Source organism: Wolbachia endosymbiont (group A) of Campoletis raptor (assembly GCF_964026755.1).
In the GTDB taxonomy this organism is placed as follows: domain Bacteria; phylum Pseudomonadota; class Alphaproteobacteria; order Rickettsiales; family Anaplasmataceae; genus Wolbachia; species Wolbachia pipientis.
Genome location: NZ_OZ034695.1, coordinates 518,756 through 576,426, shown reverse-complemented (window position 1 = coordinate 576,426; position 57,671 = coordinate 518,756). Strand labels below are relative to the sequence as shown.

At 35.1% G+C, this 57,671-nt stretch carries 45 protein-coding genes and 3 pseudogenes (1 of these 48 cut by a window edge); 28 read left to right on the top strand and 20 right to left on the bottom strand.

The genetic code is table 11. From position 1 onward, the window contains the following. The first annotated feature begins 17 nt into the window (after positions 1 to 17). The 7 genes from AAGD74_RS02935 to AAGD74_RS02905 all read left to right on the top strand — a co-directional run bounded on the left by AAGD74_RS02935 (position 18) and on the right by AAGD74_RS02905 (position 3,977). Positions 18 to 899, top strand: a complete 882-nt coding sequence (locus tag AAGD74_RS02935; protein ID WP_338482322.1) for an Rpn family recombination-promoting nuclease/putative transposase — start codon at positions 18 to 20, stop codon at positions 897 to 899. Between the two features lie 384 nt (positions 900 to 1,283). Next, the gene (dapB, locus tag AAGD74_RS02930; RefSeq protein WP_341810735.1) at positions 1,284 to 2,069 is read left to right on the top strand and encodes a 4-hydroxy-tetrahydrodipicolinate reductase; all 786 of its coding nucleotides are present in this window, start codon (positions 1,284 to 1,286) and stop codon (positions 2,067 to 2,069) included. Further along, positions 2,066 to 2,824 carry a phosphate ABC transporter ATP-binding protein PstB gene (gene pstB / locus AAGD74_RS02925; protein WP_341810734.1) on the top strand — a complete coding sequence of 253 codons (759 nt, stop codon included), beginning with the start codon at positions 2,066 to 2,068 and terminating at the stop codon, positions 2,822 to 2,824. The genes dapB and pstB overlap by 4 nt, the downstream gene beginning before the upstream one ends. Before the next feature lie 78 nt (positions 2,825 to 2,902). Further along, positions 2,903 to 3,196 carry a transposase gene (locus AAGD74_RS02920; RefSeq protein WP_236514861.1) on the top strand — a complete coding sequence of 98 codons (294 nt, stop codon included), beginning with the start codon at positions 2,903 to 2,905 and terminating at the stop codon, positions 3,194 to 3,196. Positions 3,197 to 3,255: 59 nt separating this feature from the next. Next, the gene (locus AAGD74_RS02915) at positions 3,256 to 3,660 is read left to right on the top strand and encodes an IS3 family transposase (protein WP_338482321.1); all 405 of its coding nucleotides are present in this window, start codon (positions 3,256 to 3,258) and stop codon (positions 3,658 to 3,660) included. After that, positions 3,557 to 3,823, top strand: a complete 267-nt coding sequence (locus tag AAGD74_RS02910) for a DDE-type integrase/transposase/recombinase (protein ID WP_338976631.1) — start codon at positions 3,557 to 3,559, stop codon at positions 3,821 to 3,823. The genes AAGD74_RS02915 and AAGD74_RS02910 overlap by 104 nt, the downstream gene beginning before the upstream one ends. Continuing rightward, complete coding sequence (locus tag AAGD74_RS02905) at positions 3,813 to 3,977, top strand: IS3 family transposase (protein ID WP_080717614.1); 165 nt, start codon at positions 3,813 to 3,815, stop codon at positions 3,975 to 3,977. Before AAGD74_RS02910 ends, AAGD74_RS02905 begins: the two co-directional genes overlap by 11 nt. A gap of 136 nt (positions 3,978 to 4,113) precedes the next feature. Here AAGD74_RS02905 and AAGD74_RS02900 read toward each other — a convergent pair whose 3' ends face one another. Then, positions 4,114 to 5,496: an IS66-like element ISWen3 family transposase gene (locus AAGD74_RS02900; protein WP_341810574.1), complete on the bottom strand. Its 1,383-nt coding sequence runs from the start codon at positions 5,494 to 5,496 to the stop codon at positions 4,114 to 4,116. Between the two features lie 190 nt (positions 5,497 to 5,686). Next, a complete protein-coding gene (locus AAGD74_RS02895) occupies positions 5,687 to 7,153 on the bottom strand; it encodes an oligopeptide:H+ symporter (RefSeq protein WP_338976521.1) in 1,467 nt (488 codons plus the stop codon). 176 nt (positions 7,154 to 7,329) lie between these two features. Between AAGD74_RS02895 and AAGD74_RS02890 the strand changes: the two genes are divergently transcribed. Then, on the top strand, positions 7,330 to 10,698 hold the full coding sequence (locus AAGD74_RS02890; RefSeq protein ID WP_338976523.1) for a class I tRNA ligase family protein: 3,369 nt from the start codon (positions 7,330 to 7,332) through the stop codon (positions 10,696 to 10,698). Positions 10,699 to 10,752: 54 nt separating this feature from the next. Next, positions 10,753 to 13,500, top strand: a complete 2,748-nt coding sequence (locus tag AAGD74_RS02885; protein WP_341810733.1) for a hypothetical protein — start codon at positions 10,753 to 10,755, stop codon at positions 13,498 to 13,500. 26 nt (positions 13,501 to 13,526) lie between these two features. On the opposite strand, the pseudogene AAGD74_RS02880 reads toward AAGD74_RS02885, so the two are convergent. The 4 genes and pseudogenes from AAGD74_RS02880 to AAGD74_RS02865 form a co-directional block, all read right to left on the bottom strand. Further along, a pseudogene (locus AAGD74_RS02880) lies at positions 13,527 to 13,679 on the bottom strand (IS66 family transposase); the annotation flags it as partial. A gap of 22 nt (positions 13,680 to 13,701) precedes the next feature. Next, entirely contained in the window at positions 13,702 to 15,084 is a 1,383-nt protein-coding gene (locus AAGD74_RS02875) for an IS66-like element ISWen3 family transposase (protein ID WP_007548562.1), read from the bottom strand. A gap of 77 nt (positions 15,085 to 15,161) precedes the next feature. Then, complete coding sequence (gene pheT, locus AAGD74_RS02870; protein WP_338482231.1) at positions 15,162 to 17,495, bottom strand: phenylalanine--tRNA ligase subunit beta; 2,334 nt, start codon at positions 17,493 to 17,495, stop codon at positions 15,162 to 15,164. A 120-nt stretch (positions 17,496 to 17,615) separates the two neighbouring features. After that, positions 17,616 to 17,903 (bottom strand): hypothetical protein, encoded by a 288-nt coding sequence (locus tag AAGD74_RS02865; protein WP_077188073.1) that lies wholly within the window; start codon positions 17,901 to 17,903, stop codon positions 17,616 to 17,618. A gap of 229 nt (positions 17,904 to 18,132) precedes the next feature. Between AAGD74_RS02865 and AAGD74_RS02860 the strand changes: the two genes are divergently transcribed. The 6 genes from AAGD74_RS02860 to AAGD74_RS02835 are packed head-to-tail and all read left to right on the top strand — an operon-like array spanning position 18,133 to position 22,735. Continuing rightward, the gene (locus tag AAGD74_RS02860) at positions 18,133 to 18,858 is read left to right on the top strand and encodes a F0F1 ATP synthase subunit A (RefSeq protein ID WP_341810732.1); all 726 of its coding nucleotides are present in this window, start codon (positions 18,133 to 18,135) and stop codon (positions 18,856 to 18,858) included. Between the two features lie 58 nt (positions 18,859 to 18,916). Further along, positions 18,917 to 19,144 (top strand): F0F1 ATP synthase subunit C, encoded by a 228-nt coding sequence (locus AAGD74_RS02855; protein WP_006014985.1) that lies wholly within the window; start codon positions 18,917 to 18,919, stop codon positions 19,142 to 19,144. A 3-nt stretch (positions 19,145 to 19,147) separates the two neighbouring features. Beyond that, entirely contained in the window at positions 19,148 to 19,627 is a 480-nt protein-coding gene (locus tag AAGD74_RS02850; RefSeq protein ID WP_338482232.1) for a hypothetical protein, read from the top strand. 8 nt (positions 19,628 to 19,635) lie between these two features. After that, positions 19,636 to 20,112 (top strand): hypothetical protein, encoded by a 477-nt coding sequence (locus tag AAGD74_RS02845; RefSeq protein ID WP_077188071.1) that lies wholly within the window; start codon positions 19,636 to 19,638, stop codon positions 20,110 to 20,112. Between the two features lie 14 nt (positions 20,113 to 20,126). Next, on the top strand, positions 20,127 to 21,725 hold the full coding sequence (locus tag AAGD74_RS02840) for a glycosyltransferase family 2 protein (RefSeq protein ID WP_320157282.1): 1,599 nt from the start codon (positions 20,127 to 20,129) through the stop codon (positions 21,723 to 21,725). Continuing rightward, entirely contained in the window at positions 21,707 to 22,735 is a 1,029-nt protein-coding gene (locus AAGD74_RS02835; protein ID WP_077188070.1) for a COX15/CtaA family protein, read from the top strand. The genes AAGD74_RS02840 and AAGD74_RS02835 overlap by 19 nt, the downstream gene beginning before the upstream one ends. Here AAGD74_RS02835 and AAGD74_RS02830 read toward each other — a convergent pair. Together AAGD74_RS02830 and AAGD74_RS02825 are read right to left on the bottom strand one after the other, a co-directional pair. Beyond that, the gene (locus AAGD74_RS02830) at positions 22,684 to 24,759 is read right to left on the bottom strand and encodes an acetyl-CoA carboxylase biotin carboxylase subunit (RefSeq protein WP_341810768.1); all 2,076 of its coding nucleotides are present in this window, start codon (positions 24,757 to 24,759) and stop codon (positions 22,684 to 22,686) included. The two genes, AAGD74_RS02835 and AAGD74_RS02830, sit on opposite strands and share 52 nt — an antisense overlap. A 61-nt stretch (positions 24,760 to 24,820) precedes the next feature. Further along, a complete protein-coding gene (locus tag AAGD74_RS02825) occupies positions 24,821 to 25,483 on the bottom strand; it encodes an ankyrin repeat domain-containing protein (RefSeq protein WP_341810731.1) in 663 nt (220 codons plus the stop codon). Between the two features lie 149 nt (positions 25,484 to 25,632). Here AAGD74_RS02825 and gltX point away from each other — a divergent pair, with 149 nt between their 5' ends. Beyond that, the gene (gene gltX / locus AAGD74_RS02820; RefSeq protein WP_338482234.1) at positions 25,633 to 26,985 is read left to right on the top strand and encodes a glutamate--tRNA ligase; all 1,353 of its coding nucleotides are present in this window, start codon (positions 25,633 to 25,635) and stop codon (positions 26,983 to 26,985) included. A 514-nt stretch (positions 26,986 to 27,499) separates the two neighbouring features. Then, on the top strand, positions 27,500 to 29,305 hold the full coding sequence (gene sdhA, locus AAGD74_RS02815; protein ID WP_341810730.1) for a succinate dehydrogenase flavoprotein subunit: 1,806 nt from the start codon (positions 27,500 to 27,502) through the stop codon (positions 29,303 to 29,305). Here sdhA and AAGD74_RS02810 read toward each other — a convergent pair. From AAGD74_RS02810 to AAGD74_RS02790, 5 genes are all read right to left on the bottom strand, one after another. Continuing rightward, complete coding sequence (locus AAGD74_RS02810; RefSeq protein WP_341810729.1) at positions 29,277 to 31,118, bottom strand: ankyrin repeat domain-containing protein; 1,842 nt, start codon at positions 31,116 to 31,118, stop codon at positions 29,277 to 29,279. The two genes, sdhA and AAGD74_RS02810, sit on opposite strands and share 29 nt — an antisense overlap. Positions 31,119 to 31,400: 282 nt before the next feature. Continuing rightward, positions 31,401 to 32,009: a guanylate kinase gene (gmk, locus tag AAGD74_RS02805; RefSeq protein ID WP_236515176.1), complete on the bottom strand. Its 609-nt coding sequence runs from the start codon at positions 32,007 to 32,009 to the stop codon at positions 31,401 to 31,403. Continuing rightward, a complete protein-coding gene (locus tag AAGD74_RS02800) occupies positions 31,993 to 33,798 on the bottom strand; it encodes a pentapeptide repeat-containing protein (RefSeq protein WP_338482237.1) in 1,806 nt (601 codons plus the stop codon). Before AAGD74_RS02800 ends, gmk begins: the two co-directional genes overlap by 17 nt. Further along, on the bottom strand, positions 33,791 to 34,984 hold the full coding sequence (locus tag AAGD74_RS02795) for an ankyrin repeat domain-containing protein (RefSeq protein WP_077188062.1): 1,194 nt from the start codon (positions 34,982 to 34,984) through the stop codon (positions 33,791 to 33,793). Before AAGD74_RS02795 ends, AAGD74_RS02800 begins: the two co-directional genes overlap by 8 nt. 153 nt (positions 34,985 to 35,137) lie before the next feature. Then, positions 35,138 to 35,332 carry a hypothetical protein gene (locus AAGD74_RS02790; protein ID WP_341810728.1) on the bottom strand — a complete coding sequence of 65 codons (195 nt, stop codon included), beginning with the start codon at positions 35,330 to 35,332 and terminating at the stop codon, positions 35,138 to 35,140. On the opposite strand from AAGD74_RS02790, the gene AAGD74_RS02785 reads away from it, so the two are divergent. Continuing rightward, positions 35,315 to 35,500, top strand: a complete 186-nt coding sequence (locus AAGD74_RS02785) for a hypothetical protein (RefSeq protein ID WP_341810727.1) — start codon at positions 35,315 to 35,317, stop codon at positions 35,498 to 35,500. The two genes, AAGD74_RS02790 and AAGD74_RS02785, sit on opposite strands and share 18 nt — an antisense overlap. Before the next feature lie 229 nt (positions 35,501 to 35,729). On the opposite strand, the gene ychF is transcribed toward AAGD74_RS02785, so the two are convergent. Beyond that, on the bottom strand, positions 35,730 to 36,824 hold the full coding sequence (gene ychF / locus AAGD74_RS02780) for a redox-regulated ATPase YchF (protein WP_010962597.1): 1,095 nt from the start codon (positions 36,822 to 36,824) through the stop codon (positions 35,730 to 35,732). Between the two features lie 117 nt (positions 36,825 to 36,941). On the opposite strand from ychF, the gene AAGD74_RS02775 reads away from it, so the two are divergent. Both AAGD74_RS02775 and AAGD74_RS02770 read left to right on the top strand, forming a co-directional pair. Next, positions 36,942 to 37,886: a hypothetical protein gene (locus AAGD74_RS02775; protein ID WP_338482240.1), complete on the top strand. Its 945-nt coding sequence runs from the start codon at positions 36,942 to 36,944 to the stop codon at positions 37,884 to 37,886. A gap of 87 nt (positions 37,887 to 37,973) precedes the next feature. Further along, positions 37,974 to 39,146: a CCA tRNA nucleotidyltransferase gene (locus AAGD74_RS02770; RefSeq protein ID WP_338482242.1), complete on the top strand. Its 1,173-nt coding sequence runs from the start codon at positions 37,974 to 37,976 to the stop codon at positions 39,144 to 39,146. Here AAGD74_RS02770 and AAGD74_RS02765 read toward each other — a convergent pair. Both AAGD74_RS02765 and AAGD74_RS02760 read right to left on the bottom strand, forming a co-directional pair. Continuing rightward, positions 39,143 to 40,906 (bottom strand): hypothetical protein, encoded by a 1,764-nt coding sequence (locus AAGD74_RS02765; RefSeq protein WP_341810726.1) that lies wholly within the window; start codon positions 40,904 to 40,906, stop codon positions 39,143 to 39,145. The two genes, AAGD74_RS02770 and AAGD74_RS02765, sit on opposite strands and share 4 nt — an antisense overlap. Positions 40,907 to 41,041: 135 nt before the next feature. Then, complete coding sequence (locus AAGD74_RS02760; RefSeq protein WP_077188057.1) at positions 41,042 to 41,575, bottom strand: HK97 family phage prohead protease; 534 nt, start codon at positions 41,573 to 41,575, stop codon at positions 41,042 to 41,044. 1,448 nt (positions 41,576 to 43,023) lie between these two features. Between AAGD74_RS02760 and AAGD74_RS02755 the strand changes: the two genes are divergently transcribed. Beyond that, entirely contained in the window at positions 43,024 to 44,121 is a 1,098-nt protein-coding gene (locus AAGD74_RS02755; protein WP_077188141.1) for a type I glyceraldehyde-3-phosphate dehydrogenase, read from the top strand. After that, entirely contained in the window at positions 44,118 to 44,879 is a 762-nt protein-coding gene (gene tatC / locus AAGD74_RS02750) for a twin-arginine translocase subunit TatC (protein WP_006279807.1), read from the top strand. The genes AAGD74_RS02755 and tatC overlap by 4 nt, the downstream gene beginning before the upstream one ends. A gap of 53 nt (positions 44,880 to 44,932) precedes the next feature. On the opposite strand, the gene AAGD74_RS02745 is transcribed toward tatC, so the two are convergent. Further along, positions 44,933 to 45,388, bottom strand: coding sequence for an arginine repressor (locus tag AAGD74_RS02745; protein ID WP_064125001.1), 456 nt, complete (start codon positions 45,386 to 45,388; stop codon positions 44,933 to 44,935). 125 nt (positions 45,389 to 45,513) lie between these two features. On the opposite strand from AAGD74_RS02745, the gene AAGD74_RS02740 reads away from it, so the two are divergent. Genes AAGD74_RS02740 through AAGD74_RS02730 form a run of 3 tightly spaced genes read left to right on the top strand, consistent with a single transcriptional unit; the run spans position 45,514 to position 47,520 of the window. Beyond that, positions 45,514 to 46,248 (top strand): substrate-binding periplasmic protein, encoded by a 735-nt coding sequence (locus AAGD74_RS02740; protein ID WP_077188142.1) that lies wholly within the window; start codon positions 45,514 to 45,516, stop codon positions 46,246 to 46,248. Further along, positions 46,248 to 46,895, top strand: coding sequence for an amino acid ABC transporter permease (locus AAGD74_RS02735; protein ID WP_077188143.1), 648 nt, complete (start codon positions 46,248 to 46,250; stop codon positions 46,893 to 46,895). Before AAGD74_RS02740 ends, AAGD74_RS02735 begins: the two co-directional genes overlap by 1 nt. Beyond that, complete coding sequence (locus AAGD74_RS02730; RefSeq protein WP_077188144.1) at positions 46,879 to 47,520, top strand: amino acid ABC transporter ATP-binding protein; 642 nt, start codon at positions 46,879 to 46,881, stop codon at positions 47,518 to 47,520. Before AAGD74_RS02735 ends, AAGD74_RS02730 begins: the two co-directional genes overlap by 17 nt. A 208-nt stretch (positions 47,521 to 47,728) precedes the next feature. Here the strand turns inward: AAGD74_RS02730 and AAGD74_RS02725 are convergent. Next, positions 47,729 to 48,561 (bottom strand): annotated as a pseudogene (locus AAGD74_RS02725) (IS5 family transposase). Positions 48,562 to 48,659: 98 nt separating this feature from the next. Here AAGD74_RS02725 and AAGD74_RS02720 point away from each other — a divergent pair. After that, positions 48,660 to 49,671 (top strand): IS630 family transposase gene (locus AAGD74_RS02720; RefSeq protein WP_265029767.1). Its coding sequence is split into 2 segments (ribosomal slippage): positions 48,660 to 49,121 and positions 49,123 to 49,671, totalling 1,011 coding nucleotides; the frame shifts between segments, so codons are not numbered across the junction. A gap of 36 nt (positions 49,672 to 49,707) precedes the next feature. Here the strand turns inward: AAGD74_RS02720 and AAGD74_RS02715 are convergent. Both AAGD74_RS02715 and AAGD74_RS02710 read right to left on the bottom strand, forming a co-directional pair. Then, positions 49,708 to 50,540 (bottom strand): annotated as a pseudogene (locus tag AAGD74_RS02715) (IS5 family transposase). A 59-nt stretch (positions 50,541 to 50,599) separates the two neighbouring features. Beyond that, a complete protein-coding gene (locus AAGD74_RS02710) occupies positions 50,600 to 51,550 on the bottom strand; it encodes an IS481 family transposase (RefSeq protein ID WP_338482200.1) in 951 nt (316 codons plus the stop codon). A gap of 178 nt (positions 51,551 to 51,728) precedes the next feature. Between AAGD74_RS02710 and AAGD74_RS02705 the strand changes: the two genes are divergently transcribed. Continuing rightward, entirely contained in the window at positions 51,729 to 54,404 is a 2,676-nt protein-coding gene (locus tag AAGD74_RS02705) for an ATP-dependent Clp protease ATP-binding subunit (RefSeq protein ID WP_082246123.1), read from the top strand. A gap of 26 nt (positions 54,405 to 54,430) precedes the next feature. Next, positions 54,431 to 57,671: the 5' portion of an NAD-glutamate dehydrogenase gene (locus AAGD74_RS02700; RefSeq protein ID WP_341810725.1), read on the top strand. It continues 1,511 nt past the right edge of the window; the window shows 3,241 of its 4,752 coding nt (coding positions 1-3,241); its start codon is at positions 54,431 to 54,433; its stop codon lies beyond the right edge, outside the window.

The window sequence follows — 57,671 nt, the reverse complement described above, 5'->3', positions numbered from 1 at the left end:
TTTTAAGCACTTTGGCTATGGCTCTTTCAAAATTTCTCGATCCTCGCAATGATTTGTGTTTCAAAAAAATCTTTGGAACGGAAAAAAATAAGAATATCCTTATTCACTTTTTGAACGATATTTTAGGGTTTACTGAGATAAATGCAATACAAGAAGTTGAATTCCTCAGTACTATTATGGATCCCGAAGTTGCCTCTGATAAACAGAGTATTGTTGATGTTCTCTGCAAGGATTCTATTGGTAATAGGTTTGTGATTGAGATGCAGCTTGCTCGTGATAAAGGTTTTGAGAAACGTGCCCAACTGTATGCTGCTAAGGCTTACTCAAGACAATTAGATAAATCTGGCAACTACATTGATTTAAAGAAAGTCTTCTTTATTGCTATTTCCAATTGTAACTTACTTCCTGAAGAAGTTGATTATATCTCTACTCATAATATACGTGATATAAAAACCAACGGCCATTACTTAAAAGATTTGCAATTTATCTTTATAGAATTGCCCAAATTTTCAAAAAGTAAAGTAGAGCAGCTAGAAAGTACAGTAGAAAGGTGGTGTTTCTTTTTTAAATACGCAGAAGAAACAACAGAAGAGGACTTAAAAGAGATAGCAGAAAAAGCACCAATAATAAAGCTAGCATATGATGAATTAGACAAGTTTCGTTGGAACGAAAAAGATTTAGTAGCTTACGAAGAAAGGATAATGGATCTACGCAAAAAAGAAGCCATTCTTGAATACAGACTTGATCTTGCTGAAGAGAAAGGTAGAGAGGAAGGTAGAAAAGAAAGGGAAATTGAAGTCACAAAAGCAATGCTGGCTAATAATGTTGATGTCAACACTATTGTCAAGTTTACTGGCCTTTCTATTAGTGAGATTGAAGAATTAAGTGGAAATCTGTGAACGGTTACACTTGGAAAACCTTTGTGGCATAATTTAAGTGGGCAGCGTAGTCTACGATTACCGCATAATTTACTATATAGATATTCCAGAACATACAGACTTCAATTGAACACAGAAAAGATTCTTATCAAAGTTAATTACCCTTATTATCAATAACTATTAGCTACAGACCAGTTCTTGTTAAGTTACAGTAAAGAAATGAGTCATATATAGCTAAACTGACTTACGACAATTTGAAAAACCATCATTCCGCTACGTGTTAGCGGGATCTATGCCGAGATACCGCTAATGAATCGTGGTATGACGTGTTAGCTATAGAATATAGATCAGAAGTGACAGAGCTTAAAAAAAGGCCTAACATTCTTAATAAACGTAAAAAGCTTTATGAAAATCAGAGTTGGAGTAATAGGCTGCTTAGGCAGGATGGGCAAGAAAATACTCAATGAATTAATTACAAATACCAAAGTGGAAATAGCAGGTGCTGTTGCCCGTTCAGGCAGTAAGTACATAGATTCAGATATTGGACCAATTATAGCCAATCTAGGAATTAAAGTTACAAGTTCTATTAGTGGCATATTTGAGTTATCCGACGTTGTAATAGATTTTACAACTAAAGAATGTATGTTAGACTGCCTTAAAGCAGCTGTAAAATTTAAAACACCGCTGGTTAGTGGCACAACTGGAATAGAAGATGTCGATTTGAAAGAATATGCTGCTGAAGTTCCAATATTATGGTCAGCAAATATGAGTGTTGGGGTTAATGTGTTGCTGAAATTGGTAAAAAAAGCTGCTGAGCTTTTAGGTAATGAATATGACGTTGAGATTTGGGAAATGCATCATAACTTAAAAAAGGATTCACCATCTGGAACAGCTATAGAACTTGGCAAAACAATTGCTAACGCTTCAAAAGTGGATTTTCAATCCAATCAATATTTACATAGTGGTTCAAACATAAGAAAAAAGGGGGGAATAGGTTTTGCGGTATCTCGTGGAGGTGGAGTAATAGGAGATCACAGCGTGATGTTTGTCAATTCTGATGAACGGATAGAACTAAACCACAAAGCAATTGATCGCACAACATTTGCTAGAGGAGCTGTTCAAGCAGCAGTATGGCTATACGAAAATAAAAGAGAAATTCCGGGGCTCTATTCAATGCAGGATGTGATATGAGCAATACACGTGCCTCTGTTAAAGATTTAAATCTCTGGTACGGCTCTAAGCAAGTTTTATTCGATATAAATTTGAATATTTATAAAAGAAAAGTTACTACTTTTATCGGACCATCCGGGTGCGGTAAATCAACATTTTTGCGTTGTTTTGATCGTATGAATGACTATGTACCTGGATGCAAAACTGTTGGTGAATTAGATATCGATGGGCTGGGTGATATATATTCACGCGATATGGATGTTGTGCTACTCAGAGCAAAAGTTGGCATGGTATTTCAAAAGCCAAATCCTTTTCCAAAATCAATATACGACAATGTTGCTTATGGACCAAAACTGCATGTTATGGCGAAGGATAAGCAAAAATTGAATGAGATGGTGGAAAATAGTTTAACCAAGGTTGGTTTATGGGAAGAATTGAAAGACAGATTGCAAGATAGTGCACTCAATTTATCCGGTGGCCAACAACAGAGGCTATGCATCGCTCGCGCAATTGCAGTGAAGCCAACTATTTTATTAATGGATGAACCGTGCTCTGCTCTTGATCCAATGGCAGCCAATGCAATCGAAAATCTTATACAAGAGCTGAAATTAAGATTTACTATAATTATGGTGACTCATTCAATGAAGCAAGCTAAAAAGTTATCTGATAGTGTAATTTTCTTTCATAATGGCAGAATTGTTGAGTCTGGAAGCACTCAAGAAATATTCGAAAATGCTCAATCTCCCTTAACAAAGGAGTATATCCTGGATCATTAAATTTCTGACCTTACCCAGAAAAAGTGGAGAGAAAGAAAAGAGTTTTTTTGGGTAAAATAAAATTTTGGAGGATTAGAAATGGTAAGAGAATATACAGCAGAATTCAAATTGGAAGCTGTTAAACTGGCAAATGAACAAAGAAAGGCAGGTCAAACAATTACAAAAATAGCAAAGGATTTAGGAATAAAGGGTGGTTTATTAGGAAAATGGATAAAGAAACACAACGAAAAAAAGTCGGCAGCAGATGCATTTCCAGGTAGAGATAACATGGCTCCTTACGACAAAGAGAGATTTGATTTACAGAAAGAGTTAGCAAAAGTAACAAGAGAAAGAGACATTTTAAAAAAAGCCCTGGCCAGTCAAAAAGAGTAAAATATTTTTTCATAAAAGAGCATAGTAAACACTATAAAGTGCAGGAATTATGTAGGGTTTTGAATGTATCTGCTAGTGGCTACTATAAGTGGACTACAAGGAAAATAAGCAGTAGAGAATCAGCAAATAAAGAGTTATTAGCAGATATTCAAAAAATATATCAAGCTTTTAAATGTAGATATGGAGCTCCTAAAATTCATGCTGAATTGAAGGCTTTGGGTAAAAGTTGCAATTTGAAAACGGTGCAAAGTATTATGCAGAAAAATGACATCAGGGCTATACTGAGAAGAAAGTTTAAAATTAAAAAACAACAAACAGATAATAGAGCTGTAGCTCCCAATATACTAGATCAAAACTTTATTGTTGATCAACCAAATAAAGTATGGGATTACTTACATCAAAACCAAGGAGGGATGGCTATATTTGGCAGCAATAATCGATCTATATTCACGCATGGTAGTTAATGAGCAGTTCATAAATAAACAATTGGTTATGGACTCTTTATTAATGGCTGTTAACAAGCGTAAACCTGCCAAAAATCTACTATTACATAGTGATCAAGGTTCACAATATACTTCGCAAGGTTATCAATATCTCTTATCCATAAAAAACATAGATGAGTCATAAAGGTTGTTGTTACGACAATTCTGTTGTGGAAAGCTTCTTTAGCTCATTGAAAAGAGAAATACTTATTGATACTTCACAACACTCTGCTCAACAAACTAGAACTGCAATATTTGAATACATAGAAATTTTTTATAACAAACAACGTCACTATTAACTATTGCATTCCAGAACAATTTGATGCATCATTCTTTTTGTAAAAAACATTCCAAACTTTCTCTCCACTTTTTCTGGGTAAGGTCACTTCTTTATTAACTGTACTTAATATTTCTGTATCCGTTCAGGAGAGTGGTTTAAGAAACAATAGATAGGAGATTTTGGAAAGGATTGAGACCTCTTTGTTTCCAAGTTAAGTATAATGAAATTATCCGCTCAAGGAATGTATTTCCCCGCTTTGATTGTGTAAAATATGAGTTTTTGCGATAAACGACATAATGCCGAATTTGCCGTTCAGCGTGGTTATTTGTCAGCGGAATATTTTCTGGGTCATCTAAAAATTTCCACATCATTCTTTCAGATCTCAGAACATTTTTTGCAACTCGAGAGGCTCCAATTGCTTCAGGTAAACGAGATATCTCCTTCAAGTAATACTTTGTACGTTTTCTTAATTTTCTGGCACGTCTGACAAACCTCAAAACATCTATCTCACTTTTTAGTAAAGCTTTTTTTAGTGCAAATAATTCAGTGGCCACGTTTCTCAAGTAACAACCCAGAACTTTAACTTCAATATTCCAACTATGTGCTAATCTTTCAAAATCTCTTGATAAATGTGCCCAACAGATTTGCCTGTTTTTATCGGCAAAATAATTGTATGCTGCATACCTGTCAGTTATTACCAAGCTATTGCGATTGCAGAATTTACTATTTTGTAAAACTTTCATTCCTCTTGACTCTGTAAATTTTACAAAACTTGCCGTATTGCTTGCAAACATCCAACACCAAGCGAGTTTACCTTTGTTATAATGGCTCGTTTCATCAATATGTAGAACTTTACTCCTACTTATCTCTTGTTCGATCTGCTCATACATTTTTTTGCATTTTGAAGCAACTCTATGTTCACTATTTGATATGCTACCGACGCTTATGTTCAAATTGAAGATATCATTTACGACACTCGCTATTTCGCGTTTTGAATTTTTGTAGAATCCGCTGAACGCTGCAATTATTGACTTAACCCTTGGACCAAATGTATCTGGCGTAACACCTTCTGGTAACTTGCTACTTCTTCTCTTTCCGCATCTCCGACAACGGCCATGTTCTAACTGATATTCCACTACATAAGGCTTGATTTCTGGAAGATCAACTTTCTGATGAATATATGGTTTTTCACATATTGCAATTTCTCCTCCGAATTCGCAAGTATTAGGCAACTCTATCTTTACTACTTTATCTGCATCCATGTTGGCGCGAAAACTTCCTTTATGACCAACCTGACCGCCAATATTCCTTTCGCTTTTCGGCTTATTCTTTTTTATTTTATACAACTCTTTGGAACTTGGTATTGATGAATTTTTTGAGCTTAAACCGAGTCTTTCTCTTAACTCAGCATTTTCTATCTTTAAAGCCTTATTTTCTGCTTTTAAACTTTCATTCTCTTTTTCCAATCTTTCTATTTTTGCTTCTAACCTTTCTATTTTTTGCTGTAAATTTTTGCAAAGTTCTAAAAGGTTTACCATATTATTTCACTTTTGCTCTATGATTATCTTTTTAGATCACCTTGTCTACCTTATTCTGCCACTCCGCTGAACGGATACAAGCAAAGAGTATTGAAAAAATGCAATCATAATCTTTTTCAAAAGTTACAAAGTTTAATTGCTACCTCTGCTGAACGGGTACCTTAAGCCTACAAATTTGAGCTTACCTATATCAATTTTTTGTACAAGATGAGTTAGTAACAACTTTATGTATAAAATTGAAGAAGAATAAAAATACAATAACGAGCATTAAATTAAATATTCCCACCTTTAAAAAACCCTCTTTATATATTTCTAAAGATTCTAAATAATTTATTTTACCGTTTACTGAAGGAACTGACATAAATTTTGATATTGCAACTCCGGCTAGGTTAGAAAATGCTAACGACATCGTTGTTATACCCATCACTACTCCTTTAAAATTTGGGGGAGCTAGTGCAGTTGATTGTTCTAAAACTAAGGGAGCAATGCATAATTCTCCCAGTCCCATAAAGGAGATAGCAATTATTAAATATAAGTATTCTACTTTACCTTCGCTGCTAGAGTTTAAACATCCTATGTACAGTGTGAAAAAACACATAGCCATTGTCAGAAGGCCAAGGGTAAACATGGAAGTTGCATATTTTTGCTTAAACTTCATGTATGTTCCAAAAAGAAAGCCAAGTATTATAATTGATAAAGGATTTATGGCTTGAGAAACTGAAGCTGGAATTGTTATACCTAATACATTGTTAATAACGTTTCTTTCGGTGAATAAGTTAACCAAAGAGCCAAGCTGCATTTCTAAAGCAAAAAAACACAAGAAAAATACCACAAGAATAGATAATGCCACTAATTTTCGTCTTTGTTCTGCTGATAATTTAGATATTATATAAATAAATATGCCTAGAGCTGTTATTCCAACAAATATGAGCATATTAGTAAAAAATTCACTATGTATAAGCATTTTAGCAATTATTGATGATGACAGAAAGCTTCCTATCAATACTATACCAAAGATTTTAATCCCTAATATGCGCTTATTCATAAGCTCTGGATAAGGAGAAAGGCCGCTATCTCCTAAAAGACTCTGAAATTTGAGAAAAAAGATTAGCCCTATAGACATCCCAATGCCAGCTAAACCAAAGCCGTAGTGCCAACCAAATAAGTGGGCTACATAACCACATGAAATAGAAGCCAATATTGCTCCAAGGTTTATACCTACATAAAATAAAGTAAAGCCTCTGCTACGTTCAGGATCGTCTTTGCCATAGCATGAACCAAGTAAGTTAGTTACGTTTCCTTTAAACATACCAGTACCTACGGCTATTAGAGATAAACCTAAATATAATAAACCTGGTTCAAACTCAACCAATGACATGCAGGCATGACCTGCTATCATCACTATCCCTCCAAGCAATACCATGTTGCGGAATCCCATCAACTTATCAGCTAAAAAACCTCCAAGTATTGGTATAGCATAACCTGTTGCAGCAAATAATGAGTAAATAGTAAAGGCCCTCTCATCAGTGAAACCTAAGTGAGAAGTCAAAAATAGGACCAAAAGTGCCCTCATTCCATAGTAAGAGAAACGTTCCCACATTTCAACAAAGCACAACATTTTTAAAAATTGTGGAAACTTATCTGTCTTCTGATCCATAAAATACCCCTAAAGCTTGGGTTAATGTTAAGTAAAACAATAAAAACTGCAAGTAAAACTTAAAAAAAGGTATTGGAAACTCGGCAGAATAGTTTGTTGGGGTGTGAGCTACGGAAATATTTTTGAATTTGTAATTTTTCAGAAAGCCCTATATTCTTTAGTTTTACATAGCGAACATGAAGTCAAAGCATTATCCTGATACAGTAAGTAGTCCTGATTTTTCATCGTTAGAAAAGGAAATCATAAAATTTTGGCAGGAAAACAAAGTTTTTGAGCGGTCAGTTGAAGAACGTTCCAAGGATAATTGTTTTGTCTTTTACGATGGGCCTCCGTTTGCAAATGGACTTCCGCATTATGGACATTTACTCACTGGTTTCATCAAAGACGCATTTGCAAGATATCAAACTATGCTTCAAAAAAGGGTTGAACGTAGATTTGGCTGGGATTGCCATGGATTGCCGGCTGAGATGGGTGCAGAAAAAGAACTTGGAATATCTGGTAGAACTGAGATAGAGAAGTTTGGTATAGATAAATTTAACGATCATTGCCGTACTTCTGTGATGAAATTTTCATCAGAGTGGGAAAAATATGTCAATAGACAAGCAAGATGGGTAGATTTTCACAATGACTATAAGACCATGGATAAATCATTCATGGAGTCGGTCATGTGGGCATTCAAGCAGCTTTATGATAAGGGTCTAGTGTATGAATCAGTGCGCGTTGTTCCATATAGCTGGGCGTGCGAAACTCCATTGTCTAATTTTGAAACAAGACTAGATAACGCGTATAGAGAAAAGACTAGCAAAGCTGTAACTGTTGCATTTGAGCTTTTAGAAAACCCACAGCAGTTTAAAAGTGTTAAACGAAAGTGTAAATTACTTGCTTGGACTACAACTCCCTGGACGTTGCCGAGCAACTTGGCTTTAGCAATAGGAAAAGATATTAAGTATTGTGCAGTGTCAGTCCACCCTTTGATGTCATTCCAGCGCGTGACGCTGGAATCTATTTCTGGATCCCAGTGTCGAAGCACTGGGATGACAGGGGAGGGGGCTACTGGGATGACAGGGGATAATGCAAAAGATCTAGTTAACGATGAAGTTTACATCTTCGCTGAAAGTTATTTAGGGAAATTTGTCAGCCACTGTGAACAAAGCAATATTCCATATGAAAACTGCAATATAAAATTTAAAGCAGATGATCTTGTAGATCTTTCCTATAAGCCGCTGTTTGATTACTTTAAAGATACAAAGAATGCATTCCGTGTTTTTGTTGCTGATTATGTTACAGGAGAAGATGGTACTGGCGTTGTACACACTGCTCCTGGATTTGGTGAGGAAGATTTTTACCTTTGCCAAAGTCATGATATTCCAGTTATTTGTCCAATTGATAACAGTGGAAAATTTACTGCTGAAATTTCAGATTTGGCAGGGGTTCATGTTTTTGATACCAATGATACAGTAATAAAAAAATTAAAAGAGCAAGGGAATTGGTTTAAAACTGAACAATATATTCACAATTATCCACACTGCTGGAGAACTGACACTCCTTTGATCTATCGCACTATGCCTTCTTGGTATGTTGCTGTTACAAAATTCAAAAGCAGAATGGTAGAGCTAAATAAGAGAGTTAATTGGATACCAAACCACATTAGAGATGGTCAATTTGGAAAATGGCTTGAAGGGGCACACGACTGGTCAATTTCACGCAATCGATTCTGGGGTACGCCAATCCCTGTATGGAAATCAGATGATGCGAGATATCCAAGAGTAGATGTATATGGTTCAATAGAAGAACTGGAGAGAGATTTTAATGTTAAAATAGACGACTTGCACAGACCATTTATCGATACTTTAACAAGACCAAATCCTGATGATCCAACAGGAAAATCAGTTATGCGCCGTGTACCTGACGTGTTTGACTGCTGGTTTGAATCTGGCTCGATGCCATTTGCGCAAATCCACTATCCGTTTGAAAATAAGGAGTGGTTTGAATCTGCGGATTTTATCACTGAATACATAGCGCAAACCAGGGGGTGGTTTTATACGCTCTTTGTATTGTCCACTGCTTTGTTTGATAGGGAACCATTTAAGAACTGCATATGCCACGGTGTTGTTTTGGATGTAAAAGGGCAAAAGTTGTCCAAACGTTTGAATAACTATGCAGATCCAATGGAGGTTTTTGATAGATATGGTTCTGATGCACTGCGTTTTCTTATGCTTTCTGGATCTATTGTTTGTGGCGGTAATTTGCTGCTTGATAAAGAGGGAAACTCAATACGAGATGTTCTGAAAAACGTAATAAAACCTATTTGGAACAGTTATCACTTTTTTACTATGTATGCAAATGCAGATGGAATTAAAGCTGAAGTTTGTAAGGATTATCAAAGTACTATTGATCACTACATGATTTCCAAATGTTTTGAAGCTATAGAAAGTATCCAAGCTTCTATGAATAGCTATAACTCCCAAGAGGCTTGCAAAATTTTAATGAACTTTTTTGAAGTGCTAAATAATTGGTATATTCGTCGCAGTCGCGAGCGTTTTTGGAAAAGTGATTTGGATCAGGATAAAACTGATGCTTATAATGTTCTATATACGGTTTTTTATTACATACTAAGAGCTGCAGCTCCTTTGTTGCCACTTATAACAGAGAATATATGGCAAGGGCTTAAGTATGAAGAAACATCTGTTCATTTGGCTAATTTTCCACAATTAGAGAAGTTTGATAGTCAGCTCATTGCCAAGATGGATCTAGTGAGAGAGGTGTGCAACTCTGCACTTTCGATCAGAAACACTTTTAATATACGTATCAGACAGCCGCTTGGCAGTATGATCATTTATCATCAGTCTTCCTGTAGTTTTCTTGAAGGTGAACCGCTTTCTGTCATCCCAGAGTTCTCTCCTGTTATCCAAGTAGCTGACACTGGGATCCAGTGTGCTGCAGATTCAAATGAGTACCAGGAGATGATAAAAGATGAGGTAAATGTAAAAAAGCTAGAGTTAGTAAACAGGCTCGAAGGTATTGCATCGCTAGAGTTAAAATTAAATTTTCCTGTGCTTGGAAGAAGAGTTCCAGATAAAATTAAGAAACTAGTTCAATATGTCAAAGAGGGGAAATGGTGGCAAGTTGAAAATGAGCAAATATTCCTCGGAGATGAAACAGAGAACTATACTATAAAAAAAGGCGAATATGAACTATTGTTAAAAGCAAACAGTGAATTTTCCTCCGTGTTTGATAATAACAGAGGAATTGTGATTCTGAACACCACTTTAAATGATGAATTAATTCTAGAGGGGCTTGCAAGAGATGTCGTGAGACTTATTCAGGAAACTAGGAAACAAGCTGATTTTCATATATCTGATCGAATTAAGGTGATCATAAAAACAAAAGATGAGAAAATTAGGAAAGCGACAAGTAAATGGAGTGAATACATAAAAGAGCAGACTCTTTCCTTATCTTTAGAAATTAATACAGAAATTGGAACTAACTTTTATTCTAAGGAATATCAGGATTTAAGTGTTGGTGTTAAGTTAGATTGTCAGTAGTTGAAAATCGTCAGTGTTTGTGCTATACTTAAGGTAATTGGATAAGGTTATGGTATGAATGCTGTTGTAGATTGTAAGAAAGTTGTTGACTTAAATAACAATAGTGATGATTTAGGTAAAGTAGAATCTATTTCCAATGTTACTTTGGAAGAGGAAGAGTCTTTTGATGCTATGGAAGCTGTTTCTAATGTAGAAGAAGGGAATGATTTAGGTCTTGCTACTTCAGAAGAGGAAGAAGAATTTTTTGATGCTGTGGAAGAACAAGAGCCGTTAGCTAATTTTAACGTTCCACTCAGTATATTTCATTATAAAGATTATAACTCTGATTTTTTTACTTCTTGGTATAATATATCAAGTAGAATATTTAAAGAGGTAAATCGAGCTTGCCCGGAGAAGAAAGTATTAAATTTAGCTCTATCAGTTTTAATGTTTCCTTATATAGTTTTCACTGCGTTAGGATTAGCCGTATATAATAAATTAAAAACAAATGATAAGACACAAATCAGTTCAGAGGAGAATAAAACAAAAAAAAGTGAGGTAAGTGAAAGTACAGCAAAAAGACTGGCATATGGTGTTCTTGCTGCAATAGTGATTCTTGTTAATATAGCTATGCTTGCAGCATTACTTATTCCTGCAACAATTGCTTTGGCTACTTTTTATCTTTTAAATAGAGATTTATCTCACTCTTTAGTTACTGCTCTTAAAATAAGTATGGGGCGGTATTCTAATAAGCATCAAAATATTGAGGTGTCTTTTCATGAAAAGGAAGTTACTGGACCAAATATTGCGTGGGATATGGAAATAGAATTTCCACCGCAATTTAAACGATTGCTTAGAGATTTGTATGAAAATGAAAATAACAAGTGGTTTGATGTGACGCGGGATTCAGAGCATAGCATCGTACTGAAATTGTCAACTAACATCAATTTAAAAAATGGTCTTAAGCCCTTACGCAATGAAATCAAGGATGTGCTTGCAACTTCTATTCAAGAATTTGCGAAGACTATGGAAGAACTGATAAAGCTAGAAAAGAAAGAGATTACATATGATAAATTGAAGGAATTGTTGGACGAATTCAGGTTAAAAGTGGTAAGTAGCATAGATTTTAAGTTGACAACTCACTTAATATACAACGCCTATCAAGTTGCCTTTATACAAGCAGTTAGGTTTCAGCTGGATAGACGGAAAGAAGGTTTTTCACTGGAAGATGAGATAAAAAATTCTTTAGTGAGACAGGAATTAGAGAGTCAAGGTAAGGAATTACCAGGTGAGAAAGAAGTGATAATAAGAGATCTGAAAAAAGCAGGAGCAAAAGTACCGGATGTTTTAGATGATAGTGAGCTTCCTATATTTAAAGCAGAATGGAAGCGGCTTAAAGAAGAAGGGAAGATAGCTAAGAGAACAATTATTGATGTTTATAAATATATACATAGTAGAGAAACAGAGACAGCTCTAGGTAATGCTAAAGAAGAGATTAATCTTTTAAAAAAAGAAGGACAAAAAAGATATATTAGGATACATGAAAAATTGAAAGAAATATATGGAGATGTAAAAAAGAATAATTTAGCAGGTGATGTTTTAAGAAGAAGGTTAGAAGGTCTTTTTAAGTTCGAGTATGATGATCAAGAAGTTGAGCAAAGGCTAGTAAAATCAGTAATGAAAAAAGCCAAGGGTGAGTTAGGCCTATTAGGCATGCTCAGCTTAATAGACCAGTTTCGGGATTTAGAAAAGGAGATAAAAGGTTCTTTGAGTGAGAATTTAAAAGAAGCTTCAGATAAAGTAAATGCTTTTGTAGCAAAGATATATTTAGAAATAACGAAATGCAAAAAACAAAATGTACTCAAAGGCCAAGCAAAGGGTATAGAGGATTCATGTAAGCTGTTAGAGGAAAAGGAGCCGGATTTAGTACAGAGGATTAATGCGCACCGAGCGGAAATTGCAGAATGCTTAGAGCAACCTATATCGTTAAGGAAAGTAATAGAAGAAAATGAGGATTTAAACAAATATTTAGAAGGTGAGCGAAATAGGAAAGGAGAACAGCATCCAAGTACAAAATTAATAGAGAAGCATTTGAAAAATAACCAAGAAATTCTCAAAGCATTAAAACAGTTAGAATTAGAAGAAAAAGGATTGTTGATAAATGAAGAAACAAAAAATGATTATATAGAAGAACTAGAATCTCGCGAAAAAATAAAGTTTGCAATAATAGAGGATGATTTACTGAAGGAGTTCGAGCGTGAAACTTTTAACGAAGAAGCAGTTAAGAAGTTGTTAGAGGAAGCGGAACTTGAATACTATTTGGCAGAAAAATGCATAAAAAGTCCTGTGATAAAAACAAAAAATAATATCAAGCACTTTTATCAAGGTTTATTGTCTCCTTTGATAGATAATTTGACAAAAGATATAATAAATAATATACCAGGAAATAGTGAAGGTTGTATACAGAAAGTTAAGAACTGGGGTAAAGTTATGTTTGGTGCAATAAAGATTGGAGCATCAAATGTTTATAAAGAGACTACAGAGAGAAAAGCGTTAAATGTGGCACATAATACTTATAAAGAAGGAGAGACATTTCTTCAATGTTTTCAGTCAGATTATGAAGGTATTGGAGCCTTTTTAGGTAATTTATTTTCTGATGATGGGGTAACATTTAAAAATGATGTGTGGCCTAAAATAGAAGAGCATTTGCATGGAATGTGGGATAGATTTTTCAAGGATATTGAATTCAATATTGGAAATAAATTGGATGAAGTAAGTGTGACACAGCAACGGCAGGAAACTATGATTGTGACTCAACGATAAGTTCTGTATCCGTTCAGGAGAGTGGTTTAAGAAACAATAGATAGGAGATTTTGGAAAGGATTGAGACCCCTTTGTTTCCAAGTTAAGTATAATGAAATTATCCGCTCAAGGAATGTATTTCCCCGCTTTGATTGTGTAAAATATGAGTTTTTGCGATAAACGACATAATGCCGAATTTGCGTATCCGTTCAGGAGAGTGGTTTAAGAAACAATAGATAGGAGATTTTGGAAAGGATTGAGACCCCTTTGTTTCCAAGTTAAGTATAATGAAATTATCCGCTCAAGGAATGTATTTCCCCGCTTTGATTGTGTAAAATATGAGTTTTTGCGATAAACGACATAATGCCGAATTTGCCGTTCAGCGTGGTTATTTGTCAGCGGAATATTTTCTGGGTCATCTAAAAATTTCCACATCATTCTTTCAGATCTCAGAACATTTTTTGCAACTCGAGAGGCTCCAATTGCTTCAGGTAAACGAGATATCTCCTTCAAGTAATACTTTGTACGTTTTCTTAATTTTCTGGCACGTCTGACAAACCTCAAAACATCTATCTCACTTTTTAGTAAAGCTTTTTTTAGTGCAAATAATTCAGTGGCCACGTTTCTCAAGTAACAACCCAGAACTTTAACTTCAATATTCCAACTATGTGCTAATCTTTCAAAATCTCTTGATAAATGTGCCCAACAGATTTGCCTGTTTTTATCGGCAAAATAATTGTATGCTGCATACCTGTCAGTTATTACCAAGCTATTGCGATTGCAGAATTTACTATTTTGTAAAACTTTCATTCCTCTTGACTCTGTAAATTTTACAAAACTTGCCGTATTGCTTGCAAACATCCAACACCAAGCGAGTTTACCTTTGTTATAATGGCTCGTTTCATCAATATGTAGAACTTTACTCCTACTTATCTCTTGTTCGATCTGCTCATACATTTTTTTGCATTTTGAAGCAACTCTATGTTCACTATTTGATATGCTACCGACGCTTATGTTCAAATTGAAGATATCATTTACGACACTCGCTATTTCGCGTTTTGAATTTTTGTAGAATCCGCTGAACGCTGCAATTATTGACTTAACCCTTGGACCAAATGTATCTGGCGTAACACCTTCCGGTAACTTGCTACTTCTTCTCTTTCCGCATCTCCGACAACGGCCATGTTCTAACTGATATTCCACTACATAAGGCTTGATTTCTGGAAGATCAACTTTCTGATGAATATATGGTTTTTCACATATTGCAATTTCTCCTCCGCATTCGCAAGTATTAGGCAACTCTATCTTTACTACTTTATCTGCATCCATGTTGGCGCGAAAACTTCCTTTATGACCAACCTGACCGCCAATATTCCTTTCGCTTTTCGGCTTATTCTTTTTTATTTTATACAACTCTTTGGAACTTGGTATTGATGAATTTTTTGAGCTTAAACCGAGTCTTTCTCTTAACTCAGCATTTTCTATCTTTAAAGCCTTATTTTCTGCTTTTAAACTTTCATTCTCTTTTTCCAATCTTTCTATTTTTGCTTCTAACCTTTCTATTTTTTGCTGTAAATTTTTGCAAAGTTCTAAAAGGTTTACCATATTACTTCACTTTTGCTCTATGATTATCTTCTTAGATCACCTTGTCTACCTTATTCTGCCACTCCGCTGAACGGATACTAAGTTCTCAAAGTTCCTTCGGTATTTTCACATACTAAATTAACTATAGCACTTGATTCTTTTTGGATCTCTTTTTCAGTTAAAGTGTGAGTTGGAGAGCAGAAAGTAACTGACAATGCTATAGACATCTTATTCGATTCTATATTATTTCCATGGTATACGTCAAATACTAAAACTTCTGTGATGAGCTCTGAGCTTTTTTTTACCACATTGATTATGTTACCTACTTTCACATCCTTATTTACAATAAATGCAAAATCACGTTTTACACTTTGGTATTTATAATCGATAAATTTCTTTCTACTTACAGGTAAATTTTCAATATTTTCTAATATCACCTCAAAACCTACAACTTTTTGCTTGATATCAAAAAGATCTAATATATTAGGATGCAACTCTCCAAAATAACCTGCTACTTTATTCTTAAAAGAGAGAGTGCCTGACTTTCCTGGGTGATAATGTTCTTTTTCTGCTCTCTCTATCGTTAAATTATCACAATTGACGTTAAAAAACTCCAAAGCTGCTATGCAATCAGCCTTTGCGTCAAAAACATCTACTTTTCTATCAGTATTATAATGGTTTCGCGGTAAATTATTTCCTGTTCTTATCCCACTTAAAACATGTTTAGACCGAGCTTCACCATCGTAAATCGGCCCAATTTCGAAGATTGCAAGATCAGATATTCCATGGGCAATATTATCAGCAGTAACTTGCAATAAATTTGGCATAATACTTGGTCTCATTATATTAAAGCTATTGTTAAACGGATTATCGATGATAAATAACTTATTCGAGTAACCAAATTTTTCAGCTGTTGATTCACTCATAAACGACCAGGTTAGCACTTCATGAAACCCTCTGTTTGTCATCAAAATACGCAAATTGTCGTATGTACTATCTACTTCTTCAACATTATTTGGTAGTGGTTCTTCTTTTATTTTGTCATAGCCGTATATCCTTGTTACTTCTTCGATTAGGTCAGCAGGTATTGTCACGTCCGGTCTCCAGCTTGGTACTTGTACATTCCAATTGCCTTCGGTTTTTTTATCAATACTAAACCCTAGTTTCGTTAAGATATCAAGCACCTCATCAGGCGATACAGACACACTTCCAAACTTGTTCACATCCTGATAATCAAAGCTCACCTTGGTGTCAGCACTATCTAAACTGCCAGCAGACACTACGCTTGAGGTTTCTCCACCACATAAGTCCAGAATCATTTTAGCTGCAAGGTTGAGTCCATCAAAAGTAAATCCAGGATCAACTGAACGTGCAAATCTGTAACTAGCGTCTGTGGAGATGCCGAGCTGCCTTGAAGATTTAGTAATAGAGATGGGATCGAACCAAGCAGACTCTAAAAAGATATCAGTAGTTTCAAGAGTACATTCACTGCACTTACCACCTATAATTCCAGCAATTCCATGAATATTTTTATCACCTGCAATAACGCTTATGTCTTTGTTTAATAAGTATTCTTTACCGTTCAAACCAGCAAATTTTTCTCCGTCGTTTGCTTTGCGTACTGTGAGCTCTCCTTCTATTTTTTTTGCATCATACGCGTGCATTGGGCGGCTGAAAGATATCATAATATAGTTCGTGATATCAACTATTGCAGAAATGGAGCGCATTCCTATCGATTCCAGCCTATCTTTTAACCATTTTGGGCTTTCTTGATTTTTTACATTGGCGATGTATATTCCACTAATAAAACTTTCCCCGTCAGTAACTTCAACATCGATTGGTGAATTTATGGAGCTGGTAAGTTGTGGAATGCTTAAAGTCTTTAATGTCCCAATTCCAGTTGCAGCAAGGTCGCGAGCTATTCCATAAATGCCTAAGCAATCTCCACGGTTTGGAGTAACATTTATATCAATTACAGGGTCACAATTGAAAAATTTATCCCCTACTTTATAATCATCGGAAAGCTCGATTATTCCTTCACTTTCCTCTTGAACCAGCGCAAGTTCAGAAGCAGAGCAGAGCATCCCTTCACTTAGCATTCCTCGTATTTTTGTGGACTTAATTGTGAGATCACTTTCTGGCAACGTGCTACCAAGAGATGCAAGTACAGTTTTCATACCTTCTCTAACATTGTTTGCTCCACAGACTATTTGTAGAATTTTACTTCCATCATTTACTTTACATAATTTTAATTTATCAGCATTTGGATGAGGTACGACTTCTAATACCTCTGCAACAATAAACCCAGTCAATCTGGAATTATCGATCACATCTTCTACTTCTAACCCTATGTGAGTTAATTTATCGGTAATTTCTTCTAAACTAGCATTGGTTTCTAAGTGTTCTAATAACCAAGATAATGTGAATTTCATGGACCTAAAAAGAAGTGAAAAAGTTATTGTAATGTAAAATGTAGTGATTTTAAAGCTTATTGTAGTGGAATGAAAAGTGACTTCTGTATCACAAGCAATGATGCAGAAGTTTTTGTAACTTTATATCTTCTTGTAAAGAGAATTTATCTTCTTTATATCACCTTTTAAATCTATCTCCGTAAAGGATTTAAGATTCATATTGTGGGTATCTGCATGGAAGCTATGAATGTAGCCATCTATAGTTAAGTCTCCTATCATATTATGGCTTTCATCTAGTATTTCGCTTCCTATTTGATAATGGCCAGTATATTCGTTAAAGGAACCATCTGTCAATTTGATGTATCCGTTACCAAATTCCTGCTCTAAATTTAAAGGATGATTAGCGTTAATAAAATCTATTTCGTTCATTATATACCTCACTAAAAATTAAATTATAATTAAAATAAGATGTTAAGTTAAATAATTTAATAAGATTAGTAAATTTTAAAATACAGAGCTGACTGTAATTAACACTCTAATTACATATTTTGTTAATGTATCAATGTTATAATAACACAGAGCCTTATCTTAACCCTTGACTTTGTCCTATAAAATTCATACTTTATTTACTGTTATAGTTCAAGTACATAGGGTCAAAATGGCGTTAAATCCGCTAGAGCAATTTAAAGTATATACAATAATAAAGTTACCTAGGTTATTTGGGTATGACGTAAGCTTTACCAATTCATCTTTTTTCACGATGATTTCGGTGATATTGATGATACTCTTTTTGCTTTTTGGAATAAAGAAGGGGTCAGTAATACCAGGATATTTGCAAGCTGCAGTTGAGTATGTATATGATTTTGTTATTTCAATAATAGAAAATAACACTGGAAGCAAAGGCTTGCAGCACATTCCATTGATATTCACAGTATTTATTTTCATTTTATCGTGTAATTTAGTTGGTGTTCTTCCTTATAGTTTCACGGTCACAAGTCATGTGATAGTCACCTTCGCTTTATCGATGGTGGTTTTTATTTATATAACGATTGTTGGATTTAAAGAAAGGGGAGTAGAATTTTTACGCATATTGCTACCAAAAGGAACTCCTTCGTGGCTTGCACCTATAATAATTATTATTAAGTTGTTTGCTTATTTAGTAAGGCCGGTTAGCCTATCAATAAGGCTTGCAGCAAATATGATTGCTGGTCATACAATCATCAAAGTGATAGCAGGGTTTATTGTAAATATGAACATATTTTTCACTCCTGCGCCGTTTTTGTTCATAATTGCATTGATAGGATTTGAAGTATTTGTTGCAATTTTACAAGCTTATATATTTACTATATTAACATGTGTATATTTGTCAGATGCAGTAAAGTAATTGACTTCCTTGTAGAATATTTTACAATTATATTATAAAGAAAAATTAAAGGTAATATATGGATTTAGTAGCTTTAAAGTTTATAGCAATTGGTTTAGCTGTGTTTGGAATGCTCGGTGCTGGTTTAGGTATAGCTAATATCTTTTCTGCTATGTTAAATGGGATTGCGAGAAACCCTGAATCAGAAGGTAAAATGAAAAGTTATGTTTATATTGGTGCTGCCATGGTTGAAATCATGGGATTGCTTGCGTTTGTACTTGCAATGTTATTAATATTTGCTGCTTAACAGATGCCACAGCTTGATGTTTCAACCTTCTTTTCTCAAGTTTTTTGGTTTTTAATTTTTTTCTCTTCACTTTTTTTCGTGGTAAGTTGTTTATTTTTACCAAAGTTAGATAAAATAATAAGCACTAGAAGTAAAGAAGTATTGGGTTCTTTTAATAGTTCTGTTCATCTTTTAAGGCTCACGGAAGAGCAGATTGCCAAGTATAATGCCGCTTTAAACCAAGCTAGAATACAGGCAAAAAAAATCATAGATGATGCACTTGCTCAGGTAGAAGAAATGAGAGCTAATGTTAAGAATATATTAGAAGAGGAAGACAAAAAAAAGAGCAAGCTTATTGAAAAAAAAGTGGCAGAATTTAAATCTGAATATACTGATCAGTTAAAACAAATGGCTACTAGTATTGCTTTAATTTATTATACTAAATTGACTAATTCTGAAATTGAAGAGGAATTTATTGCTGAGTTGGTGTCCAAAGAATTTTAGGGGTTTTTATGTCTACATCACTGATTATCGGTCTTGCCTTCTTGGTAAGTTTTGTCCTTTCGTATAAATTGCTAAAGAAAGTGATAAAAAATGCGCTTAACAATAAGCGTAACAAAAGCAAATTTTCAAGTGAAGAAACTGAAAAATTCAGGAAAGATATGTTGGAGTATTACAAAAAATCTTCTAAAAAATACAAAGAATTAGATGCAGAAGTTAATAAAATGATGAATGAAGCACTTGATAAAGCTAATAGTATCATTAAGCACAATAGACAGCAGCTAGATCAGACATTAGATGACAATGCCCATTCTAACTTGAAGAAAGTCACTGACCAAGTTGAAAAAGCTCTTGGGGATTTACAGACTAACACAGTGAATATAGCTGCTGATGCTGTAAAAAAAATAATGCATGAACGTAAAGATGATAAGCGTAGTAGCGAGGTCATATCTTCATTTTCACGTGACTTAAATAAAAAATTGCATTAGGTTCAATGCAACAATTGCCTATACTTCAAGCTGATAATGTAGAAAAAATTAAGTTTGATTCTAGTTTGTGCAAAGAGCCAGAGAAACTTTTTTACTATAAATTTAATATAATTCCTTGGCAAAAATTAAATAATACTACTTTTTTTATGGTTGAAGACACAAGCCGAGATATCAACCGTTGGGTCGAAGCTCATTACGGTATTGACTATGTATTAATAAAAGTGGATAGCGAACAGATTTTAAATCTTCTTAACTCGCACTTTGGTATTTCAGAATTTGCAAGCAACTACTTATATTACAAGAATCCTAATTTTTCAGCTAAAAGCATTAAACTAAGCTCAATATTTTTTGCTTCTTTCTTTATTGTAACTTCAATTTTAACACTAACAGAGAAATATACATATTTTGCTTTGATGTTGATATTTATAATCGGATGTTCTAGTTATTTATTCAAGTTTATAGCTACAGTTTTTAGCTTATGTGAAACCTCCAACCAAAAAGTGGATTATAGTAAGCTGAATGAAGAAGATTTTCCTATATATACTATTTTATTGCCTGCTTTTAAAGAAAGTGCAGTGATAGAGCAATTGATCGAAAGCATTGAAAGTTTGGATTATCCAAAATCAAAATTAGATGTGAAGCTTCAGGTAGAAAGTGATGACCAAGAAACGCTAGCAGCTATAGAAAAGTACACTTTACCGCAGTATTTTGAAGTAATAAAAGTGCCTCATTCTTTGCCTAGAACAAAAGCCAAGTCATGCAATTATGCTATGAGCTTTGCTAGAGGAAAGTATGCAGTAATATATGATGCGGACGATAAACCAGACCCATTGCAGTTAAAAAAAGCACTGATTGAATTTAATAAGGACGACGATAAGCTTGCCTGTGTACAGGCGAAATTAAATTACTACAATTGTGATTATAATTTTCTCACAAAATTCTTTTCTCTGGAGTATATGAACTGGTTTCAATACTTATTGCCTGGATTCCAAAAAATGAACATGCCGATGCCTTTGGGTGGTAGCAGTAATCATTTTTCAGTAAAAATTCTAAAAAAAGTGTTTTTCTGGGATGCTTACAGTGTTACCGAAGATGCTGACCTCGGTTTGAGACTTGCGCAAATGGGATATAAAACCAGGATGATTGACTCAGAAACATTGGAAGAGTCACCAATTGTTGTATTTGCTTGGATTAAGCAAAGAGCGCGCTGGATCAAAGGCTATATGCAAACTTATATTGTTCATTTAAAAAATATAAAGTCACTTTATAAACACACTGGATTTAAGGGAATTTTGCTATTGAATCTTTTTGTTGGCTCTGCAGCTTTTATATTTTTTACTACTCCATTTTTACTGCTTTCATTGATATTAACTAAAGTTTTAAATGAATTATTTTTGTACTACTTTGTAGTGGTATACGTTACTAACCTGATTCTTTTGGTAATAGCTGTCAAACAGCAAAAGATGCCTTTTTATTTTTATATAGTATCGATATTTTTTCCGGTCTATAGTCTGCTACATAGTGTTGCAGCTTTTCTTGCCTTATGGGAATTTATTCTTTACCCTGAGCGATGGAACAAAACTCAGCATGGTTTATGGAAGCAAAACCTGTAGCTATTTGGCTTTTTCTCTGCTCGGTCATGGTAATTCTCATGGTAGGGATTGGTGGATTTACCAGACTTTCAAAAGCAGGATTGTCAATCACAGAGTGGAAACCAATTACTGGAACATTACCACCACTGAGTGAACAAGACTGGCTACAAGAAAAATTAAAATACGAAGCTACACCTGAATATAAAGCACTTAACTATGGTATTAGTATGGAGGAGTTTCGCGCTATATACTTAATAGAATATGTACACAGATTGGTTGCAAGACTAACAGGTTTAGTTTTTGTCCTGCCATTTATATATTTCATATTAAGAAGAAAAATATCTAAAAAGGTAGTAATAAAGCTATGTGTGGCATTATTATTTGGAGCTTTACAAGCTTTTGCTGGTTGGTATATGGTAAAAAGCGGCTTGGTAGCCAAGCCTCATGTTAGCCACTATAGGCTCGCACTTCACTTATTATTAGCATTAGTTATCTTTGCATTATTGTCATATCAATTTTTTGATTATCAGATAAGGCCACAACAAACAAAACTTAAGGTTAGTGGTAACACTATATACTACGCAAGGATGATTTTGGTCCTAATTGTAATACAAATAATTTTCGGTGCATTTGTTGCAGGATTAAATGCTGGTTTGATTTACAATACCTTTCCACTAATGGACGGACAAATCGTTCCAGAAGATTTATTTTTCTTACAGCCTATATGGCTGAATATCTTTGAGAACAGAGCGACAGTGCAATTTATACATCGAGCACTGGCATTGCTAATACTAACTTTGGTAGTAATACTCACAATAAAAAATGCTAGCATAAAACCGGTATATATTATGCTGCTCTCCGTCGTCATTCAGATCATTTTAGGTGTAATTACTCTATTATTGCACATACCGATAGCCATTGCCATAGCTCATCAAGTGTTTTCATTTATCTTGTTTGGGTCAAGTTTATACTTCTTGTGTTATTTAAGGAAGCAGACTACATCACCAATCTGCACATTTTTTCCTTCTTGAACGGGAATATTTTTTATCACCATTGCTGCTTCAGCACATATGATATTTTCCATTTTCATTGCCTCCACCACAAATAAAGGTTGTCCTATTTCCACCTGATCTCCTACATTTACGTGCAATTTAACTAATAAACCAGATATTGGGGATTTTACAGCATCTGCTGAAATCCCTTCTGTTTCATTATTTAGCATTAACTTACTTAATTCAGCTACATGAGGTTTTAATATACAACACTCAGCTTTCATACCTGCATGTCTTATGAAGTACTTGCTGCCTTGTCTTTCTATTTTAAGTGCTATATTGGTATCGTCATTAATTGTGATATATAGCAATCTATAACTTGATTTCCACTTGCCTATAACGGAGTATTTATTGTGATTATATACCGTTATTAATATATTATCTTGGTATTTTGCATTTACGGAGTACTCATTGTCATTTATATTCACTATGAATAAATCTCTTGCACGGTCACCTGCCATCCGAGTAGCTGATACTGGTACCCCTTCTTTTTTACTAGATTCCAGTGTCACGCACTGGAATGACACCTGAGATGTTTCATTCACTGCTTTATGATGGTACCTTTCTTCATTTTCGAAATGAACATATAACGCAGTGAAAATAAATATTTTAATATACTCCTCTGTAACAAAATCGCCGTGAAACCCACTAGGGTAATGATCTGGAATGAATCTCGTATGGAGCTTTGCTGCGATAAAATTTGGGTGATGGAAGATGGATTCTAGAAATTCTATATTATTTGTTACTCCTTCTATATAGCATTCAGACAATGCTTTTTGCATTCTGCTGATCGCTTCTACTCTATCTTTTCCATATGTTATCACTTTGGCAATCATCGAATCATAGAACATGCTAATTTCTGAACCTGCAGCAACTCCATCATCTATTCTTACATAATCATTTTCACCCGGTTTATCGTAATATTTTATTCTTCCGCTGGAAGGGAAAAATTTCTTCGATGGGTCTTCAGCACAAATTCTACTTTCTATTGCAGAACCAGTAAGTTTAATATCATCCTGATTGAATCTCAATTTCTCTCCACAGGAAGTTCTAATCATTTCTTCTACTATGTCTATTCCAGTTATAAATTCTGTTACTGGATGCTCAACTTGCAATCTCGTATTTACCTCAAGAAAATAGAAGTTTTGGTCTTTATCTACAACAAACTCAACAGTGCCTGCTGAAAAATAGCCAACTTGCTTTGCCAGAGAAACACATTGAACATACATTTTTTGTCTTACTTCTTCACTAATGAATGGACTTGGCGTTTCTTCTATTATTTTCTGATTATTCCTTTGTATCGAGCATTCTCTTTCTCCAAGACAAACTATATTGCCATATTTATCTGCTATGATTTGTATTTCAATATGTCTTGGCAACTCTATATATTTCTCTATAAAGATACTGCCATCCTTAAAACTTTTCTCTGCTTCATTTGTGGCTGATGTAAATGCTAGTTCAATTTCTTTTTTGGAGTTTACAATTCGCATTCCTTTGCCACCACCGCCTGATGCAGCTTTAAGCATAACGGGAAAACCGATCTCTTTAGCAACTTGAGCTGCGTGGGCAGCATCGCTGATCTTACCCATATATCCTGGCACTACATTCACTCCAGCTTTTTTTGCAGCTTCTTTTGCTGTTATTTTGTTGGCTGTAACTTCTATTGTTTCTGCACTGGGGCCGATGAAGTCTATATTATGTTTTTGAAGAGCACGTGGAAAATCTGGATTTTCTGCTAAAAAACCATAGCCAGGATGAACCGCCTCAGCACCTGTTTCAACTGCTACTTCACATATTTTTTCAATGTTTAAGTAACTGAGGCAAGATGGCGAAGGGCCGATATATCTTGACTCATCTGCTTGTCTTACATGCACAGAATTTACATCTGCATCCGAATATATGCATACACAAGATATACCCATCCTACGAGCAGTTCTGATAATCCTGCAGGCAATCTCTCCTCTGTTTGCTATTAAAATCTTACTGTACTTCTTTTCCGTCATCGTACGAGTATACTTTCTTAAGTTGAGAAAGTAAATTATTGCCTGCAAGTAATTTTTAGCTTCATGCTACAGCTAAATCACTATTTAAAAGTTGCATAACATCAGGATCTGTCACTATAGTACTTTCATCATACAAGCCGTATATCCCGTTACATGCCTTAAACAACAAACATGTAGATCCTCCAGAAGCTATTGTAGCTACTGAAGCTAGTGCAAGAGATTGAGAAACCAAAAATAAAAAGTACAAGGATAAACATAAGGCAGCAATACACGCTATAGCTCCTATTATGTATAAGCACAAATGAAATTTGCTATTACATATAAAACCGCCCTTTATACCTGCAATTTGCTTAGCTTCTTCCCGTTCTGCAGCATTTAAAAAATAAAGAGGAGCTACCGCTACTCTCCCATGAAGAATGCAGCTTTTATCACAGAGTGCTTCTTTAATATATCTCTTATCATCCTTAAGTTTCTCTTTTAATCTTTCTGATTCTTTCCAATTTTTAGCTTCTTCTGCTTTTTTAACCTTACTCTTAGTACCTTCTTCCAAATTTCTCATAATCCCTTTGAGTGCAGGTAGCAGAATTTCTTGACTTGCTGCTATATGAAATGGGTTCCCATTTTCATCAAGCCTATGCTTAGCTGCATAAGCAACATCCTCTGTGCAAATTCTGACAAATTCATCTTTATTTCTTGCTTTTGCAACTTCAAATAAGTCAGCCATAACATACCTCGCTATATTTAACCAACACTAAATTATACAACATAACTTACGAAAAACAAGTAGATTTTATCTCTCAGAATAAATAAATTCTAAATTGTTACAAACATAAATTTTAGCTATCATCATTTGTATTACTGTAATAGACAAATATGCCAGACGTAGTCACTAGATTCGCTCCATCACCCACAGGGTTTTTGCATATTGGAGGGGCCCGCACTGCGTTATTTAATTGGCTCTATGCAAAGCATCATGGTGGCAAGTTTTTGCTGAGAATTGAAGACACCGACAGAAAACGTTCAACGCAAGAAGCAATTGATGCAATTATAGAAGGGCTAAGATGGCTCGGTATGAGCTATGATGGGGAAATAGTATATCAGTCAAAAAGAATAGAGCGGCATAAAGAAGTAGCAAACCTTTTAGTTGAGAAGGGTAGGGCGTATCACTGTTATTGCCCTGAGACAGAAAGGAAAATAAAAGCGAGAGAAGAAGGAAAAATATATAAGCACAAATGTATTAGTGTGACATCAAACGTAAAGCCTGTTGTCCGCTTTAAAGTGCCAGACTCGCAAGAGATCGTCATTGATGATAAAATATACGGCCAAATCAAAGTAAGTAGCGAGCAGCTTGATGATATAGTGATCTTACGCTCTGATAACACTCCAACATATATTTTTGCCGTAGTAGTTGACGATCATGATGCTGGAATAACTGATATAATACGTGGCTCTGACCATCTCACTAATACCTTTAAACATCTGCTAATATACCAGGCTCTTGATTTTGACATTCCACGCTTTGCACATGTGCCGCTTATCCATGGGGAAGATGGGAATAAGCTATCCAAAAGGCATGGTGCCACAAGCGTTTGCGATTATGAAAAGATGGGAATATTGCCAAAAGCGATGCGTAATTACTTGCTGAGACTTGGCTGGAGTCACGGCAACGATGAGATTATTAGCGATGAGCAAGCAATAGAGTGGTTTAATTTAGAAAGTATTGGTCGTTCACCTGCACGGCTCGATTTCAAAAAACTGGAGCATTTGAATAACCACTATATTAGTAATATGAGCAATGAAGATATTCTGACTCTAATGCTTAGAGAAAATACTCTAACTGACAAAAAAAAGGGCTATTTACTGCAGGGACTGACAGAGCTAAAAAAAAGAGCAAACTACCTGACCGAATTATTGGATTTAGCAAAATTTTATATTCAAGATCCGCCACTTGATTTAAGTGGAGAAGCTTGTCAAATTGTCAAATCTAACCTCAATATAATTAAGTTACTCGCATCATTTCTGTCAAAGATCGGTGATGAAAATTGGAATAAGGGTTTTTTATCTTCTCAGATCAAAGAATGTGCAAAATTGCACGATATGAAAATAAGCGATGTATACCACTCATTACGCGCCCCTATAACTGGAGTAATGGATGCACCTGGAATCATTGATATCATGGTGATTCTTGGTAAAGATGAGTGTATAAGAAGGTTACAAGCAATTTAAATGAAATAAGAAAATTACTTGACATCCTTCGCCAGCCCCCTTATCATGAAACTGAAGCTATTTATTTATCTTCGCAATCTGCAGATTAAAACGACAAAGGGAACTTTGTATTTGGCGTAAATCATGCTTAATTTTTTGCACTATGTGCACCTCATGTCTTTATAAAACTTCTGGGTTTCTACCTATACAAGCCGAAACGCGCTTATAAAGCGTTTAAGACATCAAAAGACGTCAAATAGAACAAGGGAGAATTTGAATACTAGCTACCCTAGGTTTTCTTTGCCTTTTTTTTATTTGGTAAATTTCTTAAATATTTATAGCTAAACGACAATCGTCATCCCGCTACGTGTTAGTGGCTGAGATACTGCGGCGGTATGACGTAGGACTGCTGTCACCCCGCTACGTGTTAGCGGGATCTATTATGAAATACCGCAGCGATATAGCTACAGAAAACTTGTATAGATTTTTTCTACTTCTGTGATATCATAAGCCTGTAATGATAAAATAAGTAAATATGGATAAGTCAGCGTATGAGATCATAGAACATGAGTATGATGTGGTAGTAGTAGGTGCAGGTGGAGCAGGGCTCAGAGCAACGCTTGGGATGGCTGCAACTAATTTTTCAGTTGCCTGCATTTCTAAAATTTTCCCTACACGAAGTCATACAGTTGCAGCACAAGGCGGAATTAGTGCAGCTTTAGGTAATATCGGTGAAGACGATTGGCGCTGGCATGCATATGACACAATAAAAGGTTCAGACTGGCTTGGTGATCAAGATGCAATAGAATATATGTGTAAAAACGCTGCTAAAGCTGTTATTGAACTTGAAAATTTTGGCGTACCTTTTTCTCGTACAGAAGATGGCAAAATATACCAGCGTTCCTTTGGTGGAATGACAACTCACTTTGGTAAAGGAAAATCAGCTCAACGCACTTGTGCGGCGGCAGATAAAACTGGGCACGCAATCCTTCACACTCTATATCAGCAGTGTCTTAAATTCAACGCTGAATTTTTTGTTGAATACTTTGTGATTGATTTAATTGTGGATAGCGAAACCGGAGCATGCTGCGGAGTTCTTGCTTGGTCGCTATGCGACGGCACATTACATAGATTTCGTGCGCATAGAGTGGTGTTAGCAACAGGTGGATATGGACGTGTTTATTTCTCTGCAACAAGTGCGCATACCTGCACAGGTGATGGTAATGGCATGGTAGTAAGGGCTGGATTACCACTTGAAGATATGGAATTTGTACAATTTCATCCAACAGGAATATATGGCTCAGGGTGCCTGATGACAGAAGGATGCCGTGGTGAAGGGGGGTACCTCGTTAATTCTCAGGGCGAGAAGTTTATGGAACGTTACGCACCAAAAGCAAGAGATTTAGCTTCCCGTGATGTGGTAAGTCGCGCAATAACAATTGAAATTAGAGAGGGAAGGGGAGTTGGACCGAAAAAAGATTACATGTATTTAACTATAGCGCATCTTGATCCGGAAGTAATAAAACTCAGATTGCCGGGCATCAGCGAAACCGCAAGAACTTTTGCTGGAGTTGATGTCACTAAAGATCCAATACCGGTCATTCCGACTGTTCACTACAACATGGGTGGCATTCCAACCAATTATCATGGAGAAGTGATTACGCTGAAGCAAGGTAAGGAAGAAGTGGTAGATGGACTATTTGCAATTGGAGAAGCTGCGTGCGTCTCTGTGCACGGTGCAAATCGACTTGGTTCTAACTCGCTTCTTGATCTTGTGGTTTTTGGCAGAGCTGCAGCGCTCAGAGCAAGAGAGAAACTAAAATCCGGTACACCACATAAAAAATTGCATTCAGACTGCACAGACTGGATAGTAGATAGATTCAATAAAATGCGATTTGCTTCTGGTGGGCTAAAAGTAGCAAAAATACGCAGTGAAATGCAGAACACTATGCAAAAATACGCATCAGTTTTCCGTGTTGCTGAAGTTTTAGAAGAAGGCAAAAAAGCTATAAAAAAGGTAGCAAAAATGATGCCTGATATTTCACTTGAGGATCGCAGTATGATGTGGAATAGTGATTTAGTTGAAGCACTGGAGCTTGCTAACATGATCCCACAAGCGGTTATTACCATGGAATGCGCAGCTAATCGCGAGGAAAGCAGAGGTGCCCATGCTCGTGAAGACTTTCCTGAACGTGATGACAAAAACTGGATGAAGCACACTATAGCGTGGCTTGAAGAAAAGAAAGGGCAAATTAACGTAAAAATTGATTATAAAAAAGTGGCTGAAAAAACTCTGAGCGGTGAGATTGATTTCATAGCGCCAGAGAAGAGGGTTTATTAGTCAGCCCATCTAGCTTATTCATGAATTGACGTAGTATTGATACATCGCTCATTTTAGTAGCTGGGTTTTCTGTATGCTCTGGTTGATTTGGTGACTCTTGTACTGCTTGATTTTTAGTCTCATTTCTTAAATTCTGTTGATCATTATTAACAAGGTTCTTCGAAGCTTGATTCTGCTCTGTTGTTGAATTAGAGCGGTTTTTGTCGTTAAATGTGTCCTGTGCTTTGTTGGTTGATTTTTCAAAAAGTTTCTTAATACCACTAAATCCTAAAGTTAAAGTAAGGCATATAACTCCAGCAACAGCTATGATAGGAATGGCTCCTCCAATTGCCATTTGACCCTGAAAGAAAGCAAATGTTACCATTGCAATAACAGTAATCGTTATCGTGATTGCTAACAGTTCGCGGGTCCTTTTTGCTGGATCTATGAATCCTGCTACAGCAGATACTCCTTTTTTTATACCAGAACCTGCTTCTTTAATGCCAGACTTGCATTTTTTTGAAGCAGTTTTACAGTGGTATTTTTCTTCAAGCTTCTCTTTTAGTTCTTTAGCTTTCTCCTGTGCTTTCTGTGGAGTCCCTGAATAATCTTTTAGATCTCGTAAAGTTAAATAGTACTTTTTAGTATGGAATTTTGGATCTTTCAGCTCCAGAGAACAGGGATCAGCGCCTATTTCTAGCAGCATTGTACAAAATTTTGTTGTATTGTCATAAGCAGTTGCTGTATCAAAAATTGTTCCTTGCGGTAGGTATTCGATACTTCTTTTTTCTGCTTTTTTCTTTAATGCCAATTCTAGGGGTGTGTTCCCTTCTCCATTCTTAGCATTTATAGCTTTACCTAATTTATCTTTAGATATTGTTCCATTTTTTACTAAACCTAAAATCAATTCCAAACATGTAACTTTTTGTTCTCCTTTGAACGAAGCAATATAGTGCAGAGCATTTTTTCCATCTTTATCTTGCACAGTAATATCTGAACCATTTTGTAGAAATAACTCTAAGGCTTTATACCTATTTGTTTTTTCAAATTTTCTATCTGTACATGATCGATCCTCATTCTTTCCTTTTATATGCTGAAGCAGCTGATGAAGAGGTGTTTGTTCTTCCTGATTTTCACTATTAATGAGTTGTGCTAAATCTTCCTCGGTGACCGTTTTTATTAGGGTACCTAGAAACTTGCATTTCTGTTTCTTTTCCAATGGCACGATAAGGTGTAAAATATTATTTCCTTTTTCATCTTTTATGCCGTTAACATTCGTACAATCTTTTAGATATTTTTTAAATTTCCTGTTATTTCCATTTTTGATCGCTTTTAGTAATTGAACATTATTATTCGTTATCCCGTTTATTTTATGATCATCTTCAACATCACTGCCGTAGCCACTTTCTGCTTCACTATTCCTACGATCATTTTGGTTACAATATCTGCTATTACAAGTAATTTTAAAAATTACTTGCTTTACTCGCTCTTTTGTTTCATTTGGTATTTTTTTCGATCGTTCTATTACTTCATCTAGCACTGGAAGAAAGCATTGGACATAATACCTATAATATTTTTCTTGTTCTCTAAGTGATTCTTCTAATTTAGTTAATACTTCAGGGCTAGCACCTTCCTTGAATAACCTTTTACACTCCTTGAGAGCTCCATCTTGACCTCTTGGTTTTTCACGCTTGTGTTCTTCTTTTTTTACCTTTCTCTCTATAATGCCATACAATTGTTCGTCTTTTCTATCCCGCTCTTGCTTTTCATTTTTATCTATGTATTCATCTAATTTTTTTGCATTAGTAGTTAGTGCAGTTATATCTATACCCATACTAAAACCTCAATATTAAAAGCTATTTAAGTTGTCAGCACTAAACTAACAACCAAGAAGTTTGACTTTTAAATTGAGCTAAACGTTGTATATGTATAGGTGGAAAGGCAGAAAACTAGTTTCTATTAGAAAATCTGTTATCATAGTCAAATCCTCACTTGAACAGTTGCTACTATTTTAACCATTTAATCTTAAAAAATAATAAATATAGCTAAACTGTGAAACGTGCTATTGGCTAAAATAGGATAAGAAACTATAGCTGCAAGTATCCAAATTGATTTTTTATAAATCTTCCAGGCTTGGTTTTTCTTCTGATTTTTTAAGTCTTTCTTTATTTAGTATGGAGCTTATCTCTTCTACACTTTTATCAATATCATCATTGATTATTACATAATCATATTTATCACGTTTGCTTATCTCTTTTTGAGCTTCGGCTAATCTGCGCTCTATTTCGCTTGCATCATCACTATTACGCTTTTGCAAACGCAACCTAAGCTCTTCCATTGAAGGGGGAAGTATAAAAACACTTACAACTTTTTTTCTCATGAGCTTGAATAAGTGAAATGCTCCTTGCCAGTCTATGCTGAGTAAAACGCTTATTCCATTGCTTAAGTTTTGCTCTATAAAATTTCTTGGTATACCATAAAAATTCTCAAAAACTTTGGCGTATTCAAGCATTTGGCCAGCTTTGCATAACTCGTGAAATTTTTCTTCGGTAACGAAAAAATAGTCTTTTCCATTTATTTCGCCGGGGCGAGGCTTGCGCGTAGTCATAGAAACAGACCTAACTAAATTAGTTGATCGCTCAAGTAATTTTGCTGATATAGTAGTTTTTCCAGCTCCAGAAGGGGAGGATAGAACCAATAATACGCCCTCACTTTTTATGGTCATTTTTCTTTGCATTTTTTAACATGGTGCTTTTTGGATCAGAGTTTAAAAAGCTAGAACCTTCTAAATTAGAATTTGATAAGTTGGTGCCAATGAGAGAAGAGTTATCAAAGACAGTATAGCGCAAATCGGTCTTTTCAAAATTTGCCTTATTCAAATTAACGTTTACAAACTTTGCTCTACTTAATGTTGAATTAGAAAAATCGGCATTTTCTAAATTCATATTCTTAAATTCAAAGTAAGAATAATTTACATTAAATTTTTCACCCTGTGATATTTTCTCTTGCAAATCTTTAATCGAAGTTATAGCATTTTCTGAACCTGCAAGTTTTTTCTGTCCTTTATTGTCAATCAAAATTGAATTATCAAATTTGCAACCTGTTAAGTGAGCATCAACAACTGAACTTTTATATATGCTTGAAGAGAGAAAAGACATATCACTAATTGTTGAATTGCTCAAATTGCTAAGAAAAAAGCTAGTTTTCCTAAAGGCATTAGCGTGAAGCAAAGAAGATCTGAAATCGCTTTCAATAAAATTTGAATTAGTTACTTTTAAATTAGACCAGCTTGAATTATCAGCTAATAAATTAAAGAATGTTGAATTTTCTATTTCACTGGAATCAATATTATGGCGAAAAAGTGTACTGTTATAAACTTGAGAGTCTTGGATTTTTATCTTATACATTGAAGTTGTAGAAAGGTCTGAATCTTCTATCTTCGCAGAGGTGAATAGTGAATGGTCAAAAAATGAGCCATTCATGTTAGAATTCGCAACTTTAGTATTATGAAACTTTCCGTGACGAATGTCAGCATTAGAGACATTAACTTGATGCAGTTCACTAAAACTAAAATCAATATTGGACAAATCAGCATCCTGAAGATTTGCTTCAGAAACATATGTATGCTTTATCTTGGAACCATTTAGTATAGATTGAACAAAACTTGAATTATCGTCATTCACATAGGAAATTTGTGTGTTGCTTAAATTAGTTTCGTCGAAGTTACTGTTAATTATGATAGAAGAATTAAGGTAGGCAGCGGAAAGATTGCTACCTGTAAAGTCTGATTCTTTTAACTCTGCACCATATATGTTAGCATTTTTTAATGAAGAAAATTGTATCTTCAATTTATATGCATCCACTCCAAAGAAACTTGCATTATCAAGGTTGTTTTTCTGCATAACAGTATCGTTTATTTCACTATCACTAAAATTTACGTGGCTAACATTCGAGTTTGATAAGTTGGAGAAATTCATTTTCACATTCGAGAAATTAGTATGCAAACCAATTACGTTGTGCATACTCACTTTTTTGAGATCGGAACTGATAAAATCAGCATAACTAACATTAGACTGATCAAATACGATATCTGTTAAGTTTGCAGAAACAAATTTTGTAAAACTCAAATTTGTACCTTTTATTTTAATGCCATGTAAATTAGCATTGGAGAAATTAGCACCACGTAAATCAACATCAATGAAAGACACGTCGGATAAATCGGTGTTAGAAAAATCAGCACCAATCAGACTTACTCCATCAAAAACAGATTTACTTAGGTACAGTTGGTTAAAATTAGCTCCATTTAAGTTAGAACCAAAACCTTTCTTAAAATCTTCTGGCACACCCTCTTTGTGGCACTGCACCAAAAATTCAGCAAAGTCTTTTTTACTGTAAGATACGTATTTTGCATCACGCAAAGCGTTTAAAAAATCACTAATCTGATTTTTTTCATCATTTGTTTCGTTTCCATAACATAAATGACCAACTAAAATTAATATCAAAAATCTAATCATCTTGCTTATCGCACTGTATTTCTTTCGTTTTCACAGCCCAATCGTACATTGCTGAGCTTTCTTTATTGTCTATTTTTCTATCCTCCAAAAGATGTGGCATCATTTCGGCAATCGCATTTATTATATTGATCTGCTTTTTTTCGATTGCTATATCAATTGGGGATTGAAAATTATTGTTAACTACTCTAAGATCAGCACCTTGTAATAAGAGAAAGCGCACTATGTCTACCTCACCTTGTTTAACTGAATAAATGAGAGGAGTATCACCCAATTTATTTCTAAACCTTAGTATCTCTTGAATTGTTAATCCAATTTTTTCTAGCTTACTTATTACTCCTCTTAAGCAAGTTAAGTTGTTCTTCTTAATGCAGTAAAAAAATTGCTTACTGTAATCATCAATAAACACAGTTGTAGGAAGATGCTCATTAAGGCTATCATATTGTCGTTTATATATTGACTTGCTTTGTATGTCTTTATGACCCCATTCTTTTATTGGTTCTCTGTTTAGCTTTGTCCATTTTTGTAAACTTTTCTTTTCACTTTGCTCTTCTTCATCTTTTTTAGTTATAGGTTTTACTCTATTGCGGTCCTTGGAATTACTGTTTGTTTCTTTCACTTTTTTTTCTTCAGACTGATTCTCTACTTTTTCTTTTTTTCCCTCTAATAATTGACTCGCATCACTTTTTGAAAGTTCATTATCTTTTATATCAATCTTCTGATCAGCTTGTAGATTTTTTTGCGGGTTAGCTGTATTCTCATTTAAATCAGCACTTAAAGGCAAAGGCTCTGGTTTCAAATCTTTATTCACTTCTTTATTGGCCACATTTGGTAAATTTTGAGCAAATTTGTCTGTGCTTCCTTCTAGCTGGTCATTTGGCAAATCTTTATCAATCCTTTCACCTTCACTTATAGTTTTTTCAACCACGAAAGCTTTGTTCTCGTTGTGTTGCAGTTTCTCTTTATCGGTAGTGCCGTCTAATCTTTTGCTCTCAGCCTCTTGTGTTTGTTTAGCATCGACGTTGCTTTTTAACTCATCTTTTTGATTTGTGCTATCTTGCTTCCTTACACCTACATTTTCGTTTTTATGAACTGATTCAATTTTCTTTTCTTCAAATTGCTCTACAGCAAATAGGCTCAGTGATCCGAATACAACAGCTAATAATATAAAATATAAAATATTTTTCATAAATATCCCAAGCATAAGCTTAATTAAAATGATACTATAATCAAATGATTAATCTACAGTAAAAAATGCCTTAGGATTTAATTTATAAAAAAACAATAGATTTTTTGTATCTGTTCAGGGGCATCGCAAATATTGAAGCAAAGTGGTCAGTGCTTACTGTACGAACATTGTGATTTGAGAGCAATCTCCGCTAGGGAGGATGTCATCCCAGTGCTCCTTTCTCGTCATCCCAGTGCCCAGACACTGGGATCCAGAAAAAAGAATGGTGTCATGCAAGTAGCCTCCTTCTCCTGTCATCCCAGTGCCCAGACTACTTGGATCCAGAAAAGTTTGCTTGTAAGCAAGCAAACTAGCGTAGAAAGTGGTTACAACATTTTCGATGAGATTATATGGAAAACTGGATCCCAGTGTCTGGGCACTGGGATGACAAAGGAGGACGTTATTCCAGTGCCAAGCACTGACCATTTGCTGTGCAATTTACCTTCAAAAATGAATGTTCGTACAGCTATGGAATGAATCGCGGTATGACGTAGGACTGCTGTCATTCCAGTCTGGAATCTAGTCTTTACTGGGGAGAAGAAACTCTCCTTCTACAGTGTATCCGTTTAGGGGAGGTATCTGTTCAGATGTATGGCTAATGTACAAATATTGAAACAAAAATTCCAGTGCTCCCTTTCTTGTCATCCCAGTGCCCAGACACTGGGATCCAGAAAACTTAACTTTAAATAAGTGGCTGCATAATAAACTACACATTAAACCTAAAGTGCATTATATCACCATCTTGCACGATGTAATCTCTGCCTTCAAAGCGAATTTTTCCTGCGTCTTTGCAAGCTGATTCACTTCCATACTTTATGTAGTCTGCAAAGCTTATTGTCTCTGCTTTTATAAAGCCTTTCTCAAAATCAGTGTGGATTACACCTGCTGCTTTATCGGCTGTTGACCCTATTTTTACTGGCCATGCCCGTGCTTCTTTGGGGCCCACAGTAAAGAAAGTTATCATACTCAGCACTTCATACATAATACGCGCTACTCCATCAAGGCCTGATTCTTGTAAGCCAAATTCTGATAAAAAACTCTGTTTTTCCTCTTCACTATCAAGATTTGCAATATCTGCTTCGAGTTTTGCTGAAATGCAATAAAATTTGCTTTTATTTTCCTCCGCCATCCTCTCTACCTTTTTAGATAATTCATTGCCAGTTATAACATTTGTATCTTCAACATTGCAAACGTACATAACGGGCTTTGTTGTCAGCAATTGAAGCAACTTCATCTCATCTTCATTGATATTCTCCAAACTTCTTGCAGGTTTACCTAATTTTAAAGTAGCTAATACCTCTTGCATTAATTCAAGTTGTCTCTTTAGCTCTTTATCACCTTGCTTTGCTTTCTTTTCCAATTGAGGAAGCCTTTTTTCTATGCTATCAATATCAGCTAGGATTAATTCCATTTCTACCACTTCAGCATCTGATATTGGATCTATTTTACTGTGTATATGGCTGATATCGTCATCCGTAAAGCACCTGAGCAGATGAACGATGGCATCAACTTCTCTGATATGGCTTAAAAATTTATTGCCAAGCCCTTCGCCTTTGCTCGCACCCTTTACCAGACCTGCAATATCTACAACTTCTAATTGGTTGTAGATTACCTTCTCTGAGCCTGCAATTGCTGCGATTTGTTTCAAACGTTGATCTTTTATCGAAATCTTGCCTATATTTGGCTCGATTGTGCAAAAAGGATAATTTGCAGCTTCGGCTGCACTTGACTCTGTAAGCGCATTAAATAAGGTTGATTTTCCTATGTTTGGTAACCCAACTATACCGCAGTTAAAACTCATATTTGCTATGTAAAATTATAACTATTGCATAATTTAAAAATTTCTGCTATACTTAATTAGTCGCTTATTGACAATTTTGTTGGTATAGTAATATATAGCTCAAATTAAGGTAAAACTATGACTACAGCTAAGAAACGGAAACTACCAAGTGACTTTCATGATGTTGAGGTTGGAATAAAAAGGCCCAGGATCTCAGGGCAAGAAATAACTCTTTTAAATAGTAACCCTTACCCTGACAATTTCTATGTAGGACAAGCAATTGGTAATGGAAGCTGTTTTTTTGACTCGTTCAGGCAAAGTCTAGAACAACAGACAGGAGAGCAAGTTACTGTCGAAAGATTAAGAAATGATTGTAGGGAATTTGCGCAAAAGAATCCACCAAAGTGGTTTACAAATGCAATTGTCAATAGTCATGATAACAATGGCCAGCACCGTAGTGAAACTGTAGATGATTATACAGCAGACATTATGCGTAACAGTAGGTGGGGTGATCCTGACGTTGAAGGCAGAATACTTTGTGAAAAGTATAAGGTAAAGCTACATGTTATAGAGAACCAGACTGTTGATAACCAAGATCTGTCTTTGCATGAATTAATAGACAATTCAGGTTCAAAAAGTGCAGGTGAATACAATAAAGTTGATTATGATGATAGTAGTATTGTGCATATAATAAACAAAGGCGGATTGCATTTCGAACCATTGCTTGATAGAAATAAAAGTTTAGCAAAACAACTGCAAGAGGAAACCAAACTTAAACAAGAGCAAGAACAAGAAGATTTCCTATTAGCAAAAAAACTGCAGCTAGACGAGATCTTAGAATATTGTAACCTTTCAAAGGATATCTCTGAGAGAGCAGAGGTTGAAAAGGGATTTGATAAGTTATTGGCAGAAAATGCTGATGGAAAAATTGGTGATGTTGTAGGGCAGTGCGTTAGTGATATAAAGCAGCGCATAGAGCGCTCTGAGAAGCAAAACCCTTCAAGCTCACCAAGATGTAGTATGGAGGAATCAAGAACAGAAAAAACATTTCATCAACAACAAATATCACAATTGGAAGTGTAAAATAAATCTTCATAGCTCTGTATATTTTTATATAGGGCTTTTGCAAGCATTTCATATAATATGAACTTGCAGTACGTACTAACCTAAATGCAAGTTGACCATGAGACTAGTTTAATTATTGATGCCATAGAGGAATTTGGCGGTGAGGCTAGGCTTGTCGGCGGATGTGTGAGAGACTCAATTTTGCAGCGTGATGTTCACGACATCGATTTAGCTACTAATTTGCTTCCCAATCAAACGATTAAAGCGCTAAAACTCCGTAATATAAAAACTATTCCAACTGGCTTAAAACATGGAACTATCACTGCGGTTCTAAATCAAAGATCTTTTGAGATCACAACACTAAGGCATGATGTGAAATGTGATGGTAGGCATGCAAAAGTAGAATTTACCAATAATTGGCAAGCGGATGCTTCAAGGCGCGACTTTACATTTAATGCTCTGTATGCAGATAAGCATGGCCATATATATGACTACTTTGGTGGTATAGAGGACTTAAAAGCGCGAAGGTTAAACTTTATAGGCAACGCTGAAGATAGAATTAAAGAAGACTATCTACGTATTTTAAGAGCATTTCGTTTTCATGCAAAAATATGTGCCGGAGATTTGAGTGATGAAATACTAAGCGTATGCAAAAAGCATTCGCATATGATTCAAAACCTCTCTGGAGAGAGAATAAGAGATGAAATACTTAAATTGCTGGAGTGCAATGATCCTTTTCCAACACTTAAGAGCATGCAAGAATCTGATGTTTTGCAAAAGATTATCCCAAAAGAAGTAAAATGCGAAATTCTGTCTTCGTCACTTCTTTTGGGCACTGATGCACTAGTAAAATTAGCGTTACTTCTTAGGACCACCAAAAATGACAGGCTAAGTCTTGGAGAATATGTAAGCAAATTTTTACGTCTTTCGAACAGGCAAAAGAAAAAGCTGCTATTTTTACTATCCAACGATATCAAAACAGAGCTTTCGGAAAAAGAGCAAAAAAAGTACATATCTTTATTTGGTAGAGAACTATATTGTGATTTAATAAAAATTTGTGGTGTTGAGTCTGGAGAAAATATTGACAAATACATTTCATTTGCTAATACATTCAATATTCCAAAATTTCCTTTATCTGGCGATGATTTAATAAGTATAGGTCACCAGCCAGGAAAAAGTTTAGGTAAAAACTTAGAATTGCTAAAACAACATTGGGAAGACAGCTCCTACACTTTAACAAAAGAGGAGCTGGTGCTTTATGCTAAGAGCCTACTTTAACTTGCTTTCCGACTGTTCAATGAATGTATGCTTACAGTATTAGTGTGACTCATCGAGGAATTAGTTGTGTATTCTTTTTTAGCTTTTTCTGTTAATTGGTATTCGTTTACTCCTCCTTGAGTTTGATTACACATTCCCTGATCTGTAGATAAAAATTTATCTCTTATGCTTGATGTCAGTTGTAACTCTTGAATCTTATCTAAAAAAAATCTCATTCTAGCTTCTACTAGCTCTTTCACAACAATTTCTTTAAGTAATTCTACTGAGTCGTTATTATTATTATTCTTGCTATTAAAGCTGTGCAAGATAGAGTCTACAATCTTATTTACCCCTTCTTGTTTGTTAAATTCTAATTTTTTTACGCATTTTCTAACAGAAGGTGACAACTTGGCTTTTAACGTGTCATCTCGTAGTTCTTTACCCATATTTTTTCCAATGTTACAATGTTCGTTGACAACTTCTTTAACCTTAGCTTCTATGATCTCCCTTGCGGATTGTTTCAAATTACTTTCTAATAATTCAAGCAGCTTACTGCTTTCAAATTTGCCATCATCTTGATTTGATAGAGACTTTATAGTTTCATTAAGCACGTTATGGCAAAAGTGTTTCTCTTTAAATTCAGGAAAACCTTTTTTTAACTCCTCGTCTTTCCCAGATAAAAAGTTATTGAGACCCTTATCCCTAGAAAGCTTATTGGGCAAGTTTCGTAATTTTGAAAGAGTTGATTTTGCAGTAGATACTGTACTCACTGCACCTGCCTTTTTAGCCAATTGACCTTCTTTTGCTTCCTGTAGTTTCTTAGTGTCAGCTTTCAATTGACCTTCTAAATCAATCTCCAATTGTTGTTTAGATTCTTGAACACTTTGTAATTGCTTCCCCAAGTTCTCCATTTCACCCAATTGAGCAGTCAATGTATTCACACTTAATCGTAGAGCTTTGTTTTCATGACCTAAGTCACTGACTTTATTTTCTAATTCAGTATTTTTGTCTTTAGCCTGACACAATTTATCAGTCTGTGATTTAAGTAAAGCCACTAATTTGCTAGCTTGCCATTGTTGATTCAATTCAATTAATTTATCCTCCTTGTCCTTTAACCTACTCTTAAGTTCTATTATTTGTGCTTGCAGACTTTCATTATCTTTCCTAGTAGCTTCAATTTCTTCTCCTTGCTCTCTTATTATCATGTATTGATCAAATATAGTTTTCTGTTGTTCATCAACTTTATCCTGCATTGCTTTTTTATCTTGTTTGTATTTGGTTAGTTCCTCTTCTCGTTCGCCTGCATCTTCTGTAAGTCCCTTATAACTCTTTTCAAGTCCTTCAATTGCAGATCGTAATTCTCTATTTTCTTCTTTTAAGGAAGCATTTTGTAAACGTTCAAGTTCTAATTCCTGATTTATGCCCTCCAGCTGTTCTTCTAATGCTTCATCATCTTCCTCTGTTATCAATGCTACTCCATCAGTCTGAACCCCTCCATCTTTGTTTATCACTACACTTTGGCTCTCTTTCTCTACAACTTCAGGTTTTAAGTCAACTTGAACACTTCCATCTATTGTCTTAAAAGCATCAGTTTGAACTTCATTGTTTGCAGTAGTTTTATCGTAGTACAAAATATTTTCTGCCCATCTATTCCATCTCTTGGGCAATATTCGTCCAATCGTTTTTAGATATAACCAAGCAAATACAGTAGACCAGCTGTATTTTTTTTCCTTTCGCTTAATATTAATTTCATAATTAACCTTATTATTAATATTTAGCATAAAATTACCTCATTTTTTAACTTTAATTTACAGAAAATTTTAATAGTAATAAAGTTATATATATTAGTATAAATGTTAAATAAATACTAACACAGGTGTCAAATTATGGTAAAGTCTTTGCCCGCCTAATACACTTTAAGCAGAAATGTACATGTCTGCAAGTACAGCATTTGCTTTTTCTATCGCTCTTGCTAACACTTCCTGTTCATTGTTCTGATTTTTCACATTGATTACCTGAGCAGCCAAGTTTGCAGGAAAAGTGACCAAACTGACTTCCCATAATTCCACTTGTTTTAACACTCTCGCTCCGCTTTTATGATCAACATCATACTCTATAGGTATATAGCCGATGGAAAGTCCATTGATTACTCCAGTTTTGAGCATTAAGTACGCTTCCTTTGCTTTTTGGATGCCCAAAAGTAAGTGTGCGGTTATATACAGGCCAACATCATTTTCGCAAATATCTATGATGCTACCTATAGGCTCACCTGGATTGTGCTGCCAAAGGAGTTTTATTTTATTTCTGTTTAAATTTTCCTTAAATGCTCCAGGCAATATCAGATCATTTTGTTTATCAACTATATTAAAAACGCTAGCATAACCAGAAAATACACCGTTTTCTTCTATACTTTTTATTGACAATGGTGAATAGAGAAATTTCTTATTCATAAAGCCTCCTGTAGTATTGGGAATTTTGTTTCGCAATGCACTGCGATATAATTCTATTATATGCAGTGCTCTAAAAGGGGGAAGCACTTTTCTTAGTTACTAAAAACGCTAACTAGAATCCAGATTGGACACTGGGTTATAAAATTCTACGTCATACCACCGCGGCGCTAACAAGTAGCGGAATGAGGATTGTCAAGGTGTCATCCTAGTGCCTCTATGATGTCATCCCAGTGCCCTGACTACTTGGATCCAAGAAAAAGAATGATGTCATGCAAGCCCCTATGATGTCATTTCAGTGCTTGACACTGGGATCTCATTTCACTCTATAATAGCAGTGCTCCTTTCTTGTCATCCGAGTAGCCTCTTTTTTGTCATCCCAGTGCGTGACACTGGGATCCAGCCTTTCCATAATCATCAAAACATTGTATTGTAACGTAAAATGGCTACTTTTATGCTTACCAACTTAATAAAATTCCTGGATCCCAGTGGGCTTTGTTGCATCGCTAGCTATGATGGATTAAAGATAAAAAAGATAGGGAATATCAGTAGCTTATTATTCTGGTATTTATAACAAGAACGGTCAATGAATACCTAAATTTGAGTAAAAGAAATTTCACTACCATTTACCAATCCGGCTAAAATTCAAGAATTTCAATGCTTTAGCTATTTTCAATAGAATTAAATTTATTAATATAAATAACAAATTACTATTCTTAAATTTGATCAGATTGATTGCAAAAAAACAAGATTTTCAATAGGTTACTTATAATCCTAACTATAGTTAGCCTTTCATAAGTAGCGATGCAACAAAGCCATCCCAGTGTCAAGCACTGGGATGACACCCTCCTAGTAGAAACGCTTTTGTAATTGCAACATTCGTGCAATCTTTAGCCATGAATATTAAGAAACTTACCAAACGAAAAAAAGGCAAAAGAAACCCTAGTCATTGTCTATTTTCAGTATTGGCGTTTTTTTATGTTTTTTACACTTAGTAACCGCGACTCAGCTGCATTTAAACTGCAACTAACTTTTAGCTATAAACATTAAAAAATTTACTAAGCAGAAAAAAAGGCAAAGAAAACCTAGGGTAGCTAGTATTCAAATTCTCCCTTGTTCTATTTGACGTCTTTTGATGTCTTAAACGCTTTATAAGCGCGTTTCGGCTTGTATAGGTAGAAACCCAGAAGTTTTATAAAGACATGAGGTGCACATAGTGCAAAAAATTAAGCATGATTTACGCCAAATACAAAGTTCCCTTTGTCGTTTTAATCTGCAGATTGCGAAGATAAATAAATAGCTTCAATTTTATGATAAGGGGGCTGGCGGAGTTTGTCAAGCAAGTTTTTAGCCCTGTCTCCTTGCTATAATGTTCATATCGATAGAAAAGCAAAAGAATAAAATGAAATATCAAGTGATATCCTCTATAATTAAATTTTTTGAATGAAGAGATGACGATTCGTGTAGGAATTAATGGTCTGGGTAGAATAGGCAGAGGCGTATTGCGTGCTATTTTCGAAATAGAAGAATATAGCAAACAAATAGAAGTTGTAGCTATCAATGGATCGCTCAGTGCAAAGCAGCATGCACATTTGATTAAATATGATTCTGTTCATGGCAAATTCAGTGGTGATATTGATTTTAATGAGTCTCAAAATTGGCTATCCATAAATGGCAGAAAGTTTTCTTTGTATAGAGAACGGAGCCCTGAAAATATTCCTTGGAATGTTGATGTAATACTTGAATGTACTGGTGCATTCAACAAACGTGAAGAAGCAATAAGGCACAATGCAGAGAAAGTAATTGTCTCTGCTCCAGTTCCAGATGCTGATGTCACTATAGTTTATGGTGTGAATAACGATATGCTCGAAAAAGAGCATAAAGTGATATCAGCAGGTTCTTGCACTACAAATTGCCTTGCTCCGATTGTGAAAGTCCTACATTCTAGTTTAGGCATAAAAAGCGGTTTTATGACTACTATACATGCCTACACGAATGATCAAAATGTTCTTGATGGTAATCATAAAGATTTGCGTAGAGCAAGGGCTTGCGGATTATCTATGGTGCCAACTACAACCGGGGCAGCAAAAACAATTGGTTCTGTCATCCATGAATTAAAAGGAAAACTAGATGGCACTTCCGTCAGAGTTCCAGTTAGCAATGTTTCTATGGTTGATTTTAAATTTACGACTGATAAGAAAGCGACCGTTGAAGAAATCAATGAAATATTTAAGGATGCAGCTCTCTCCTCTACGTCATTCCAGCGCGTGACGCTGGAATCTAATTTCTGGATCCCAGTGTCAGCTACTCGGATGACATCAGAGGGTACTAGGATGACAGAGGGTTATCCAATGTCAAATGTACTTTCTATATGCGAGGAACCTTTAGTCTCAATAGATTTTGTGCATAACCCTTATAGTGCAATTGTGGATTTAACTGGTACATATGTTACAGGTGATATATGCAGGGTTGCAGCGTGGTATGACAATGAGTGGGCTTTTTCGCTGAGAATGTTAGACATAGTATTATTGAGCTATAGTAAAGTATGAACTGGAACTCAAACAAATACGCCTCATTTTATGAGCACTTTGCGGAACTCAGAAAAAGAGTTATCTTTTGCTTTCTATTTTTTTGCGTTGCTTTTGGTTTTTGTTATTACTTTAAGGAAAATATATACCGTTTTTTACTCGCACCTTTAATAGAAGCAACAAAAGGTAGCGAAGGTTTTTCTTTAATTTACACAGACTTAACAGAGGCATTTTTTGTGTATCTTAGAGTTGCAATGATGAGTGCACTTTTGCTCTCTTTTCCTGTGTTTGCATGGCAATTCTATATGTTCTTAGCACCTGGGTTATATAAAAGTGAAAGGGCAGTGTTGTTGCCATACTTAATTGCAACACCGGTTTTATTTGTAACGGGAGCTACTGTAGTCTATTACTATATATTTCCTTTAGCCTGGAAGTTTTTTATCAACTTCGAACACAGTGGTAAATCCTTCGATATACCGATAGAGTTTATGCCATCAGTTAGCGAATATTTAGACCTCGTTCTCCAATTTATGTTTGCATTTGGCACTGCATTTCAAATTCCAGTCATACTCACATTAATGGTGAGAGTTGGGCTACTGACTGCACAAAGTTTGTCAAATAAACGTAGAATCGCAATAGTGGTAATTTTTATTATTGCTGCAATCTTAACTCCACCTGATGTATTAAGCCAAGTAGGGCTTGCAATACCTATGCTGATTCTATATGAATTGTCCATTCTGATATGTAGGTATATTGAAAAAAAGAAGACAAAGATTTAAACAAAGAAATCCCTCTTATCTCCTTTATATCACATTTTTAACTTACAACATTCTTATTCAGGACTTAAATATGGAAATGTTTCATAAATTGATTGTAATACTTTGTTAAGTTCAGCCTTACTTTTGATGATCAATAATACTGTATCATCACCTGCTATAGTTCCTATAATTCCTATGTTTTTGCTATTATTTAATGAATAAATAACATATTTCTGATCTAGAAAGTAAGCCAGACTGCTAGCTTGTCCTGGTTGAGTGTGTAGTACTATTAAACCAAAATCCGAAATTTGCATATTAAGTATTAATGGTAATCGATATTGGTTGATGTCAATTACTTTATACATACCAGCAACTTTGGCAATTTTAAGTTCTTTCAATTTTCTTGATAAAGTAGCCTGAGAAATGTTATACCCTCTTTTTTTGAGTAAGGTCTGTAAATCGCTCTGTTCTAAAATTTCATGATTTTGAATAATATTTAAAATATGTTCACCTAGTGTGTTGTCATGCATTATGCATTTTCCTCATATTGAATATGTAATAAGTATATTTGAAATTATATTCATTATTTCTTGACTATTCAATTTTTAATGTCTATATTCACAAGATGAATAAAATATGAATATAAATTAGTAATATGAAAAAATACATTTTAAATGCTATTATAGCGATAAGTATTCTATTAACAGGATGCAAGGAAGATAAACACGATAATATCATTAGATTTGCAATTTCTGCAGATTATCCACCTTTTGAATATTATGAAAATGGTAAATTTACTGGCTTTGACATTGAGCTTGCTCAATTAGTAGCAAAAGAGTTAGGTAAAGAAGCGATATTTAAAGATATGCAGTTTAGTACTATATTTGCAGCATTGCAAAGTAATTCTGTAGATGCTGCTATATCTACTATTGGTAGCACAGAAGAGCGTGAAAAAAATTTTGATTTTTCAAATAGTTATTATACAGGGGAATTTGGTATTCTATATCACAAAAATAAACCCATAGCCGGTATAAACAACTTAACTCACAAGAAGATAGCCGTTCAACTAGGAACTGTCATGGAAATTTGGCTAAAAGAGCATGTTCCTACAACAGCTCAAATTATTGCTATAGACAATAATAATCAAGCTGTAGAAACATTAAAGTCTGGTCATGTTGATAGCGTCCTAATTGATGAATTCCAAGGTAAAGTATTTAGCAAAAAAAATCCTGGTCTATCATGGTCAGCCATCGCTAAGTCAGATAATGGTTATTCTATTGCTGTGAATAAAGGATCTGATTTAAAGGATAAAATAAACGAGGCGTTAAAAAGTTTAGAAAGTAAAGGTGTAATACAAAAGATAGCAGAAAAATGGCTAGGAGATAACTGATGCAAGAATTAATTTCTAATTTCTTGTTTGTTGGAACAGGCCTTGCCTTTACTTTAAAATTATTGATTGGAGGACTGCTTTTAGGTATGAGTCTAGGAGGGTTATTTTCAGTACTCAGATATAATAAGATCTGTATTCCATTAATTAATGGAATTATATCTGTAATACGTGGCACCCCCCTTATATTACAGTTAAGTGTTGTTTATTTTATGACTCCAACCATTGCAGGAACTAAATTAAACATATTTAGTGCTGGCATTATAGCATTTGGTCTAAATAGCTGTGCTTATATTGCTGAGATTTTACGAGCTGGTATTGAAACTATATCAAAAAACCAGTTTGAAGCAGCTAAAACTTTACAAATACCTAGTTTCTATATGTGGAGAGATATTATATTACCACAAGTTATTAAAAATATTCTTCCTGCAATGATAAATGAGATCATTGCACTCCTTAAAGAAACGGCATTAATCTCTACTATTGGTGGTGTTGATATTATGCGCTCTGCGCAAATGCTTGCAGCAGAACAATTTACTTATTTTATACCACTTTGTCTTGCTGGGGCTTATTATTACGCTCTTGTATTACTAATTGAATATATAGGCAAAAAGATTGAACAGAAAGGTATATATGATAAAAATGCATAATGTTTGTAAATTATTTAATAATATTCCAGTACTTAATAATATTAACCTGATTATAGAACAATCTATAGTTGGTCTTGCTGGTCCTTCTGGTAGTGGTAAATCAACATTGTTACGTTGTATACAAAAACTCGAAGTTTTAGATTCTGGTAGCATTGAATGCAATGATAGTACTGGTTTTGTATTTCAGGATTTTCAACTTTTCCCACATATGACTGTCTGGGAAAATCTTACATATGCTCCCAAACTTAAAAACAAAACTCAGGATCAAAGTGATTCACTACTTGAGTCTTTGGGTATTGCCTCTAAAAAAAATGATTACCCTAGTAATCTATCCGGTGGGCAAAAACAGCGGGTTGCGCTTGCCAGAAGCTTAATGATGAATCCAAGGATTCTATTATGCGATGAGCCAACGTCTGGTTTAGATGTAGCAACAATAGTCGACGTTGTGGAACTACTACAATCAGTTAGAGATATGGGTATTACTATGATTATCGCTTCTCACAATTTGGATTTTTTAACAAAAATATCAGATCGGATTATTCTGTTAAAAAACGGAAAAATAATTGTAGATATCAATCCTAAAGAAATTGATGAACCAACAAACTATTTAAAAAATAATTATTAAAAGAGAATCACTCATATCATACTGAGAGCTATAACAGATCTTAGCATCGAAAATTACATAATGTATATTATGGAAAATAAATTACATAATATAAGAAGCAACGCTAAAAATAAAATCACATAATATAGCAAACTATAGCTAACCCAAGAAAGGTTTTCCTACGTCATACCGCCACGATATCTCAGAGGTTGTCCGGAAACAAGTAAATTCAAGCATATTCCCTCTTTAACATAACCCTACTCATAGCTAGGTATATGAAATTCTCAGTGGATGTTGTGAGTAAATCATACTCCTTCGATAGCCTTCTATTCCTATTAACCCAAGCAAAAGTCCTTTCTACAACCCATCTTCTTGGCTGTACTTTAAACCCTTGTTCTCTTGTTGGTAGTAGCTCAGGTGGCGTATCTTTGTGCACCCAAAATCTACATGGAGGCCTTGTAACAATTTCAATATCTATGTCATATTCTTCCTTTATGTGATTCTTTAAATTTCTTCCTTGGTATCCCATGTCAGCCCACATTTTTTTAACTTTAGTATATTTTGTTCTCATATTGTTTAATGCTATTTTAATACCATCTCTATCATTTTCGTTAGCAGCGCCTACGTAACAACCTAGTATAAAACCCTGAGTGTCTGTAATTATATGCCTTTTTCTACCCTTTACTTTTTTACTTCCATCATAGCCTTTGATCCCCCCTTTTCTGTAGTCTTTACAGATTGACTATCTACTATACAGGCACTCGGCTGCTCATTCCTTCCTATTTTTCTTCTACTATATTTTGTAATTTCATAATTCATTTTCTCAAAAATTCCCTGCTTCTTCCATTGCCTGAACTGCTCATACACAGTCTTCCATAGCGGAAAATCATTTGGTAAATACCGCCATTGACACCCTGTACGCAATACATAGAAAATTGCTTCTAATATTTCTCTTTTGCTATACTTTGGCGGCCTTCCTCCTTTCTTGTATGATACTCTGAAGCGTTTTTCTATTCTTGCCCATTCCCTTTCGCTTAGATCTGTTGGATACTTTTTTCTCATCTTTACCCCGTACTAATACCAATTCCCATTACAGGGCAAACAGATGGACAATGATGGAAGAAAAGCCATACTGAAGTAAGTAAAATAGCGAGGTTTAAATGGCATTAAGATCAAAATTATTGGATGAAAAAGTAGTAGAATCAGCAAAAGAAATGCTGAAGAAAGTAAGGAATAATGCATATGTTTCAAAAAAACTAAATGCTGTAATTGCAGCAAAAAAGTACAGTATAACGGCTGTAGCAAAAATATATTGCATTTCAAGAAGCGCACTAACTTCGTGGGTAAAACTCTTGAAAATTGGCAGAGAAGAAAAACTGTTTGCTCCTTCACAACGTCGTAGAAAAACTAAATTAAATCAGGCTCAACTACAGCAAATTGAAGAGTGGATAGAAGAAAATCCTAATATCACCATTAAAGAAATGAGAATAAGAATCCAGGAAAAGTTCGGATTAAATATCAGCAAATCTACAGTACACCGCCATATGCAAAAGATGAAATTCTCATATATTACACCAAGACCAGTTCATAATGGACAAGATAAAAGCAAACAAGAGGAATTCAAAAAAAAATCTCAATGGAGCTATTAGCAAGTATCCAGAAAAAGAGCTATTTTTCTTTGATGAATCACGGTTTGGCACACATTCAAAAGTTGGACATGGGTGGTTTAAAAAGGGGATTAGAACACAGGTTAAAACAAAATTAGGTAGGCAAAATTTCTATCTCTATAGTGCAGTTAATCCTAGAAATGGAGAGAGTTCTAGCTTATTTGCACCAAATGTCAACACTGATTGCATGAACATATTTCTTGAGCAAATTTCGCAATATCTAGAAACACGAGAGGCTTTTCTCGTTATGGACTGTGCTAGTTGGCATAGGTCAAAAAATTTAAAGGTACCTAAAAATATCGACATTATATACCTACCTCCATACTCACCTGAGCTAAATCCTGTTGAGAGGCTTTGGTTATATATAAAACAGAACATTTTGCGCAATAAAATATACGATACAATTGCTCTACTTGAGGGTGCTTTGTGCAAATTTATTACTTCTCTTGCCAGCTCCACAATTAAACAACTCTGCAATGTTTCCTATTTGACTGGACAACAATGAGAATTGGTATTAGAGGTTGTCCGGAAACAAGTAAATTCAAGCATATTCCCTCTTTAACATAACCCTACTCATAGCTAGGTATATGAAATTCTCAGTGGATGTTGTGAGTAAATCATACTCCTTCGATAGCCTTCTATTCCTATTAACCCAAGCAAAAGTCCTTTCTACAACCCATCTTCTTGGCTGTACTTTAAACCCTTGTTCTCTTGTTGGTAGTAGCTCAGGTGGCGTATCTTTGTGCACCCAAAATCTACATGGAGGCCTTGTAACAATTTCAATATCTATGTCATATTCTTCCTTTATGTGATTCTTTAAATTTCTTCCTTGGTATCCCATGTCAGCCCACATTTTTTTAACTTTAGTATATTTTGTTCTCATATTGTTTAATGCTATTTTAATACCATCTCTATCATTTTCGTTAGCAGCGCCTACGTAACAACCTAGTATAAAACCCTGAGTGTCTGTAATTATATGCCTTTTTCTACCCTTTACTTTTTTACTTCCATCATAGCCTTTGATCCCCCCTTTTCTGTAGTCTTTACAGATTGACTATCTACTATACAGGCACTCGGCTGCTCATTCCTTCCTATTTTTCTTCTACTATATTTTGTAATTTCATAATTCATTTTCTCAAAAATTCCCTGCTTCTTCCATTGCCTGAACTGCTCATACACAGTCTTCCATAGCGGAAAATCATTTGGTAAATACCGCCATTGACACCCTGTACGCAATACATAGAAAATTGCTTCTAATATTTCTCTTTTGCTATACTTTGGCGGCCTTCCTCCTTTCTTGTATGATACTCTGAAGTGTTTTTCTATTCTTGCCCATTCCCTTTCGCTTAGATCTGTTGGATACTTTTTTCTCATCTTTACCCCGTACTAAAATTTCAGATATTATAGCCTTTTACTTGTTTCCGGACAACCTCTTAGATGTATGGTCCCAGAGTGTGATGGTGTGGATTTAGTATAAATAATTCTGGAGACTGTGTCCACTGATAACATATAAATTCATAAGGAGTAAGACCCTTAAGAGTTTTGAGTCTCTTTGCATAATTATAAGCCATAACAAAGTTATAAAGGTGTTCTTTAAGTTGCTGGTGCGATTGATAGTAATACTTCTTAACTGTAGCATCCTTTAAAGTTTTATTCATACGCTCGACTTGCCCATTCGTCCAAGGATGGCTAACTTTTGTCAAACGATGTTCAATAACATTCTCTTCGCAAACTCTATCAAATATATGTTGGAAAGCATACTTATGACGCTTCTGGTTTGTAAATTGTATACCGTTATCTGTCAAAATAGTATGGATTTTATACGGTAAAATTCTAATCAAATTACGTAAGAACTCAGCAGCTATGGGTTTTGTAGCACTGTTACACAACTCAACATAGGTAAATTTGGATGTCCTATCAATAGCAACAAACAAATGTAATTTGCCCTCCTCAGTTCTAACTTCAGCAATATCAATATGAAAGTAACCGATAGGATATTGTTTGAATTTCTTTTTTGACTTAACTTCTCCATCAACAGTTGGTAATCTGCTAATGTTGTGTCTTTGTAAACAACGATGCAAGCTAGAGCGAGTCAAATGCGGAATTGTAGACTGCAGAGCGTAAAGGCAATCATCTAGTGGCAGTAGTGTATACTTGCGAAATGTAACTATTATAGCTTCCTCTTCTAGCGTTAAAACAGTTGATCTTGGATGCTTTGGACCCATATCAGCATCTTTCGTAAATGAACGTTTTCTCCACTTAATAATAGTTTTTGGATTAAGGTTATAATGCTTGGAGAGTTTTGCTATGCTCTCTTTTCTATTTTGTATTGCTCTACGAATCGTCTGTGTTGTTTTGGCGCACCCATGTAATATCTGTCCCATAATGACTCCTTAAATGATGATGATAGTATACCATCACTCTCTGGGACCATACATCTTACTATGATAGTTCCCTTTTTAAGAAAGTTTTAAATTTCATACCTAACAATAAACAACTTTAGGTTTAAATTTATGAAATCAGTTGTTATATACATCAGCAAATACGAATTTAACTGGTGTTATGGACTTAAATAAATTTACCGAAAAAGCAAAAAGTCTAATTCAAAGTGCTCAAATGAAAGCGTTGGGAGCTGGGCATCAGATTTTTATGCCTGAGCATTTACTAAAAGTGATGCTTGAAGATGAATCAGGTTTAGTTCAGGATTTGATAAACGCTTGTGGTGGAAGTGTGCAAAGTATTTCTGATGCTGTGGATAGCGCAATAAAAAAGTTGCCAGTAATTGAAGGTCCAGGAAGTGGTGGCCTTCAACTTTCAAGAGAAATAGCAAAAGTTTTTGAAGATTCAATTGGTATTGCAAGAAGAAATAAAGATTCATTTGTTGCTGTTGAGCGTTTACTACAGGGCCTCACTGCACAAAAAGATGATACTGTAGGCAAAATTCTGGCAGAGAATGGTGTGACTCTACAAAAACTGAACTCAGTTATTGCAGAAATGAGAAAGGGCAGCAGTGCGGACTCGCCAAACAGTGAGGAAAAATTAAACGCGGCAAAGAAATATACAAAAGATGTTACAGAGCTTGCTATGCAAGGAAAGCTTGATCCTGTAATTGGTCGTGATGAAGAGATCAGAAGAACTATGCAGGTATCACTGAGGCGGACAAAAAATAATCCAGTGCTGATCGGTGAACCTGGTGTTGGAAAAACTGCAATAGTTGAGGGGCTTGCAAATAGAATTGTTGCAAACGATGTGCCACTTGGTTTGCATGATGCAAAGGTCTTAGCTTTGGATCTTGGAGCACTAATTGCTGGCACTAAGTTTAGAGGAGAGTTTGAGGAAAGGTTAAAAGCAGTGATTAATGAGATTTCGAGAGCGGAGGGAAAAATTATATTATTCATCGATGAATTGCACACTTTAGTTGGAGCAGGAGCAACAAGTGGTGCAATGGATGCCTCGAATCTGCTGAAGCCTGCTCTTGCGCGTGGAGAAATTCGCTGTATAGGAGCCACAACTTTAGATGAATATCGTCAGCATATAGAAAAAGATCCTGCACTTGCAAGGCGTTTTCAGCCTGTGTTTATCTCTCAACCAACTGAAACTGATACCATTTCAATACTCAGGGGTTTGAAGGAAAGATATGAGGTGCATCATGGTATAAGAATTACAGATGGTGCAATAATTGCTGCTGCAACGTTGTCCAATAGATATATAACAGATAGGTTTTTACCTGATAAAGCAATTGATTTGATTGATGAAGCAGCAAGCAGGGTGAGAATTGAAATGGATAGCAAGCCTGAAGTTATTGATGAACTTGAGAGAAAGGTTATACAGCTAAAGATTGAAGCAGAGGCTTTAAAAAAAGAAAGTGATGAAAATTCTAAACAGCGTTTAAAAAAGATAAATGAAGAGATCGAAAATCTAAACAGTAAATTTGCTGACTTGAACAGCAAATGGCAGATGGAAAAGAATAAAATAGCTAGAATACAAGAAACAGCCGAAAAATTAGATAACGCTAGAAAAGAGTTGGAATTAGTTCAGCGTAGTGGGAATTTGGGAAGAGCAGGAGAGCTGATGTATGGTGTGATTCCTCAGCTTGAGAATGAATTAAAAAATCAGGAAAAGGTTACTGATAGTTTCTTAAAGAAAGAAGTGACTGGAGATGATATTGCAAACATTGTTTCAAAGTGGACAGGAATTCCAGTTGATAACATGATGCACAGCGAAAAGGAAAAACTTCTCAACATGGAGAATGAAATAGGAAGAAGAGTAATAGGGCAGAAAGATGCAATAGAAGCGATAAGTAATGCAGTTAGGCGCTCTCGCTCTGGTGTGCAAGATACTAATCGACCTTTTGGTTCATTCTTATTCTTGGGTCCAACCGGAGTTGGAAAAACAGAATTGGCAAAAGCCCTTGCTGAATTTCTGTTTGACGATCAATCAGCGCTTTTGCGTTTTGATATGTCAGAATATATGGAAAAACATTCTGTTTCAAAGTTAATTGGCGCGCCTCCAGGGTATGTTGGCTATGAACAAGGTGGCAGATTAACTGAAGCAGTGAGGAGAAGACCATATCAGGTAATCTTATTTGATGAGATAGAAAAGGCAAATCCTGATATATTTAACCTATTGCTACAGATCTTGGATGAGGGTAGACTCACTGATAGTCATGGCAAATTAATTGATTTTCGCAATACCATACTGATTTTAACTTCTAACCTTGGTGCTGAGATAATGCTTAAAGGAGCAAAAGAAAATAGCCCTCTTGAAAAGCCCTCTGTCATCCAAGTAGCTGACACTGGGATCCAGGAAAAAAAGTGGATTCCAGCGTCACGCGCTGGAATGACATCGGAAGGAGGAGTTGCTAACTCTGTAAAAAGCGAAGTGATGCAAATAGTTAAATCAACATTTCGTCCAGAATTTTTAAACAGACTGGATGAAATTATTATATTTCACAGTTTAACCAGAAATGACATCTATAAAATTATAGATGTTCAATTTTCTTATTTACAAAAAACACTTGCTAAGCGTAAACTGAGTATAAGTTTGTCGCAGGAAGCTAAAGAACTAATAGCACAAACTGGCTATGACCCTGAATATGGAGCAAGGCCCCTAAAAAGGGTGATACAAGAGTGTATTCAAAATAATTTAGCTAAATTAGTTTTATCAGGGGAAGTAGTAGAAAATGATGAACTAATAGTGTACGCTCTTGATAATGAAATCTTAGTTAAAAAGGTTTAAGTTCACTGTGTATTTTTGTTAAAAAAATGTGTATAGATCATAATGTTGACACTGAGTCTTTATTTAAGTTAGCTGATCAAGAAAATCAGCAAGATAAAGAAAAAATTAAAAAATTTATTAAGTATTTTTATAGTTTTGTTTATAAAAGCGACCTAAAAGCCAATGATAAGTTTTTGCTATATATTGTAAACGATGCTTACAATTTTGTTTCTCAAAAAGAGAAAGATGAAAGTAAGTTAGTAGTAAGTAATATAGATGATATACCAGGAATAGAAGGCGATTTTACCACGATTAAGATAACAAACGATGATATGCCATTTTTGGTTGACTCCGTTATTGCAACTATTAAGTCGCACGATTTAACCATATGCTATTACAGCAACAGCATAATTAACATTAAAAGAAAAGATGGCCTAATAGATGAGATTTACCCTTTGGAAGAAAGTAATGGAATAAAAGAGTCAGTTATATATGTAATTATCAAAGGTATAAGTGACAGTTTTGTTGATACATTAAAAGAATCTCTACAAAAAACGCTGAAAGCAGTTAATTGTGTTGTGAAAGATTGGCACTTAATGCTTAAGAAACTTGATGAGGCAAGTCTTTCTGTCATCCCAGTACTTGATACTGGGATCCAGGAAAAGGACACGTGGATTCCAGTGTCACGCACTGGAATGACACCAGACCGAAATCAAGAGCAAAAAGATTTTCTAGTTTGGTTAAAGAATAATAATTTTGTATTTCTAGGTTATCAAGAATATATTGCTGGTAAAGATGAAAAACTCGTCTGTGATGGCAAAAAGGACCTTGGCCTGATGAGAGTAGGTCAAAGTACGTTGATTCCTTCTGCAAACCTTGATTCCCTATACATATTGAGATCAGATCTAATCTCAATAGTCCATCGGCGTACATACATGAATTGTATAGGAGTAAAAGAATTTGATGACCAGGGTAATGTAGTAAAGGCACGGCGTTTTTTCGGGCTATTTACTTCTGTAGCGGAGGTCCAAGATATTCGAACTATTCCAATAATAAAAGATAAAGTTAAAGTTATAGAAAAAAATGCAGGATTTGTAACCGGGGGCCACAACAATAAAGCTTTGATTTCTATTTTGCAAGTGTTCTCTTGTGATGAATTATTCCAATCAAATGAAGACGAATTATTTAAAATTTGCATTTCGATCATGTCTCTTGCGATTAGGCCAAGGGTCAGATTATTTTTAAGAAGAGTCGGGGATTTTATTAGTTGCATAGTGCTGATACCGATGCGTTATGCTAGCGCTAGGCTAATGTTCAAGATACGTGACATATTGAAGGATGAGACAAGTGCAGGAAGTTCAGATATTTATAACAATCACATTATCAATGAATATGATTTGATGAAATTGCATGTAGTGCTAAAGGCTAAAAACGCTAGTGTTCCTGATGATGAAGTTTTGCGTATCGAAAACAAATTAAGGAACATTACGGAAAAATGGGAAGATCGTTTTATAGACAATTTATATAATACTTTTAGCACTGTTGAGGATATATTCATCCGTTATTGCAAGGCATTTCCAATAAGCTATCAAGAGAGTTTCGAACCTCATGACGCATATTACGATATGAAAAAATTGGAGATAGTGAGGAAAAAAAGAGTTAGCGAGGTCGATTTAAGACTTACTCGTGACAATCTTAATTATCAATTAAAGGTTTACACTTCGAGCAATGGAGGTCTTGAATTATCGAAGATATTAAGAATTACTAAGAATTTGGGAGCTAAGATTCTATCTCATAATGGCTATTACATAGAAATTAACGGCGGAATATGGATACACCATTTTGTGTTGTCAAGAGTCGATGAATTAATAGACAACATTACTCTAAAAGAGCAATTTGAAATAACACTTGCGAAAGTGTTTAGCAAGGAAATTAAAAATGACTATTTCAATAGTTTGATCATTATTGCTGGGCTCAAGTGGAAAGAAGTGCTTCTGGTTAGAGCGTTAAGTGCTTACCTAAAGCAGACGTCATTTAACTACAACCCAGAATATATCCAAAAGGTAGTCTCAGAGTATCCAAAAGTAGTAAAGTATTTGATACAACTATTTCATGCAAGATTTGATCCTAACATAGACATTGATAGAGCAGAAACTACGGACATTGTTAGAGAAAAAATTGAGGAACTTCTAAAAGAGATCAGCAATGTTTCACATGATTACGTTTTACGCTCGATATTTAACTTGATAATGGCTATTTTAAGGACCAGTTATTATCAAGACGATAAACCATATTTATCTACAAAATTTGACTCAAGTAAAATAAATGGTTTGCCTGATCCTCGTCCGTATCGCGAATTGTATATTTATTCAAACCTTTTTGAGGGAATACATCTAAGAGGAGGGAAATTAGCCCGTGGTGGCTTAAGGTGGTCGGATAGGACGGAAGATTTTCGCACTGAAGTTTTGGGGCTCATGAAAGCTCAGATGACAAAAAATGCGGTTATTGTCCCTGTTGGTGCAAAGGGTGGATTTGTAATAAAGCAAGCTTATAAAGATAAGAATATTTTAAGAGAGAAAAGTGTTGAGTGCTATAAGAGTTTTATTAGAGGAATGCTTGATATTACTGATAACGTGGTTGATGGTGAAATAATTCCACCAGAGAATGTGATTAGGTATGATGAAGACGATCCATACTTGGTAGTTGCAGCAGATAAAGGCACTGCTTCATTTTCTGATTATGCCAACCAGATAGCCTCTGAATACAATTTTTGGCTTGGCGATGCATTTGCATCTGGTGGATCAGCAGGTTATGATCACAAAAAAATGGGTATTACAGCCAGAGGTGCATGGATTGCAGCACAGAGGCATTTTTGGAAAATGAATAAGGATATTTACCAGGATACAACTGTTATTGGAATTGGAGATATGGCTGGCGATCTATTTGGAAACGGTATGCTGCTTTCAAAAAATATACATTTAATCGGCGCATTTAACCATATGCATGTTTTTGTTGACCCAAACCCTGATGCAGAAAAGAGTTTCACAGAGCGTAAACGTCTCTTTGAGTTACCATTTTCAACTTGGATGGATTATAATAAAGATTTGATTTCTAAGGGTGGAGGAGTATTTGAGCGTAGCAGCAAGCAAGTAAACATTTCTCAAGAAATAAAAGAATGCTTTGATATAACAGAAGATATGCTACCTCCAAGTGATTTGATTAGATATCTGTTGAAAGCAAAAGTGGACTTCATATGGAATGGAGGAATTGGCACGTTTGTTAAGGCAA

Bases quoted from the DNA above. Each gene is read 5' to 3' on its own strand.
- AAGD74_RS02935 (WP_338482322.1), top strand. From the start codon at position 18: ATGGCTCTTTCAAAATTTCTCGATCCTCGCAATGATTTGTGTTTCAAA.
- dapB (WP_341810735.1), top strand. From the start codon at position 1,284: ATGAAAATCAGAGTTGGAGTAATAGGCTGCTTAGGCAGGATGGGCAAG.
- pstB (WP_341810734.1), top strand. From the start codon at position 2,066: ATGAGCAATACACGTGCCTCTGTTAAAGATTTAAATCTCTGGTACGGC.
- AAGD74_RS02920 (WP_236514861.1), top strand. From the start codon at position 2,903: ATGGTAAGAGAATATACAGCAGAATTCAAATTGGAAGCTGTTAAACTG.
- AAGD74_RS02905 (WP_080717614.1), top strand. From the start codon at position 3,813: ATGAGTCATAAAGGTTGTTGTTACGACAATTCTGTTGTGGAAAGCTTC.
- AAGD74_RS02900 (WP_341810574.1), bottom strand. From the start codon at position 5,496: ATGGTAAACCTTTTAGAACTTTGCAAAAATTTACAGCAAAAAATAGAA.
- AAGD74_RS02895 (WP_338976521.1), bottom strand. From the start codon at position 7,153: ATGGATCAGAAGACAGATAAGTTTCCACAATTTTTAAAAATGTTGTGC.
- AAGD74_RS02890 (WP_338976523.1), top strand. From the start codon at position 7,330: ATGAAGTCAAAGCATTATCCTGATACAGTAAGTAGTCCTGATTTTTCA.
- AAGD74_RS02885 (WP_341810733.1), top strand. From the start codon at position 10,753: ATGAATGCTGTTGTAGATTGTAAGAAAGTTGTTGACTTAAATAACAAT.
- AAGD74_RS02875 (WP_007548562.1), bottom strand. From the start codon at position 15,084: ATGGTAAACCTTTTAGAACTTTGCAAAAATTTACAGCAAAAAATAGAA.
- pheT (WP_338482231.1), bottom strand. From the start codon at position 17,495: ATGAAATTCACATTATCTTGGTTATTAGAACACTTAGAAACCAATGCT.
- AAGD74_RS02865 (WP_077188073.1), bottom strand. From the start codon at position 17,903: ATGAACGAAATAGATTTTATTAACGCTAATCATCCTTTAAATTTAGAG.
- AAGD74_RS02860 (WP_341810732.1), top strand. From the start codon at position 18,133: ATGGCGTTAAATCCGCTAGAGCAATTTAAAGTATATACAATAATAAAG.
- AAGD74_RS02855 (WP_006014985.1), top strand. From the start codon at position 18,917: ATGGATTTAGTAGCTTTAAAGTTTATAGCAATTGGTTTAGCTGTGTTT.
- AAGD74_RS02850 (WP_338482232.1), top strand. From the start codon at position 19,148: ATGCCACAGCTTGATGTTTCAACCTTCTTTTCTCAAGTTTTTTGGTTT.
- AAGD74_RS02845 (WP_077188071.1), top strand. From the start codon at position 19,636: ATGTCTACATCACTGATTATCGGTCTTGCCTTCTTGGTAAGTTTTGTC.
- AAGD74_RS02835 (WP_077188070.1), top strand. From the start codon at position 21,707: ATGGAAGCAAAACCTGTAGCTATTTGGCTTTTTCTCTGCTCGGTCATG.
- AAGD74_RS02830 (WP_341810768.1), bottom strand. From the start codon at position 24,759: ATGACGGAAAAGAAGTACAGTAAGATTTTAATAGCAAACAGAGGAGAG.
- AAGD74_RS02825 (WP_341810731.1), bottom strand. From the start codon at position 25,483: ATGGCTGACTTATTTGAAGTTGCAAAAGCAAGAAATAAAGATGAATTT.
- gltX (WP_338482234.1), top strand. From the start codon at position 25,633: ATGCCAGACGTAGTCACTAGATTCGCTCCATCACCCACAGGGTTTTTG.
- sdhA (WP_341810730.1), top strand. From the start codon at position 27,500: ATGGATAAGTCAGCGTATGAGATCATAGAACATGAGTATGATGTGGTA.
- AAGD74_RS02810 (WP_341810729.1), bottom strand. From the start codon at position 31,118: ATGGGTATAGATATAACTGCACTAACTACTAATGCAAAAAAATTAGAT.
- gmk (WP_236515176.1), bottom strand. From the start codon at position 32,009: ATGACCATAAAAAGTGAGGGCGTATTATTGGTTCTATCCTCCCCTTCT.
- AAGD74_RS02800 (WP_338482237.1), bottom strand. From the start codon at position 33,798: ATGATTAGATTTTTGATATTAATTTTAGTTGGTCATTTATGTTATGGA.
- AAGD74_RS02795 (WP_077188062.1), bottom strand. From the start codon at position 34,984: ATGAAAAATATTTTATATTTTATATTATTAGCTGTTGTATTCGGATCA.
- ychF (WP_010962597.1), bottom strand. From the start codon at position 36,824: ATGAGTTTTAACTGCGGTATAGTTGGGTTACCAAACATAGGAAAATCA.
- AAGD74_RS02775 (WP_338482240.1), top strand. From the start codon at position 36,942: ATGACTACAGCTAAGAAACGGAAACTACCAAGTGACTTTCATGATGTT.
- AAGD74_RS02770 (WP_338482242.1), top strand. From the start codon at position 37,974: ATGCAAGTTGACCATGAGACTAGTTTAATTATTGATGCCATAGAGGAA.
- AAGD74_RS02765 (WP_341810726.1), bottom strand. From the start codon at position 40,906: ATGCTAAATATTAATAATAAGGTTAATTATGAAATTAATATTAAGCGA.
- AAGD74_RS02760 (WP_077188057.1), bottom strand. From the start codon at position 41,575: ATGAATAAGAAATTTCTCTATTCACCATTGTCAATAAAAAGTATAGAA.
- AAGD74_RS02755 (WP_077188141.1), top strand. From the start codon at position 43,024: ATGACGATTCGTGTAGGAATTAATGGTCTGGGTAGAATAGGCAGAGGC.
- tatC (WP_006279807.1), top strand. From the start codon at position 44,118: ATGAACTGGAACTCAAACAAATACGCCTCATTTTATGAGCACTTTGCG.
- AAGD74_RS02745 (WP_064125001.1), bottom strand. From the start codon at position 45,388: ATGCATGACAACACACTAGGTGAACATATTTTAAATATTATTCAAAAT.
- AAGD74_RS02740 (WP_077188142.1), top strand. From the start codon at position 45,514: ATGAAAAAATACATTTTAAATGCTATTATAGCGATAAGTATTCTATTA.
- AAGD74_RS02735 (WP_077188143.1), top strand. From the start codon at position 46,248: ATGCAAGAATTAATTTCTAATTTCTTGTTTGTTGGAACAGGCCTTGCC.
- AAGD74_RS02730 (WP_077188144.1), top strand. From the start codon at position 46,879: ATGATAAAAATGCATAATGTTTGTAAATTATTTAATAATATTCCAGTA.
- AAGD74_RS02710 (WP_338482200.1), bottom strand. From the start codon at position 51,550: ATGGGACAGATATTACATGGGTGCGCCAAAACAACACAGACGATTCGT.
- AAGD74_RS02705 (WP_082246123.1), top strand. From the start codon at position 51,729: ATGGACTTAAATAAATTTACCGAAAAAGCAAAAAGTCTAATTCAAAGT.